The organism is Methylotetracoccus oryzae (genome assembly GCF_006175985.1).
Classification (GTDB): Bacteria; Pseudomonadota; Gammaproteobacteria; order Methylococcales; family Methylococcaceae; genus Methylotetracoccus; species Methylotetracoccus oryzae.
Genome location: NZ_SRSH01000002.1, coordinates 1 through 57,098 on the forward strand (window position 1 = coordinate 1; position 57,098 = coordinate 57,098).

Here is a 57,098-nt window from a genome sequence, read left to right on the forward strand (position 1 = left end):
TACTGGAACTGGCCGGAAATACCCTGGAGTTACGACGACCGGGCCGAACAGCACCAAGACCCCTCCATCGCCTCAACCCACGACCTCGCCGACAGTACAAGTAGCCTTAACTTAACGGCATTGCCCCCCCCCCCCGCACCATCGGCCTCTCGGAGTCTTGCTGTAACGTCGGACGGCTGAGCTCCGCGATCTGACTCGGGCGGAAGCGTGAGACCGACGCCGCCGCGCAAGGCGCTGCGCTGAGCCCGTAGGGCTTGCCGCTCTTCGAGAAAATGACGCTGGTCCATGCCAGACATACCCGTCCAGAAAGTTACTCCGATAGGCAGGTACCGTAATCCAAGGGTACTCCGGTCGGGTGAAGAACCCCTTTGGAGCTCCAGGTTCAAAGTTACGTAAGTCGGCCAAGGCGCGTTGGTAACGACCGTGGGAGCCTGACGCGGGGTCACTGATTCAGCGCCATTTGGTCGGCTGCACGCCTCGGTGGGCTTGAGCGGGTAGCGCGCTAGCCCAGCGGGATTGGAACGGATACGTCGACGCGCCGGTCCTCTATCCCGCGGCGCCGGGCCTGTCGGCCGCTATCGGGTGCGGGCTTGTTCGAGCTGCTTGTGATCTGTCATTCAACGTGCCCGAGCCGGACATGGCTGCACGTGGCAGTAAGCGCGACACCCATCACGACAACCGAAAAGACGACCTATATTCATGCTGAAGTGTTTGATGACTCCAATGGATTCAGGATGATGAACAGCAAGCTGGTCATTTTTCTCGGTAGCGCGGCACTCGGCGCGTGTCATTCGGCGACGCAGCTGAACACGATACCCGATCAAGCCGAGGTGCATCGGGACAACACCATAATCTGCATGACACCATGTGAGATCGAGTCGCGCATGCCGTGGTTCGCCCCGTCGATCAAGCTTCATCTTGAGAGAGCTGGCTTCGAACCGAGGGACGTCTTGTTACGGCGCAACGATGTTTACGTAGCACGAGTGATCTTTTTCCCATTTTTCTGGCCTTGGGCGGTTGGGCTGGAGCCGACGCGAATCGAAAAGCTTTCGCCGCTTAAGCCCGACGTGCAAGCAACGCCCCTCGCACCCTCTATAAGACCCGATACCACGATTAAAGGCGAAGTCGCCAGGCGGGTCCAGTCGCCACCAGTGCTCTAGGCGGTCCCGCCTCACTGGCGCGCCCGCGGCATGAGCCGGTGACCCCAGTGATCCGCGATCGAATAATGCCCGACAAGCCCGCTCCGAGCAGCGCATGAGGAAGCGCGGCGGCGAGGTCATCACCGGGGCGGTCCCCTTCCCGGCGGCGGACGCTGAAACTGTCCCGGTTGAAAACAGTCGAAACGGTCGACTCGCCGGTGTCGCGTCAGGTCGACGCAAGGTGTCGATTCTGGTGTCGTCGCGGGACCGTGAGCGAGTGGGTCCAAGGCCGTCGGCAGGCGATCTCCCGGAAGATGATGCCGCGGTTCTGGGTTACCGATCACGACCGTACGAAACATACCCTTTTGCCATGTCTGACGCTGCCTGCAGCATTGTTGACTTTTCTTCTCGAATCCTTCAACTTACGCAGCCAAGACGGGCCCCGTATAAGGAAATTGCGACGCTCAATAGGGAATTTTTCCTCAACAGGGATCAGATCCGTCCTCTCCAAGAATTATTTAGGGTCAATTGCTTACAACGTTTGTCGTCTGCCCTGGCAGACGTACGAGGAGGAAATCGATGAAAAAACCCGTGAAAAGTTGGCTGATCGCAACCTCGGTTGCATCGTTGCTGGCAGCACCCGGGCTTTCCCAGGCGAACGCTGAGATCGAGAAACTGAGCCAAGACCCGAACAGCTGGGCCACTTGGGGCGGCGACTACTCAGGTGCTCGTTACAGTTCGCTGACGCAGATCAACAAGGATACCGCCAAAAATCTTCAGCCGGTCTGGACCTTCTCCACCGGCATGCTGCGTGGCCACGAAGGGGGCCCGCTCGTCGTCAACGGCCTGATCTACATCCACACCGGCTTCCCGCACAAGGTGTACGCGCTGGATCAGGACACGCATTCCGTCGTGTGGGAATACAACTACGCGCCGGACAAGGGCACCGATCCGCAACAGGTCATCGGCGTGATGTGCTGTGACGTGGTCAACCGCGGTCTGGCCTATGGCGACGGCAAGGTGTTCCTGGCACAGGGCGACGCCACGCTGATTGCGCTGGACGCCAAGACCGGCAAGACGGTCTGGAAGGTCAAAAACGGCGACACCAAGCAGGGCATGACCAATACGAATGCACCTCTGGTCGTCAAGGACAAGGTCTTCGTCGGTATCTCCGGCGGTGAGTACGGTGTGCGCGGTTTCATCGCGGCCTACAACATCAAGGACGGCACGCCGGCGTGGAAGGCCTACAGCACCGGGCCGGATGCCGAGATGAAGATGGATCCGGAAAAGACGATGACCTGGACCGACGGCAAGATGGCGCCGGTCGGCAAGGACTCCAGTCTGAAGACCTGGCAGGGTGACCAGTGGAAGATCGGCGGCGGCACCACCTGGGGCTGGTACAGCTACGATCCGAAGCTGAACCTGATCTATTACGGTTCGGGCAACCCGTCAACGTGGAACCCGGTCCAGCGTCCCGGCGACAACAAGTGGTCCATGACCATTTGGGCGCGCGACGCCGACACCGGTGCTGCGAAGTGGGTTTACCAGATGACCCCGCACGACGAGTGGGACTTCGACGGCATCAACGAAATGACGCTGGTCGACCTGCCGATGAAGGACAAGAACGGCAAGGAGCACAGCAAGCTCCTGACCCACTTCGACCGTAACGGCTTCGGCTACACGCTGGACCGCGAAACGGGCGAACTGCTCGTCGCCGAGAAGTTCGACAAGGCGGTCAACTGGGCCAGCCACGTCGACATGAAGACGGGTCGTCCGCAGGTGCAGGATCAGTATTCGACGCAGTTCCATGGCGAAGACGTCGATGCCAAGGGCATTTGTCCTTCGGCGATGGGCAGCAAGAACGAGCCGCCCGTGACCTTCTCGCCCAAGACGAAGCTGATCTACATCCCGGGCAACCACACCTGCATGAACTACGAGCCGTTCCAGGTGGAATACACCGCGGGCCAGCCGTATGTCGGCGCAACCCTGAGCATCTTCCCGGCCAAGGCGGACGTGAAGACCGGCGAGAAGACCGAGAAGACGAACATGGGTTCGTTCACCGCGTGGGATCCGACCACCGGCAAGATCGCCTGGGCGATCGACGAGCCGTTCTCGCTGTGGAGCGGTATGGTGTCCACCGCGGGTGACGTGGTCATCTACGGTACGCTGGAAGGCTACCTGAAGGTCCGCGATGCGAACACGGGCGCTGAACTGTACAAGTTCAAGACCCCGTCGGGCGTGATCGGTAACGTCAGCACCTGGCAGCACAAGGGCAAGCAGTATGTCGGCGTCCTCTCCGGTATCGGTGGATGGGCAGGCGTCGGCATGGCGGCTGGCCTGGAAGGCGAATCGGAGGGTCTGGGTGCAGTAGGCGCGTACAAGAGCCTCAGCGCCCACACCAAGCTGGGCGGCGTCTTTACCGTCTTCGCTCTGCCCAACTGATAGACCGGCCTCGTCGGTCTAGCCTCCCACAACGCCCCGGTCGAGCAATCGACCGGGGCGTTGTTCATTTTGGGGGGGCGAATCCTTACAATGGGCGCCCGGACCGGGCTTGACCCACTCGCCCGTTCCACGTCGTTCGCATGTTGCCTCCGTGGCTCGACGCCAGTCCCCTGCGACCCGTCGGCGCGGGAGGGATCCGTGAGCTTCGCCCGATTTACCGCCAGAAAACACCAGATTGCTTGCCATGCTGTTCACCCTCAAGGCTTGGGGCCGCCTAACGTTTGGCCTCCTCGCGTTGTCCTTCGCTGTCTCCGCTAGCGCCTGGGAAGGCGCTGCCGTCAAGGTCTGTGCGGATCCCAACAATCCACCCTACACCGATCGGAAGGGGCAGGGCTTCGAGAACAAGATCGCCGAACTGCTCGGCAAGACGGTGGGCAAGCCCGTCGAATACACCTGGTTTCCGCAGCGCATCGGGTTCATCCGCAATACGCTGAAGGCACAGCTGCCGGATTCGGACGAGTACAAGTGCGATGTCGTGATGGGCTGGCCGACCGGCGCCGAGATGGCAGCGACGACGCAACCCTATTACCGCTCGACGTATGCCCTCGTCTATGCCACGAAGCGGGGCTGGGACGATATCCGTTCGGCGGAGGATCTGGTCAAACTGCCCGCGGACAGGCGGGCCAAGCTCAAGCTGGCGATGTTCGACAACTCGCCTGCCACGACCTGGCTGCTGAATCACGGTTTCGTCGATCATGCGATCCCTTATCAGACCATGACCGGGGATGCGACCAAGAACACCACGATGGTGCTGAACGAGGACATGAAGTCCGGAAAACTCGACATGGCCATCATCTGGGGGCCGATCGCCGGCTACCTCCAGCACGCCAGCAAGCCGGGCAGCTTCCAGGTCATACCGATGCCGAACGAGGAGGGACTGCAGTTCGTATTCCCGATCTCGATGGGGGTGCGGGTGCCCGACAAGGCGCGCAAACAGGAACTGGACCGGTTCATCGAAGAGAAGGCCGCCGATATCGAGTCCGTGCTCCGGGAGTTCAAGGTGCCCCTGGTCGACAAGGAAGGCCACCTCCTGCCGGCGGCTGGACGCTGACAGGCGCCGCGCCGCGCCTCGGCTCCGCCGTGTTTCGCGCGGACCCGCTGGCCCGTTCATTAAGACGGCGGCGGTCAGGCCCGACCTGGGGCGAGCGTGGCGAACGATGAACGTCTGATCGCGCTGCACCGGCTGCTGGTCGGACAGCGCGCACCGGTGTCGACTGCACGGATACAGGAGCGGCTGGGCTGTTCGCGCGCCACGGTCATGCGGCTCATTGCCGAGCTGCGCGATATCAGCGGCGACCCGATACCCTACGACCGTTTTGCCCAGGGTTTCGCTTATCGTCAGCCACCGGACCTCAAGGGCGAGCTGTCTTCTCCCTGGCTGGGCGATGCCGAGCTCCGCGCCCTGCTGGCGATCCGCCAGCAGTTGGAACAGACGCAGCCCGGCCTGTTGGCGGAGTTACTGGCACCGCTGGAGAGGCGCCTGATCCAGCTGCTTTCCCCGGACGGATTGTGTCAGGAGGAATTGGGGAGGCGCATCCGATTGCTCTCGGTGGGACGGGCGAAACGCCTGGCGGCCAACGGCTTTGCAGCGTGTGCCGAGGCCGTGCTGCGGCGCCGCCGGCTGCGGGTGCGGTACCGTTCCCGGACGCAGGAGGAAAGCCTGGAGCGGGAGCTCTCGCCATTCCGGCTGGTGTTTTATCGTGACAACTGGTACCTGGACGCGTGGTGTCACTTGCGCGAAGGCTCCCGGCGGTTTGCGGTGGATCGCATCGCGGAAGCGAGGTTGCTGACGGCCGATGCAGTCGAATTGCCGGACAGCCATCTCGACGAGCAGCTCGGCGAAGTGTTCGGCATCTTCTCGGGGGCTGCCAGGTCCACGGCGGTGCTGCGTTTCAGCGCTCTGCGCGCACGCTGGGTGGCGGACGAAGTGTGGCCCGGGCAGCGGCACGCGCGATGGCTCGAGGATGGCCGCTACGAGCTGAAGGTCGCCTACGGCGATCCGACCGAGCTGGTCATGGAGATTATGAAATACGTTCCGGAGGTCGAGGTGCTCCATCCGCCCGAACTGCGACAGGCCGTGACGGAACGCTTGCAGGCTGCGCTGAAAAATTTTTCCGGCGTCTCATGATATGAGACGGTAGTCGTTTACACTCGGTGAGACCCGACCATCCCGGAGGATCCACCGATGAAACATTGGCTGCTGAGTCTTCTACCGTGGCTTCGTCTCACCCTTGCGTCCGGGCGGTTGACGATCAACCGCTGGCTGTTCCGCACACGCAAACGCATCTTCCTGCAGCAGTCCCTGCTGGCAGGGTTTCAGTATTACGAGGCCCGGGCGCTGTGGCACCGGCTGCGTCCCGGCGCCCTGCTCGAATTGCGCAGGAATCCCGAGAATCCGGTCGATCCGAAGGCAGTGGAGGTCTACTGGCGCGGTCATCAGCTCGGACATCTGCCGCGGACGGACAACCCCGTCATCGCGCATCTGCTCGATCGGGGCATGAAGATCCGGGCGCGGATACAGGCGCTGAGGGCGTCCGACAATCCCTGGGAGCGGGTGCAGGTCCGGGTGGAGTGGGAGAAGTAGCCCGAGCCGCATCAGGTCTGCGGACCGGCGCCTAGTCGTCGATCTGGATGCCCCGCAGGCGGCGGTATACCCGGATCAGCGACCGCCCCAAGGGGTGCTTACCCCACGACTCGACCAGGCAGTCGCTGATACAGTGCAGCAGGCCATCGCGCCGGTAGCGTGATGGTGACATGGCCCAGCGCTCCTGTTTGATTCGCCAGGAGGCGGTCCAGGCGCCCTCTAGGGCCAGCCGTTCGCCCGTTAGCGGTCGGTCTGAACCGGCGTCTTGCGCCGCGCCCGACAGACACTGGTCCAGTTCGGCCCAGTAGCGCTCCATGTCGCCGGACAACTGGCCTGGCCTGCGGCGGTGATAGGCCAGGACACCTCTTACCGTGATCAGGCGCTGGAACCGGGCCATCCGTCGCCACAGATCCCAGTCGCCCGACAGGCGCAGGTCCACGTTCAAACCGCCGGCGGCAAGCCACAGGTCCCGCGTCCAGAAGGTGCCTTCCTGCATGACGAACGGGAACTGACGCCCGTCGTACTGGCCTTTCGCGAGGCGGGCCCGGGCATAGCCAAAGCCCTCCAGTCGGGTGTCGGCAATGCAGCCATCCTCGCGGATCAGGCAGGGAATTCCGGTCACCCATTGTTCCTCCGGATTGGCCCGCAGGAACTGGGCCACGGTCTGGAAGGCATTCGGTGCGAACAGGTCGTCGGTATTGATCCAGGTCATGATCACCAGCCCCGGCGCGTCCGACACCTGCCGCCGCAGGAGTTCGTCGAAGCCTTTCTGAATGCCGTCGTACATCGAGCGGTCCGGTTCCGATTTCCACGAGAAATGGAGCGGGGGAAGATCGACCCGGAGGCGTTCGGCGGCGAGCCGCTCGGCCCATAGCGCGAGCAGGTCCAGGGTCCGATCGGTGGAGCCACCGTCCTGGATGTGGTACCGGATCGTGAAATCGCCCCGTTGCGAAACGATGCTCTCGATCGTCTCGTCGAGAAACTCGGGCGCATTGAAGGAGGGGGTGACGATCAGAAAGGTGACAGGGCAGGTCTCGGTCATGGCGCGTCAGGCTAAAGTGTGAGGGCGCTGCTGGGCGCAGGTTTTCAGGTGGCGGCCGGGCGATCACCGCGCCGGCGCGATGATCCAAGACGCTGCGCCAGGACTCGGGCGAGGAAAATCGGCGAATCGAGGTTGCGCCGCCACAGGCGGCGCGGCTCCTGCGCCAGACGGTGCAACCATTGCAGGCCCGCGCGCTGCATCCAGAGCGGGGGCAACGCGATGCGGCCCGTATACCAGTCGAACGCGCCCCCGATCGGGCCGATCAGATCGACCTGCAGCCGGTCACGGTGGCGGTAGGCCCATTTTTCCTGCTTCGGTGCACCGAGCCCCAGCCACAGGATCTCGGCATTCGACGCATTCACGCGGTCGATCAGGGCGGCATCCTCGGCGGCCGAGAATTCCGCGCGAAAGGGTGGCGACAAGGAACCGCAGAAGTCCAGAGCGGGATAATCGACGCGGAAGCGCTGTTCCAGCGCGGACAGGTTCTCCTCGGTCGAGCCGAGAAAAAACATCCGGGTTCCGGGGCGCGCCGCATTCAGATGGGCGCAGAACCCGGGGAACAGATCGGGGCCGCACACCCGCTCGGGAATTCGCGCTTCGAGCAGGCGAGAAGCGAGCACGATGCCGGCGCCATCCGGTGTGACGAGATCTGCGGCCATGATGGCGTCATGCAATAGCGTGTCCTGACGTGCCACTTCCAGGGAGTGCGGATTCGCGCAAACGAAGTAGCGCGCCGGGCGTGGACTGGGTCGGCCGGATGACAGCGGTCGCAGCCAGCTGGTGAGCAGGGCGATCGTTTCGGCCAGGGTTGCCGTGGAAAACGGATACCCGGTGATGGTCTCGGTCGGGAAGGGACTGCCCGGTTGGGCGGTCGCATCAGTCATGGCGGCTTCTCAAGGCATGTTCCAGCAACAGGCGTGGCAGGTCGTTGCGCGAGACCGGTCGGCGGGTGCGCAGCAGGCGCCAGCGGTCGCCGACGAGTGAATGCGCGACGACCGGTGTGCGGGACCAGAGTGCGCTTCGCAGCAGGGCTTCGCCCGCCTTGCCGAGCCGGCTCGCCAGCCGCCAGCTGGCTGGCGGAGCGGGCAGCGAGGCGCAGCGCCGAGCCACTTCGTCGCGATAGTCGGAGCCCTGGCGCGACCGGTTCTCCTCGCCGCGGATACGAAATGCCGCGAGTGGAGTCGCGACGGCCGTCAGCTCGGCCAGCGCCGCGAAGCGGACCCACAGATCGAAATCGCCGGCCCAGCGCCACTGTAGATCCAGGCCGCCGGCGCGCTCCCACAGGCTGCGGCGCCAGAACATCGTTTCCTGCATCAGATAGCCGAGCAGTCCCTCGCGGAACCAGCCGTTGGCAATGTAGCGCCGCGGGTACGATGCGGCCACCGGGGACACGAGGTAGCATTCCGAGGCCGTATTCAGATAAGCGGGCAGACCCGATATCCAGTCCACCTCGGGGAACTCCTCGAAGATCCTGGCGACGACGCGCAGGGTCCATGGCATCAGGACGTCGTCGCCATTGATCCAGCCGAGGACGTCGCCGCTGGCGCAGGCCATGCCTTTGGCGATCGCCGCGTATTGCCCGTCGTCGGCCTCGCTGCGCAGGACGCTGAAATGTTGGGCCTGGGACTTCAGGTAGTCGAGTGTGCCATCGGTCGAGGCGCCGTCGATCACGATGTATTCCAGGCCCGGGTAGTCCTGCGTGACGACCGAGCGGACCGTTTCCTGAACCCACGGCATGGCGTTCCGCACGGCGGTGACGAGGGAGATTTTCACTGTGGGCTGCGGCATGGCGCGGAGGAAACTCAGGGGGCTCGAAGTCCGGCGTAGATGGCATCCGCCCGATCCACCAGCGAACGGACGCGAAACTCGGCTTCGGCGGCGAGGGCCAGCCACGGGTGGCTGCGCGCCGGTTCGCGCCGCCAATCGAAGGGCCCCATCCGTCGCAGATGACGAACCATGTGGGCGTTCAGCGTTCGAAACCGTCGCTCGACCCGGTCCGGATGTTCGGTGAAGCGCAGCGCGATGCGGCGCCATTCGGCCAGGCACTCGAACAGGTGCTGCCAGGACAGACCGCCGCCGACATACTGCGACAGAATCACCGGCTCGACCCATACCGTGGCGCCCCGTTGCGCCATCCGGAACAGGAAGTCGTGATCGGCGGCAATCCGGAAGGCGAGGTCATAACGGTGTTGCCGTATCAATTCGGTGCGGGTCAGCAGGGATTGGTGGCCGGGAATTCCTCCCAGCCAGGCCCCGTCGGTGTCGCCGTCGAGCAACTGGCGGTAGGTGTGCTCGAACGCCCGGCAGCGGTGTATCTCTTCCGTTCCGTCCGGCGCGATGTAGCTGTGGTGAGCCGCGATGAAGTCGGCATCCGTCGGCGCATGGGCGAGGAGTCGCCCCAGCGCATCGCCGTCGGCGAGCGAGTCGCCGGCATTGATGTACAGCACCCAGCGCCCGCGTGCAAGGTCGGCTGCCTTGTTCATGGCATCGTAAGGCCCGCGATCCGGCTCGGACAGCCAATAGTCCACGCGGTGGTCATAACGCTCGATTACCCGCAAGGTCGCGGCGTCGGATGCGCCGTCGATGACGATCACCTCCCTGGCGGGATAGCGCTGGCCCAGGACGCTGTCCAGTGTCGATGCCAGCTCATCCGGCGCGTTGCGGACGACTGTGGCGATCGTGACGAGCGGCGCGGGTTCCGCTGCCGTCGTGCCCGCGATCCGGCGTCCGCCTTCGCGGCGCCCGGAGGTACCTGTCAGCAGCGGCAGGACAGGGCGTTCGTCGGCGTCCGCCGGCAACTCGGTCGCGGTCTCGCGATGAGCATAATGGAGCGCCCGCCGGCTGGGTTTGGGATCGGTCAGGAAATCGACCAACCGTGCCTGATCCAGCTGCCAGCGCGCATAGCCTTCCTCGACCATCGTGCGGGCTCGCCGCCCGATCGACTCCGCCCGCGACCAGTCCGGGTGGCTTGTCTCGCCCAGCCGGTACAGAAAGCCATTGACGCCGTCCACGATGTATTCGTTGTGCGTGGGGCGGTCGTGGGCACAGACGGCCATGCCCATCGCCATGGCCTCCAGAAACGCGAGGCCGATACCCTCGTCGAGCCGCGGTGCGAAGTACACGTTCGATGAGGCCAGCCGGCGCAGAAGGTCGCTGCGCTCCGGCAGCCATTGCGTCACTTCGAGCGTGAAAGCCTCACGGTCCGATGCAGACGGCGGCTGCGGGGGGGGCACGCCGGGATCCACGGCCTGATGCAGGTGCACCGAGGTGAAGCGTCCAGGCGGCATCAAGCCACGGACGTCATCCCATGACGGGCGTTGTTGGCGCTGCCAGAAGAACGCTCGGAGGGTCGTGAAGTCGGTCACCGGAGCGTGGGCGGCCGGATCCGGAAAGTACTGAAAGTATGCCGACTGCATGGCGCCGAGCGACTGTACCCGCTGGTGCAGCGCACTGGAAAAGTTCAGGACCTTGATGTCCTTTAGCGCGCTCCAGAAGCTGCGCCGCAGAGCCTTGGCCGCGTCGTACATCGGTACGTAAACCACATTGCGGTGGCCCTCCCGGGCCAGCAGCTGCGCATAGCGGACGGATTGCCACACGACGACGAGATCGGCATCGGCGATCAGCGGTGATGGATCCGTCGCCTTCTCCCCGCGCCAGGTGTCGTCCCACAGGCAATGGACCGTGCCGATCCGTTGCAGTACCTCGAGAAAAAAGTTCGAGGAACGCGTGACCTGGTGATGGGAATGTCCGACGAAGCCGATCTTCATGGCCGACTCAACTGCCTAGCCTCTCGAGCGCGCGCCGGTAAATGTGGTAGTCGAGTTCGTTGCGCCGCTTGAATTCGGCGATCAGCGCGGGACCGGGCGTCGGCTCGTCGCGTTTGTTCCCGGTCGTGTTGAGGCGGGGGGGGCGCACCGGCTCCCGCTGGACACGGCGGGCGAGCTTCGCGAGCGATTCATCGATGCGTTCGGTGACACCGATGAAGTCGTAGCGCGTCAGCACGGCATCGACATCCTCAGGCGTGCAGGGAAAGCGGTTGGCGATGTAGTTGTCGCGGCTCAGTAGATGCTCCTCCAGCGTCATGTCCGCAATCACGCCGCTCTGTTTCTCGTAGCGGTAGAGCGACAACTTCGTCGCCAAAGGGTCGCGGACGAACGTGAACAGCAGGAACCGGTGGTCGCTGAGGATCTCGGGATAGCGGTCCCGCAGGTAGACGCCCTGGTAATCGAAATGCCCTGTCAGGCAGTGACGGTTGCGCAGGCGGCCGAGATCGACGCGCCGCGCCGCGCGCCAGTCTCCCTGGACATAGGCCCGGTAGTCTTCCTTCAGCAGAAACCAGCGCCCCAGCACGTTGACGACCGAGGTGCCCGAACACTTGGGTATATGGTGGAACACCCCGATGCGATCGGCAGCACTCCAGTCGCGCAGGGGGATCGCAAGCAGGGCGCGGAAGGGCAAGCTGCGATTCTTGCGCCGCTTGAAATTGTCCCACCAGTCAGCGGTGTGTCGGATGATCATGTCGTCTGGCGAAACCCCGGACGGTCGGTGTCGGCCACGGTCGCCACGGCATCGGCCGCCGGCGCACGATGCAGCGCGAAGGTGTAGACCGCGGCCCCGAACAGCAGCGCGAAGAAACGAAAGTCGGTGTGCAGGGTGCGGAACTCGTAGAGTCCCGAGAACAGGGTGACGACGATTGTCACCGCGGAAAAGGCAAAGAAGGCATTGGGCACAACCGCATCGCGCCAGAGCGTCCACAGGGTGCGGCTGAAGAGCACGAATGCGCTCCCGAACAACGCCACTCCGACCACACCGAACCGCACCAGGATCTCCACATAGACGTTGTGAAGATGCTGGAAATGTCGGATTACTTTCAGAAAGCGGCTCTCTGCTCCATGAAAGCCATGATCCGCCAGATAGGCTGTCGTGCGCATGCCGGGCCCCCAGCCGAGCAGCGGTCGTTCCGCGGCCATCCGAAAGCCCCACACCGCCAGGTGAATCCGCGCCGGTCCGTTCGAGTACGGCAGCTTTTCGAGATCCAGGTCCGGGTTGACCACCTGGGGTAGCAAGCCTGCCTCGCTCGCGAAGCGGGCTTCGAGTGCATTGCCGAAAAGACCCCACAGGGCGGCGAGTGCGGCGACGCACAGGCCGAGCGGCACCAGCAGATGGCGCCGCGGCGCGGCCGGATGCCGGGCCGGGCGTCCGGCCCGGATGCGCAGGCCGGCCAGGCCCAGGCCACCGAAGCCAAGCAGCAGGCTCAGCCAGGCGCCGCGCGACTGCGCGACGAACAGGATGAACAGAAAGAACAGCATCCCGGCGATGGCCAACCAGAGCCGTAGCCGCCGATAGCCGCCGCCACGGGACGCATGCGCCAGACGGGGAAGCACTGCGGTGATGCCCAGGACGATCACGACGCACAGAAACGACAGCCCCAGAGCGCTGTAGCCGAACTCGTAGCGCGTGCCCGATAGCCACGCGGGTAGCTGGTGCCAGTCGGTGCGGCGCATGACGCTGATGGCGAGGCCCAGCGGCGCTAACGTCAACACGGCCACGACCCGCGGCCAACTGCCCTGCAGCCACCAGCCCAGCACGAAGAACAGCCAGAGACTGCTCCAGGGCCACAAGGCTGACCATTGATCGTGAGCGGTCTCGGGGCGTTGATGCGCCGCCCAGGCGGCCGTCGCCGCGAGGTAGACCAGGAACACCCCGGACAGGCGCACGAAGGGGTCGCGGCCCAGCCGCCGCCAGGTGGTCGGGCCCTGCATGATCGTCATCAGGGCGACGACGGCGAGGGCGATATGCGCCACCGTCGTGCCGAGCCAGGCCGATGCCGCGAAGATCAACACGGAGCCCCACGCGACCCCGTCGCGTAGGCGGGCCCAGCGTGACGGCGCCGGCCGGGTTGGCGCAGAGCGGGCGGTCGTCAGATCAGGGCCGGGCATGGCACCATCGGGAGCGTATCCGACTGGACGGCAAGGTTCGTGTGGTCGGGTTGAACCGCCGCGGTGGGTACCGCCTTCGGTATCGAAGCGGCAGATCAGTCACGAGCCTGCGCGAGGAAATCCTCGTAGGCGAGCCGGATACCGGTCCGCAGTTCGGTGCGGGCCTGCCAGCCGAGGGCGGCGAGGCGGCTGACATCGAGCAGTTTGCGCGGCGTGCCGTCCGGCTTGCTGGCGTCGAACACGATCGTGCCCGGAAACGCGACAACGTCCATGACCGTCTCGGCCAGTTCGCGTATCGTCACGTCGGCGCCGCAACCGACGTTCACCAAGGGGCCGTCGTAGCCCGTTTCCATCAGGTAGACGCAGGCATCGGCCAGGTCGTCCACATACAGGAACTCGCGCCGCGGTGTGCCGCTGCCCCAGACGGTCAATTCCCGGTCCCCGCGCTGCTTCGCCTCATGCGTCTTGCGGATCAGCGCCGGCAGGACATGGCTGTTGTTGAGGTCGTAGTTGTCGTTGGGGCCATACAGGTTGGTCGGCATCACGGACACGTACTGGCGTCCGTACTGCCGCTGATACGACTCGCACAGCTTGATGCCGGCGATCTTGGCAATCGCATACGGTTCGTTGGTGGCCTCCAGCGGGCCGGTCAGCAGATACTCCTCGCGGATCGGTTGCGGACAGTCGCGGGGATAGATGCACGAGGAACCCAGAAACATCAGCCGCTGCAGGCCGGCCCGGTGGGCGCCGTGGATCAGGTTGGCCTCGATCACGAGGTTCTGGTAGATGAAATCCGCGCGATAGGTATTGTTCGCCTGGATGCCGCCGACCTTCGCCGCGGCCAGGAACAGGTAGGCCGGCCGTTCACGCTCCAGATAGGCGAACACCGCCGCCTGGTCGAGCAGATCCAGTTCCTGGCGCGAGGGCGTCAGCAGTGTGGTGTAGCCGGCCGTGCGCAGGCGGCGCACCAGCGCCGAGCCCACCATGCCGCGATGACCGGCGACGAGGATCGGCGCGGCTTTGTCGACCGCAGGCAGTCCGGCGTCACTCATGGTAATCGTAAGCGGCAAAGCCATGCTGTTTGACGAGGGAGTCGCGCCGCGCGGACTTCAGATCCTCGCGCATCATCTCGGCGACGAGTTCGGGGAAGCTGATCTGCGGCGTCCAGCCCAGCTTCTCGCGCGCCTTCGCCGGGTCGCCCAGCAGGGTCTCGACTTCGGTTGGCCGGAAGTAGCGCGGATCGACCCGGACGACGACCTGGCCCGGCTTCAGAGGCGTGTCGCCCGAGGCCTTGGCCACGATCCCATGCGCGTTTTCTCCTTCGCCTGCCCAGTCCAGTTCGACGCCCAGTTCGGCCGCGGCGGCATCGACAAAGTTGCGTACGCTGTACTGCACGCCCGTCGCGATGACGAAATCCTCCGGCTGCGTCTGCTGCAGCATAAGCCACTGCATCTCGACGTAGTCGCGCGCATGACCCCAGTCACGCAGCGCTTCGAGGTTGCCGAGGTACAGGCAGTCCTGCAGCCCCAGGTAGATGCGGGCGAGGGCGCGGGTGATCTTGCGGGTGACAAAGGTCTCGCCCCGCAGCGGGGACTCGTGGTTGAACAGGATGCCGTTGCAGGCATACAGGCCGTAGGCCTCGCGGTAATTGACCGTGATCCAGTACGCGTACAGCTTGGCGACGGCATACGGACTGCGCGGGTAGAACGGCGTCGTTTCCTTCTGGGGAATCTCCTGCACCAAACCATACAACTCCGAAGTGGAGGCCTGGTAGAAGCGGGTCTTCTTGTCCAGACCGAGAATGCGGATTGCCTCGAGCATACGCAGGGCGCCGATCCCATCGGCGTTAGCGGTGTATTCCGGTTCCTCGAAGGACACCTGGACATGGCTTTGTGCCGCGAGGTTGTAGATCTCGTCGGGCTGTGTCTGCTGGATGATGCGGATCAGGCTCGTCGAGTCCGTCATGTCGCCGTAGTGCAGCACGAAGCGGCGATTCTCGACATGCGGATCCTGGTAAAGATGATCGATGCGGTCGGTGTTGAACAGCGACGTGCGGCGCTTGATGCCGTGGACTTCGTAGCCCTTTTTCAGCAGAAATTCAGCGAGGTAGGCGCCATCCTGTCCGGTCACGCCGGTGATCAAAGCGACTTTGGTCATTTAAGGTCCATTGGGCAAAGCGAGACGTCGGCCGCCACTCGGGGGATGTCCTGTCCTGGGCGCGGTCTCGTGAAGGCGGGGAGAATTCGGCTGGGCACTCCGTTGCACCCGGCAAAGATAAGCCAATTGGGCCGGACTGACAACACGGCCCGCTCCGGCCACGCCCGCGGCCGGCGCGGCAGTGACGACCGTCGTCACAGCGTTTCGGTTGCGAAGTCCGCCAGCCGCGACCGCTCGCCCCGCTTCAGCGTGATGTGCGCCGAATGCGGCCAGTCCTTGAAGCGATCCACGACATAGGTGAGGCCTGACGTCGTGCCCGTGAGGTAGGGTGTGTCGATCTGGCCGATATTGCCGAGGCACACGATTTTGGTGCCGGGACCGGCCCGCGTCACGAGCGCCTTCATCTGTTTCGAGGTCAGGTTCTGCGCCTCGTCCAGTATCAGGTAGCGGCTCAGGAAGGTGCGGCCGCGCATGAAGTTCAACGAGCGCACCTTGACACGGTTCAGCAGCAACTGGTTCGTCGCGCCGCGCTCCCAGGCGCCACCGTTCTCCCGGCTGCCGAGAAGCTCCAGGTTGTCGAGGAGGGCGCCCATCCACGGCGTCATTTTTTCCTCCTCGGATCCCGGCAGGAAGCCGATGTCCTCGCCGAGTGGGATCGTCTCGCGCGTCATGACGATCTCCTTGTAAAGCTTGTGGTCCAGCGTCAAGGTCAGGCCCGCCGCGAGGGCCAGCAGCGTCTTGCCGGTGCCGGCGGTGCCCAGCAGTGTGACGAAGTCGATCTCGGGATCAAGCAGCATGTTCAGCGCGAAATTCTGTTCGCGATTGCGCGCCTGCACGCCCCATACCGCGTGCTGCGGCGTACGGAAGTCGCGGGCCAGCTCGATGACGGCCTGGTTGTTGTCCTTTTTCCGGACCAGGGCCTCGAACTGGGACTCGTCCGGCAGATACAGGAACTGATTGGGGAACCAGTCCTTCACCAGGGGCCCTTCGACCGTATAGAAGGTCCGGCCATGCTCCTGCCATGAGGTCATCCTGCCGCCATGGGTGGCCCAGAAATCGAGCGGCAATTCGCAACTGCCGCTGTACAGCAGGTCGACGTCGTCCAGAACCTGATCGTTGTAGTAGTCCTCGGCATAAAGCCCGATGACCGACGCCTTGATCCGCAGGTTGATGTCCTTCGAAACGACGATGGTCTGACCTTCTGCGCGGGCCTTGCTCAGCGCCAGTGCGGTCGCGAGGATGGAGTTGTCCGGGATCTGTCCCGGTAGCGTATCCGGCAGCAGCGACGGCAGGCGTTCGACCTGGAAGTAGAGCCGGCCCTGGCAGCGCTCGTCGAGACGCTCGGCGTACTGGGTGCTGGGCAGCTCGATACCCTGGTGGATCGCGTCGAGATCCGCGTGCTGAATCAGTTCGTCGAGGAAGCGACTCGCCTGACGCGCGTTGCGTGCCACCTCCGAGAGTCCCTTCTTGGAATGGTCCAGTTCCTCCAGCACGATCATCGGAATGAAGACGTCGTGTTCCTGGAAACGGAACAGGGCGGAAGGGTCGTGCATCAACACGTTGGTATCGAGGACGAAGAGCTTCTTCGTCCCTTCGGGGGCGCTGGTCATGCGTGGGGTGTCACAATTGGAACGGTCCGCCCCGCAGGCGGGGCGGCCGCGGTTGGCAAGGCCGGCTGCTTAGTTTGCGGCGGCGCGGATGGCTTCCAGCACTGCGGCAGCGTGGCCCTTGACGCTGACTTTGCGCCACTCGGCGACGAGCTGTCCGTCGGGGCCGATCAGGAAGGTACTGCGCTCAACGCCTCGGACCTGCTTGCCGTACATGTTCTTCATCTTCATGACGTCGAACAGCGCGCATAGCGTTTCGTCCGGGTCGGACAACAATTCGAACGGAAACTCCTGCTTACACTTGAAGGTTTCGTGCGATTTCACGCTGTCGCGCGACACGCCGAGGATGTCGGCGTTCAGGGCCTGAAACTCGGGGTAGAGGTCGCGGAAGTCCTGACCTTCCTGGGTACAGCCGGGGGTGCTGTCCTTCGGATAAAAGTACACGACCAGGAACTTGCCGGCGAAGTCGCCGGACTGGATGGTGCGGCCGCCGGTCGCGGCGGCAGAGAAGGCGGGTACGGTGGCACCGACGGCAATGGACGACATGGTTTCTCCGGGGGTCAGGGAAAGCGCCTCAGCGCTTCACGGGTTCGAGAATCGCATCGATGTTGATCTGGTCGCAGAATTCGAGGAATTCGTCGCGCAGCGAGACGATTTTCATGCCCGATGGAATCTTGACGATCATGTGGGCGATGAACACCTGAGCGCCGCCGTAGGGAGCGGGGTAACGGCTGGTGTTCAGGTCCAGTATCTTGATGTTGCGCGCAGTGAAGAACTCGGCCAGATCGTGAATCGTGTCCGGCTGCTCGGCAGCGAACACATCGACCGAATAGGGGATCACGTCCTCGGGCGGCGGCTCTTCCTCGTCGCGGCAGCGCATCGTGGCCAGTTTCAGCGTGAGCCGCTGAGCACTCGCCTCCAGTAGACTTTCGAGTCGGACGATATGATTCCAGTTCCCCTCGATCAGCAGGTGCGCCGCGAATTCCCGCCCCAACTCCGTGATCCGGCTCTCCAGGATGTTGCACTTCGCATCCTTCACGATGCGTGTCAATTCTACGATCAGGTCGGGACGGTCCTCCCCCATGACGGTGACGACGATCTGCATGGGCCTCTGGTTATCCGGTCTCATAAAAAGCGCAGAGTCTAACATTCTTCGACCCTCGCGCGGCGGCCCCCGCCGACCGCGCGGCGCGTTGTCATGGACCCTCTCCGCAAGCTACTATGGGGCCCTTTTCGTCATGCAAGCTCCCACAGAATGATCCAAGGCAGCATGGTCGCGCTCGTCACGCCGATGGCGGAGGACGGGGCGCTGGACTACGACGCGCTGGCGCGCCTGATCGATTTCCACATCGACGAAGGCAGTGATGCCCTCGTGGTCGTGGGCACGACCGGAGAATCCGCGACGCTGGATACGGAAGAGCACTGTGAGGTCATCCGCTTTGCCGTGGAGCGCGTGGCCGGACGCGTGCCGGTCATCGCCGGCACCGGTGCGAACGCGACGCGGGAGGCGATCGAGCTGACCGAACGCGCACAGGGCGTCGGCGCCGATGCCTGTCTGTTGGTCACACCCTACTACAACAAGCCAACCCAGGAGGGCTTGTTTCGGCACTTCAGCGCCGTGGCGCAGGCCGTCGCGATACCCCAGATCCTCTACAACGTGCCGGGCCGGACGGCTTGCGACATGCTCCCGGAGACGGTCGGGCGCCTCGCCAGTGTCCCGAACATCGTCGGGATCAAGGAAGCCACCGGTGACCTGGGGCGCGTTGGCACCCTCCGGGCGCTGTGTCCGCCCGACTTCGCGCTGTATTCGGGCGACGATGCGACGGCTGCCGAGTTCTGCCTGATGGGCGGTCACGGCGTCATCTCCGTGACGGCCAATGTCGCCCCGAGGGCGATGCATGACCTGTGCGACGCGGCCATCGCCGGCCAGCGTGCCGAGGCCGAGGAGATCGACGCTCGGCTGGCAGGTCTGCACCGGAACCTGTTCATCGAGTCCAATCCGATACCGGTGAAGTGGGCGCTGCATGCGATGGGCCTGATCGATCGCGGCATCCGTCTTCCGCTGACCTGGCTTTCGCCCGGCTGCGAAGAGAGCGTGCGACTGGCCATGCGCCAGGCCGGCGTTGTTTGATCGGGTCTTGAGGTCGCCGATGAACAGACCCCTGATCGTCGCCTCGGTGGCGTCTTCGCTCGTGTTGAGCGGCTGTAGCTTCCTGGGTTCGCTGTTCCCGGACAAGCAGCGGCAGTATCAGTACACGACCGAGATCCCGCCCCTTGAAGTGCCGCCTGACCTGTCGATGTCCACCATGACGGGTGCCAAGATCAACCGCGGAGCCGGGCCGGCCGCAGCACGGGACACTGTAGCGCCTGCCGAAGGCGAGGATGAAGCGACGCCGAGGCCAGCCGCGGCTGGCGGACCGGCCGAACCGAAGACGCCGACCCTGGCCCAGAATACCGAGGACGTGCCGCTGATCGAGCTGTCGAGCCCGTTCGCCCAGGCCTGGAACGATGTGGGACGGGCATTGGGTCGCCTGAAAGTCGAGGTCAGTGACCAGAACCGTTCCGAGGGCGTGTACTACGTGTACTACGGCGGCCCGGCCAAGGCCTATGAAGACCGCGGCATGTGGGGCGATATCAGTGACCTGTTCTCCGGCGACAGCCCGAAAGCCAAGGAGTTCCGCCTGAAACTGGAGGAACACAAGACCAAGAAGGGTGCGTCCACGGACGTCTTCCTGTTCGATGATGAGGGCCAGCCGGTGACCGGAGGGCCGTCGCTGGAGCTGTTGAAGAAACTGCACGCGCAGCTGACCGAATTCGCGAAATCCGACAGCGGCGCCGCAACCGGGCCATCCAGCGACTGAGTCGGCTCGACCGGAGGCCGGCAGTCCGACGCGCGTCCTTGAGCGGGTGCTCGGGGCCCGTCGGGTGGCCCCTTCGAGCGTTCGTGCCGCTCCGCGCGGTGCGAGAGACCGGTCGTTTTGTCGAGCAACACCACGCTTCTCGCGGGTGGGGCTCTCGTCGGCTTCGCCGTCCATCCTCGAGCACTTCCTAGACCCTACGTATCACGATGTACATCAGGCTTACCGGATCAACAGCCCTGTCGGCGGGGCGCCGGCGGCGGTCGCTCGACGAGCTGCGCGCAGCGATCCCCGATCTGCGTGACCTCCAGGCACACTACGAGCATTTCGTGGAACTGGAGCGACCGCTCCGGCCCGAGGAGCGGGAAAGGCTGGAACAGGTATTGGCGTATGGCGAGGGGGCGGCCGAGGACGTCACTTATTCGCTGACCGCGCTGGTCGTGCCTCGCCTCGGAACGATCTCGCCGTGGTCGAGCAAGGCGACCGAGATCGTCCAACGCTGTGGCCTGACGGCGGTGCGGCGGGTCGAGCGCGGCATACGCTACCGTTTCGACCATGCAGGTGAACTGTCTGTGGAAGCCTGGCGCGGACTGACGGCGCGGCTTCACGACCGCATGACGCAAACCGTCCTGGCGGATTGCGACGAGGCGGCGATTTTCGCGCACCATGAACCGGCGCCCCTGGCGACGGTGCCGCTGCTGGCACAGGGGCGAACCGCACTCGCGGCGGCCAACCAGTCCCTCGGACTCGCCCTGTCGGAGGACGAACTCGACTATCTGGCGGACAGCTTTCAAGGCCTGGGTCGGGATCCGACCGACGTCGAACTGATGATGTTCGCCCAGGCCAACTCGGAACATTGCCGACACAAGATTTTCAACGGCAGCTGGACGATCGACGGCGTCCCCCGGCCCGAGTCGCTGTTCGGGATGATCCGCCACACCAGCGCCGTGAGCCCGGCCGGCATTCTCTCGGCTTACCATGACAATGCGGCGGTCGTGGAGGGGCGGGACACGGCGGTGCTGCTGCGGGACCCGAAGACCGGCGATTACCATTACGTGGATGAGCCGTCACACCTGTTGATGAAGGTGGAGACGCACAACCACCCGACGGCGATCTCGCCCCACCCCGGGGCCGCGACCGGCTCCGGCGGCGAAATTCGCGACGAGGCGGCGACCGGGCGCGGTTCGCAGACCAAAGCCGGTCTGGCCGGATTCTCGGTTTCGCATCTGCGCATCCCCGGCTTTCCCCAGCCCTGGGAGACCGCACTCGGCAAGCCGGAACGCATCGCGTCGGCGCTGCAGATCATGCTCGAAGGTCCGATCGGCTCCGCGGCCTTCAACAATGAATTCGGGCGACCGAATCTGTGCGGCTATTTCCGCACCTACGAACAGGACTCTGGCGATCCGGAGGCAATTCGCGGTTACCACAAGCCGATCATGATCGCCGGCGGCATGGGAACCATCCGTTCGCCGAACATCCACAAGCTGAAGATTCCTCCCGGCGCCGCGATCATCGTGCTGGGCGGTCCGGCCATGCTGATCGGGCTGGGTGGCGGCGCCGCGTCGTCGGTGGCGTCGGGCGCCAGCGCCGAGGCACTCGATTACGCCTCGGTCCAGCGCGAGAATCCCGAAATGCAGCGTCGCTGCCAGGAGGTCATCAATCGCTGTGCGGCGCTCGGTGAGCAAAATCCCATCCTGGCGATTCACGACGTGGGTGCCGGCGGGCTCTCCAACGCGGTGCCGGAGATCATTCACGACGCCGGCCGGGGCGGGCGTTTCGAACTGCGGGCCATCCCGAATGACGACCCCGGCATGTCGCCGATGCAAATCTGGTGCAACGAGTCGCAGGAACGGTATGTGCTCGCCGTGGCACCGGAGGCTCTGGCGGCATTCCAGGCGTTTTGCGAGCGGGAGCGCTGTCCGTATTCGGTGCTCGGCTACGCAACCGAAGAGAAAGTCCTGCAGTTGACCGACGCGCGTTTCGATAACGCGCCCGTCGACTTGCCGATGTCGCTGCTGTTCGGCAAGCCACCGAAGATGCATCGATCCGTCGCGCGGGTAAGCCGTGCCTGCGCCGAATTCGACTTTTCGGAAGTCGAACTGGGCGAGGCCGTGCGGCGCGTCCTGCGCTTCCCGGCCGTAGCCGACAAGAGTTTCCTGATTCATATCGGCGACCGCTCGGTCGGCGGGCTGGTCGTGCGCGACCAAATGGTCGGGCCCTGGCAGGTCCCGGTCGCCGATGTGGCCGTGACCGCCGCCGGTTTCCGGGCGGTCCACGGCGAGGCGATGGCGATGGGCGAACGTGCGCCGCTGGCCGTCACCGACGCACCGGCATCGGGGCGGATGGCCGTCGGCGAAGCGCTGACGAATATCGCCGCCGCGCGCATCGGTGCCCTGGGCGACGTCAAGCTGTCAGCGAACTGGATGGCGGCGTGCGGCGCGCCGGGCGAGGACGCACGCCTGTTCGATACGGTCGAGGCCGTGGGGCATGAGCTATGCCCGGCCCTGGGTATCGCGATTCCGGTGGGCAAGGATTCGCTGTCTATGAAGACGGTTTGGTCCGAGCGGGGCGTGCAGCAGACCATGACCGCGCCGGTGTCGCTGATCGTCTCGGCGTTCGCGCCCGTCAGTGATGTGCGCCGCACCTTGACCCCACAGTTGCAAACCGGCGACACGGCGCTGCTGCTCGTCGATCTGGGGTGCGGCCGGCATCGCCTGGGTGGTTCGGTTCTGGCGCAGGTCTATGGCCAGCCCGGCGGGGCCTGTCCGGATCTCGACGACCCGCGGCTGTTCCGCGCGTTCTTCGCCGCGATTCAGGATCTCAACGCAGCGGGGGCCCTGCTCGCGTATCACGATCGTTCGGATGGCGGGTTGCTCGCAAGCCTGTGCGAGATGGCATTCGCCGGCCGCTGCGGCATCGAGATCGATCTCGCTTGCGATGACGCCGAGGTGCTCCCGCTGCTGTTCGCCGAGGAACTCGGCGCCGTGCTGCAAGTGCGGGCCGCGGAGCTTGACGCCGTCCGGACGCTGCTCGAGCGGGCGGGTCTTGGCGCTTGCGTCAGGGTGCTCGGCGCACCGACCGATTCGGGGCGGATCTCGATCCGGAACGGCGGGACGGTATGCTTCGAGGCGACGCGCGCCGAATTGCAGGCTTGCTGGGCAGAGACCAGCTACCGGATGCAGGCGCTGCGCGACGATCCCGGCTGCGCTGCGCAGCAGTACGCGGCCATCGCCGATGGCGGGAGCGCCGCCTTGCACGAGGCGTTGAGTTTCGACCCCGTGGAAGATCCGGCGGCACCGTATCTGAATCTGGCGCGCCCGAGGGTGGCCGTGCTGCGCGAGCAGGGCGTCAACGGTCATGTGGAGATGGCGGCCGCATTCGAGCAGGCCGGCTTCGTCAGCGTCGACGTCCACATGAGCGACCTGGCGGCAGGCCGGGTCAAACTCGCCGATTTCGCGGGATTTGCGGCCTGCGGCGGTTTTTCGTTCGGTGACGTGCTCGGTGCCGGCGGGGGGTGGGCGAAGTCGATTCTGTTCGACGCGCGGTTACGCGACGACTTCGAAGCCTTCTTCCAGCGTTCGGGCACCTTCGCGCTGGGCGTCTGCAATGGCTGCCAGATGATGGCGCAGATGAGGGAGCTGATTCCGGGCGCCGAGCACTGGCCACGCTTCGTGCGTAACGTTTCGGAGCAATTCGAGGCGCGCTGGGTGCCGGTGCGCGTCGGCGGATCGCCTTCGCTGTTCTTCAGCGGCATGGCGGGCTCACGCATGCCGGTGGTCGTGGCGCATGGCGAGGGGCGGGCACAGTTCGACACGCCTGCGGCACTCGCAGCCGCTGGCCCGCTGGTTGCGCTGCAGTATGTGGACGCTGCGGGCGCCCCGACAGAGCGCTTTCCGGAAAACCCCAACGGTTCGCCGCTCGGCATTGCCGGACTCACGACGCCGGACGGGCGTTTCACGATCATGATGCCGCATCCGGAACGTTGCTACCGCGGCTTGCAGAACAATTGGCGGTCGGTGAGCAGCGAGCAGGAAGGCGCGTGGCGCCGCATGTTCCGGAACGCGCGGGCGTTTCTGCGCTGAAACCGGCGGACGATCCTTGCCAACCGGGCGGGCCGCAGGGTACTCTACGCGGCTTTCCCGGGTCGGCGCGAGAAACGCGATGAGCACTCGCCTCGATTCCTTGGTGTGCTGCGCGTGTGGAGACACCGCCTTCATCGCAGCGCCCCGATTGTCGTACGGTTTCCTTTGGGTGTGTTCATGGTTCAAGCGCTAACGGTTCTGCATGTACTGGTTGCTCTGGCGATCATCGGTCTGGTCATGATCCAGAGGGGCCGGGGGGCTGATGCCGGCGCGGGTTTCGGTGGTTCCTCGAACACCTTCTTCGGTGCCCGGGGTGCTGCCACGTTTCTGTCGAAGTCGACGGCGATCGCGGCCGTGGTGTTTTTCAGCACCAGCCTCACGCTTGCCTATTTGTCCGATCACAGGGACAATAAACCGGCTGACATCATGGACACGCCGGCCGCTCCCAAGACTTCGTCGGACTTGCCGCCGGTACCACAGCCTGCCAAGGCGCCGAGCGACCTGCCGCAGTCTGCAGACGTCCCGAGCGGGGCTCCCGCACCCGCCAAGTGAGCTTGCCGGGGCCGGATCGTTCCTGATCAGTTTCCTAGCCGATGTGGTGGAATTGGTAGACACGCCATCTTGAGGGGGTGGTGACGCAAGTCGTGTCGGTTCAAGTCCGACCATCGGCACCAACAGTTTCCACGGGCGACGTGGTCGGTTTCCTGCCGACCCGGCGCATTGCCTGAAGCACCATGCAATTTTCCATTGCAGCCAGCGCCGGACCGGCGCGACGCGGTGAGCTGTCGCTCAGCCACGGCACGGTGCAGACTCCCGCCTTCATGCCGGTCGGCACCTATGGCACCGTCAAGGCCATGACCCCGGAAGAGTTGCGGGGGCTGGGCGCCGAAATTATCCTCGGCAATACCTTTCACCTGATGCTGCGCCCGGGCACCGACATCGTCGGTCTACACGGGGGGCTGCACGGTTTCATGCATTGGGACGGTCCGATCCTGACCGATTCCGGCGGTTTCCAGGTGTTCAGCCTCGGGGCGATGCGGAAGATCACGGAGGAGGGCGTCCGTTTCCGCTCGCCGATCGATGGTTCGCCGGTGTTTCTGGGCCCCGAGGAGTCGATGGCCGTGCAGCGTGCGCTCGGGTCGGACATCGTGATGATCTTCGACGAATGCACACCCTATCCGGCTAGCTACGAGGCAGCGCAATCGTCGATGCGACTCTCGCTGCGCTGGGCCGAGCGTAGCCTGCGCGCCCACCAGGGCAATCCGAATGCGCTGTTCGGCATCGTTCAGGGCGGCATCTACGAAGCGCTGCGACAGGAGTCGCTGACGGGGCTGGTCAGCCTGGGATTTGATGGGTACGCGATCGGCGGACTCTCGGTGGGGGAGCCCAAGGAGGATCGGCGGCGTGTGCTCGGCGCGCTGCTACCCGCAATGCCGTGGGACCGGCCGCGTTACCTGATGGGGGTTGGGACGCCCGAGGATATCGTCGAAGCCGTGGGTCTGGGCATCGACATGTTCGACTGCGTGCTGCCCACCCGTAATGCGCGAAACGGCCATCTGTTCACCCGCTTCGGTGACCTGCGGATTCGCAACGCCGGTTTCCGTGACGACCGGCGCCCCATCGACGAACAGTGTGGCTGCTACACCTGCCGGAACTACAGTCGCGCCTATTTGCGGCATCTGGACAAATGCGGCGAGATCCTCGGCGCCCGCCTGAACACGATACACAACCTGTATTACTACCAGGACCTGATGCGCGGCATTCGCGGTGCCATCGAAGCCGATGCGTGGTCTGCTTTCGTGGCTGACTTTTTGCGGAATCGCGGCGCCGCTTAGCGCGTTTTGTGCCATAATGCCGCGCTTTTAACGACGACCGCCGCGAGGCTTAGACCCGTATGGATTTCCTGATATCGAGTGCACATGCGCAGGCTGCCGGCCCTGCCGCGCAGGAGCCCGGATTCGCCGGACTCATTCTGCCGATCGCGATCCTGCTGATGTTCTTCTTGCTGTTCGTGCTGCCGCAGCATCGGCGTGGCCGCGAGCAGAAGAAAATGATCGAGTCGCTGGCCAAAGGCGTCGAGGTGGTGACCAACGGCGGGCTGCTCGGCAAGATCGTCGACCTCGACGAGAACTTCATCGTGCTGGAAGTGGGCGACAACGTGCAGGTAAACGTCCAGCGTCACGCTGTGGCCTCGCTGATGCCGAAGGGCACCTACAAGGCGAGCAAGCGAAAGCAGGAAAAACTGGACAAACCCGCCTCCTAAGCCGCGCGGCCCGCGTCGGACGAAGGGATTCCCTTCGTCCGGCTGAGTACTGGAAGACACTATGCGCAATTCGTTTCCCCTCTGGAAAAATCTGCTGATCCTGGGCGTGCTGCTCTGGGCCTTCATCTATGCGTTGCCGAATTTCTTCGGCGAAGACCCTTCCGTGCAGTTGTCGCCGGTGCGGTCCGCCAAGGTCGACGACACGGTCCGGCAGCAGGTCGAAGAGTTGCTGCAGGGTCAGGGCCTGAAGCCACAAAAGGTCGAACTGAGCGACAAGCGGCTGCTGATCCGCTTTGCCGATACCGACGCGCAGCTCAAGGCAGCCGATGCGATCGAGAAGGCCATGGGCACCAATTACACGGTCGCACTGAATCTGGCGCCCGCGACACCGGGCTGGCTGCGGGCGATAGGTGCCCAACCCATGTACCTGGGCCTGGACCTACGGGGCGGCGTGCATTTCATGATGCAGGTCGACATGGAAGCCGCAATCAAACAGCGCGAAGAGCGCTACGCCGAGGACGTGCGGACCCTGCTGCGCGAGAACAAGCTGCGCTACCGCTCGGTCGACCGCCAGAACGGTACCATCCGCGCGCAGTTCGACGACACGGCGACGCTGGCGCAGGCGCAAAGTGTGCTGGGCCGCGAGTTCCGCGGGCTGCTGATCGATACCGACGAGAGTCAGAATGTCCTGCTTGCGACCTTGTCCGAAGTCGAGAAGCGGGAAGTGCAGAAGTTCGCCGTGGGCCAGAACATCACGACCCTGCGCAACCGTGTGAATGAACTGGGCGTGGCCGAACCGGTGATCCAGCAACAGGGGACGGACCGGATCGTCGTGCAGTTGCCCGGCGTGCAGGACACGGCCCGGGCCAAGGAAATCCTCGGTGCCACGGCGACCCTGGAGTTCCGGCTGGTCGATACCGAGCACAGCGTTCCGTCGTCGGCCGATTCGCGGGTGCCCCTGACGGCACAGTTGTACCGCGACCGTGCGGGACAGCCGATTCTGCTGCAGCGTAAGATCATCGTGACGGGCGATCAGGTGGTCGACGCGGCCTCCGGTATGGATCAGCAGTCGGGGACGCCCGCCGTGTTCGTGACGCTGAACAGCATCGGCGCGAAACGGATGGCGGATACCAGCGCGGTCAACATCGGGAAACCGATGGCCGTCGTGTTCATCGAGAACAAGTCCGAGACCAAGGAAGTCAACGGCAAGAAAGTCACCACACGCAAGAAGGTCGAGGAAGTCATCAACGTGGCGACGATCCGCGACCGATTGACCAAGCGCTTCCAGATCACCGGACTCGACACCGCGGATGAGGCCCGTAATCTCGCGCTGTTGCTGCGAGCCGGGGCCCTGGCGGCGCCGGTTGACATCGTCGAGGAGCGCACCGTAGGCCCCAGCCTCGGGAAGGAGAACATCGATCAGGGTGTGCGTTCGTTCGTCATCGGCTTCGCCGCGATCATCGTCATCATGCTCGTATATTACAAGGTGTTCGGGCTGATCGCCGCCTTCACGCTGATCTTCAACGTGGCATTGATTCTAGCGATCCTGTCGCTACTGCAGGCGACGCTGACCTTGCCCGGCATCGCCGGCATCACCCTGACCATCGGCATGGCGGTGGATGCCAACGTGCTGATCTATGAGCGTATCAAGGAGGAATTGCGCAACGGCAACTCTCCGCAATCGGCGATCTATGCCGGCTTCGAGCGCGCCTTCAGCACGATTTTCGATTCGAACATCACGACCCTGCTGGCCGCCGTGATGCTGTTCGGCATCGGGTCGGGGCCTGTCAAGGGTTTCGCGGTCACGCTGACCATCGGCATCCTGACGTCGATGTTCACCGCCGTCATGTGCACGCGCATGATGGTGAACTGGGTTTATGGGCAGCGCCGCGCCGCGAAGCTGTGGATTTGAATCGAGCCGGCCGAATTTCATTGAGGACCCGCATCCGTGGCTGAAACCATCACCCGCAACTACAAGATCGACTTTCTCGGCAAGCGGACTATCGCCGTGGGCCTGTCGGTCATACTGAGCCTGGCCGCGATCGTCTCGCTGTTCGTCAGGGGACTGAACTTCGCGATCGACTTCACCGGTGGTACCGTGGTCGAAGCGACCTATGACAACCCGCCCGATCTGAACGCGATCCGGTTGCAACTCGAGACGGCCGGGTTCCACGGTCCGACCGCGCAGCATTTCGGCACTGCTCGCACCGTCCTGATCCGGTTGCCGCCGGAGGCGAATGCTGACGGTGGCCCGGCCAAGGACGGAACTGCCAAGGACCCAGTCGCCGAAGATCTCGGGCTGGCCCAGAATGACCTCAAGAGCCGCGTATCGGCCGCTTTGAATACCGATCCGGCGTTCAAGGCCACGATTACGCGGGTGGAATTCGTCGGGCCCCAGGTGGGCGATGACCTGACGGAGAGCAGCATCCTGGCGCTGGTGCTGGCGACGATCGGGATCCTCGTGTACGTCGCATGGCGTTTCGAATATCGCTTCTCGCTGGGTGCGATTCTGGCGACGTTGCACGATATCGTCATGATTTTCGGGATCTTCTCGTTTTTCCAGCTGGACTTCGATCTCAGCGTGCTGGCGGCAATTCTTGCGGTCATGGGCTACTCGCTGAACGATACGATCGTCGTGTTCGACCGGATCCGCGAGAATTTCCGGAAATACCGCCGCGGCGAGGTGATCGACATCATGAACCTGTCGATCAACGAAACCCTGAGCCGCACCTTGATGACCTCGTTCCTGACGTTTGTCACCGTCCTGGCGATGGCGATCTGGGGCGGCGAGATCATCCATAACTTTGCGATCGCGCTGATCATCGGTATCGTCGTGGGCACCTATTCGTCGATCTACGTGGCCAGTGCGCTGGCTCTGCGCCTCGGCGTCAGCCGCGCGGACCTTTTGCTGCCGGAAAAGGAAGGCGCGGTCGACACCCGCCCCTGATCTCCCGTGGCGCGGTGGCCGGTTTCCCCGGCACCGGCGCGCATGCCAGAGCGCTCCAGGAGCGCTATTGTGTCCCCCAGAAAGCCCTCCGCGGAGGGCTGTAAACCCATCCCCATGCAGCCGAGTCCTTCGATCTCGGGCGCATCTTGATCGACCGCCCGCGCCAAGGCGCACCCGTGAATCCCTGTGTCCCCGCGGTACAGCGTTGCCAACAATGGAATGATGCTTCCATTTTGGAATGACGAAATTACTTTTTATTATTAGGTGTTCTTAGTCGGGTACGATACGCTGACAGCACTGCACCTTGGCCTGTTATTTGCGTGATTCTGAGAGTCCGCGGTAAATGACGGCCTGGTTCGGTTCGGGTATCGCCACGCACCACCGGTGCGGCCCTTCGCGGTGGACCCGTCGGTTTCCACTCTTTTCGAAGACTTCAAAAGGGAGATTCGATGCCCCAACGCTCTGATATCGCTTCGGTCCCGACCGGGGCCTACAAGTTCATCCCTGCCCTCGATTCGCTGCGACGCTACTCGTGGCAGGATGGTCGTAGTGACCTGTTGGCGGGCCTCACCGTGGCCACGGTCGCGGTGCCGCAAGCCATGGCCTACGGTCTGGTCGCGGGATTGCCCGCGGAATACGGTCTTTACACGGCCATCGTGATGACGGCGGTCGGTGCGCTGTTTGACTCGTCACGTCAGCTGATCAACGGGCCGACGAATGCGACCTCGATTGCACTGCTAAGCGTGATCGCGTCGGTGGCGCCGGAATCGAAGATCGAAGCGGCGATGCTCGTGGCCTTCATGGTCGGTGTCGTGCAGCTCGCGATCACCGCGGCGCGACTCGGGGACCTCACGCGCTATGTTTCGCATTCGGTGATCGTCGGTTTCACGCTGGGGGCGGGCTCGTTGATCGTGCTGGACCAGATGAAGAACCTGCTCGGCAAGAAGGCCATGGGCGGGGTGCACGATCATTTCCTGTCGCGCTTCTGGCAGACGATGACGGAAGGCGGGGCGATCCACGCGGACACGCTGTGGGTCGGGCTGGGCACGATGGCCGCGGTGCTGCTGTTACGCTGGTTCAAGAACAAGATCGGCTGGCGATTTCTGCCGGAGTTGCTGATCGTGGTGGTCGGGGCAGCGTGGCTCTCGTGGTCCTTCGGCCTGGAAGCGCGCGGCGTGAAGATCATCGGGGACATTCCGGCCAAGTTGCCGTCGTTCCAGTGGCCGAACTTCGATGCCGCGATGATGCGCGACTTCGCGACAGGCTCCCTGGCGATTGCGATGCTGGGCTTGCTCGAAGCCTTGTCGATGGCCAAGGCTATCGCGGCCGTGACACGGCAGAAGCTGGACATGAACCAGCAATGTCTCAGCGAGGGTCTGGCGAACTTTACCGGCAGCTTCTTTCAGTGCATTCCGGGCTCGGGGTCACTGACGCGTTCGGCCATCAACCAGCAGGCGGGTGCCGCGTCCCAGTGGTCCGGTGTGATCTCCGCCATCGCAGTCGCGGTCATCATGTTGGCCTTCGCGCCCTATGCCCGGTTCATACCCAAGGCGGTGCTCGCCGGTATCCTGTTTCTGTCGGCCTGGAAAATGGTGGACTGGCACGCACTGCGTTATCACGTTCGGGCTACGCGTTTCGACGCTGCCATCGTGGCCGTGACGGCCTTCTCGGCGGTCGGCATTTCGATCGAGTTCTGCGTCCTGATCGGCATTTTCATGTCCTTCATGCTGGCCGTCCCGCGCGCTGGGCGGATGCGGCTATCGGAATTTGTCGTCACGCGAGACGGCGCCATTCACGAACGCCTGCCCGAGGACGAGCCGTGTTCCAAGATCCTGTTGTTCGGGCTCGAGGGCGAGCTGTTCTTCGGGTCCACCGCAGCGCTGGACAAGCATTTCGAATATATCGAGAGCCTGATCGGTCCGGACACGGAAGTTCTGCTGCTGCGCATGAAGCGGGCGCGAAATCCGGATGCGGTGGCGTTGAACCTTCTCGAGAGCTTTCTCGATCGGGTGCGCGCCCGCGGGGTCAAGGTGGTCATGTGTGGTGTAAGTCCCCATCTGCATGACGTGATGCAGCGGACGGGCTTTGCCGACCGGTTGGGTGAGAAAGAGTTGTTCCTGGAGCAACCGGTGCGGCTGACCAGCACCATACAGGCCGTCCGCCATGCCTACGAGCTGATCTCGGAGCCGTGCCCTACCTGTCCGCGTCGCGAGACGCCGATCGGCGAGACACCGCTTTACTTCGTTCCTTGAGGTAGTCCCCCGCGGCGGGGCGGATTCGCTTCTGCCCCGCAGCGCCTCAGCCGGCTGGTACACCCCTACCATCGGCAGGCCTGGTGGGCCGCGGCAACCAACGCCGCAGTGCCGGGGCCGTCATCATCGTACTCAGCACCGCCATCAGCACCAGCATGGTGAAGACCGATGGCGGAATCACGCCGAGGTCCAGCCCGACATTCGCGATGACCAGTTCCAACAGGCCACGTGTATTCATCATGATCGCCACATTCCGTGACGAAGACGCATCCAGCCCGCTCCAGCGCGCGGCAAGATAACAGCCGCCGAACTTTCCCGTGACGGCGAGTAGCAGCGCGAGCGCAAAGGCGCCGCACAGTTGAGGGCTGTCGAGGTGGCCCACATTGGTGCGCAGCCCCGTGTAAGTGAAGAAAACCGGCATGAAGAACACCATGACCAGGTCGGCTGCCCTGGCTTTCCAGGCTTCGACCAAGGCGCGCTGGTCGTGTAGCAGCATACCGATCACAAAGCCACCGAAGATCGCGAACAGACCCAGCCAGTTGGTGACGATCGCAGACAGAAACACGGCCGCCAGCAACAGCGCCATCAGGTCCTGCGTCAGAACGTCGTCGCCCCGGCGCATGACACGCACCAGCCAGCGCAGCAGCGGCCGCACCACCCACCAGCATGCCAGGCCATAAAGGCCCAGATAACCGAGCTGCAGCAGTGTGTCGAAAGCCGCCAGCCGGCTCGTCACCCAGGTGCTGATCAGGGCCAGCAGGGTCCAGCCGATGGCGTCGGTGATGGCTGCTGCAGCGATGGTGATCACGCCGATGCGGGTCTGTGTCAGTCCGTACTCCATCATGATGCGCCCGAGGACCGGAACTGCCGTGATCGAGAACGCGGTGGCCAGGAACAGGGAATAGGCCGACCTGTCGATGAACGGGGCCAGCTTGGCCGATGATCCGAAGCCGAAGCCAAAGCCGAAAATGAAGGGGCAGATGATGCCGACCAGGGCCACGGCAATCGCTGCGCGCTTGTTGCGCCGGGCCTGCAGGTGACCGAAGTCGAACTCGAGGCCGATCTGGAACATCAGCAGGATAAGTCCGATCTGGCTGATGATGCCGATCGGAAGGGTATCGGTCGACTGGAAGACGAAGGCCTGCGCGGACGGTGCCAGCCGCCCGAACAGGGAGGGGCCCAGCAGCAGGCCCGCCAGCATCTCGCCGACGGCCCGCGGTTGCCCCAACCGCTGGGCGAGCCCGCCGGCAACTCGCCCCAGCACGATGATGAGGCTCAGTTGCAGGAGGACGAACAGGAGAACCTGCTCCAGTCCCTGACCTGGAGGGACTCCCTGATGCGCCACGCGAGCGGGTCAGGCCGGCTGCCGGAGACGGCTGTGCCGGTAGGAATAGCCGAAATAGATGACCAGGCCGATGCCCAGCCAGACGACAAAACGCACCCAGGTCAGGGTCGGCAGGAAGCCCATCAGCGCGAGGCACATCGCCGCACCGAGCAACGGGAACACGGGATTGATGGGGGTGCGGAACGGACGCTTCAGCTCGGGCTGGGTGATGCGCAGCGTGATCACACCGAAACAGACCAGAACGAAAGCGAACAACGTGCCGATGTTGACCAGTTCGGCGAGTTCTCCGAGCGGCACCATTCCGGCAACCGCCGCGATGAACAGCCCGCAGATCACAATGACGCGGATCGGCGTCTGGGTGCGGGCGTTCACCGTCGAGAACCAGTCCGACAACAGCCCGTCGCGCGACATCGCATAGATGATCCGGGTCAGGCCGTAGTAGAGCACCAGCATCACCGTGGTAAGCCCGGCGATGACCCCGGTGGACACGAGCGCCGAGGCCCATCGAAAGCCGATCAGTTGCAGCGCATGAGCCACGGGCGATGCCACGTTGAGATCGGCGTACGGCACGATCGCGGTCAACAGGCCGGCCACGATGATGTAAACCGTCGTGCAGAAGGCCAGGGAACCGAGGATACCGATCGGGACGTCCCGTTTCGGATTGTGCGCTTCCTCGGCGGCGGTCGAGACCGCATCGAAGCCCACGTACGCAAAGAACACGATGGATGCGCCGGCCAGTACGCCCACGGGCTTGCCGTCGGCGTTGTGGCTGAACCAGCCAAAGGGCATGAAGGGATCCCAGTTGGCCGGATTGACGTTGAATACGGCGATGGTCACGAAGACCGTGATCGTGATCAGCTTGACCGAGACCATCACGGCATTGAGTCTGGCACTTTCCTTGGCCCCGACGATCAGCAGCGCCATCAGGAAAAAGATGATGGCCGAGGCGGGCAGGTTGATGATGCCGCCGAGCTCGGGCGCTTTGGTCAGCTCGTCCGGTAGCGGGAAGCCGATCGCATTCAGCGCCTGGCAGAGGTACCCGGACCAGCCGTTCGCGACCGCGGCGACCGAAATCGCATACTCGAGCATCAAGTCCCAACCGATGATCCAGGCAATGATCTCGCCGAAGGCAGCGTAGCTGTAGCCGTATGCGCTGCCGCAACCGCCGACGCTGGAGGCGAGTTCGGCATAGGACAGGGCGGCGAAGGCGCAGGCCAGACCGGCGATGACGAACGAAATCGTTACCGCCGGCCCGGCCTGCGTGGCGGCGGCGATGCCGGTCAACACAAAAATTCCGGTGCCGATGATGGCCCCTATGCCGAGCAGCGTCAGGTCGGTTGCACTGAGACAGCGCCGGAGCCCGCTCTCCTCGAAATCGTCTGGTGTGCTGGTCTTGGTGCGAAACATCTGCATGTGGCTACTCCTGGACTGCGAGGATGGGATGCGGTGTCGAACAATCGCGTGGGTCAGAAGAATCGAGCATTCATCGCGAAATGGACCAGGATGCTGGCAGCGTAGCCCAGGGCAATAACCGGCGCCCATTTCAGATGCGAAACGAAATTGTAAAGGCCGCGGGTTTGTCCCAGTAGTCCTACGCCCGCCGCCGACCCGATGGCGAGCAGACTGCCGCCACAGCCGGCAGTCAGCGTGACCAGCAGCCACTGCCCCTCGGACAGGGCGGGCTGCATGGTCAATACCGCATACATGATGGTGCCGTTGTCGACAAAGGCTGACACGATGCCCACCAGCAAGTTGGCGACCGTGGGGTCCAGGTCGGTGTAAAGGAGTTGCGACGCCAGGGTCCCGTAGCCGATGAAGCTGAGCCCGCCGACGCTGACCATCACACCGTAGAAGAACAACAGGGTGTCCCACTCAAGCTGAGCGACGTTGTGGAACACATCAAAAAACTGCTTCGTCTCACCCGGATCCCCCGGTATTTCCGCTCCTTCCAGATCGTCGGTGTCCTTTTGGGCCGGTAGGGTTGACGAAGGTCGGATGCGCGTTCGGTAGAGATAGTAAAAGTAGAATTTCAGGTAGCTCAGTCCGGCTAGCATGCCGGCCGCGGGCGGAAGCTGGAGGAAATGCTCGAACGAGACCGCGGTCAGGATCGTCAACAGGAATAGGATGATGATGCCCGATGCGCCCCGGCGCAAGGGTACGGCCTTGCCGGCCGATGCCGGCTTGCCCGTCGGGATCCAGAATTGCATGATCAACGCGGGTACCAGGAAGTTGACCACCGACGGAATGAACAGCGTAAAGAAGTCGACGAAGGGTACGACGCCCTTTTGCCAGACCAGAAGGGTAGTGATATCGCCAAAGGGGCTGAACGATCCGCCGGCATTGGTCGCCACCACGACGTTGACGCAGGCGATGGTGATAAAGCGGCGATTGTTCTTCGCCATCGCCATCAGGACCGCGCCCATCAGCAGGGCGGTCGTCAGATTGTTGCAGACGGAAGACAGGAAGAACGACTGGATCCCCGTGATCCAGAACAGCTTGCGATAACCGAAACCCTTGCTTAGCAGCCAGATGCGTAAGGTGTCGAAAACGCCGCGCTGCTCCATGGCGTTGAGATAGGTCATCGATACCAGTATGAACAGGAACAACTCGGCATAACCCTCCAGCGAGCGACGGAACGCGCTGCCAGAAATCTCGCCCAGTCCGCCGGAGACGTACACGGCGGCGATCAGCGCCCAGATAAGGCTGGCGGCGAGCACCATCGGCTTTGACTTGCGGAGCATCGTGCTCTCTTCGAGCATCGCAAAGACATAGGCGAGGAAGAAGATGACGATGGCGGCGATCCCGACCCAGTTTCCGCTCAGATCGATGGTGCGCGAAGCATCAGCCTCGGTCGCGTTGGCAAGGCCGGGCAGCGCAGCCGGCAGCAATGCAGTGAGAATTCGGACGGCAGCGTTCATCTCAGGCAAGGTTTCCTCAAGTTTTGACATCGAACGGATGGGGAGAAACGGTCGGGTGGCAAGCGGGCGCTCGGCTCGCTTCACGGCGGCATGCCGCTGACCGCCGGCTGACGCCCACGGCACTGGGGGAGCAGAGAACGAGATATGGAACAGGGGGAGGGCGATCCGGAGGCGGGATCGCCTGAAGCGTCGGTCGCCGTTGAATGATACCAGTCATTTTTCCCGTACCAGTCGCTGCGGGTGGGCTGCCTCGGGATCGACGCTCCTGTGCCGTGACCCGGGCTGGAAAGGGTGGCGGCCGGTGCGGTCTCAGCGTTCCCAGCACGTTGCCGGCATTGACCGTCGCCGCGTGGGCACCGTTGAAGACCTCCTTCAGGGTGTACAGAGGACTGGTCCCAACGTCACCGTAAACGACGCCGACGGCGCCTGGAGCGAGCTTGAACAGGTTGCGGGGCTGGTGTTCGGCAGGAATCTGCATCAGGAGGGCGCGGTTTACTCGCCCGGATGCTAACAGACGGAATCCGGTGCCGGCGTAAAGATCCTATAAAGATCGGCGTATCCGTTCGATCGCCTCGGCCATCCTGGATATCGACGTCGTATAGGCGAACCGTACGTAGCGTTCGTGCCGATACCGACCGAAATCCTTGCCCGGCGTGACGGCGACAGCCTGGTCCTCGAGCAGGCGCCGGGCGAACTCGAAGCTGTCGTTGGTGTGGGCGCTGGCGTCCGCATAGACGTAGAAGGCACCCTCCGGTATGGCCGGTATGCCGAAGTCGAGAGCCCGGAGGGCACCGACCAGATAATCGCGCCGGGCCTGAAACTCCTGTCGGCGGCCTTCGAGTTCGGTTCGACACTCGGGCCCCAGGGCGGCGAGCGCGGCGTGCTGGCTCGGCGTCGGGGCCGAGATGAAAAGGTTCTGTGCGACTGTCTCTGCGGCACGGGCGAAAGCCTCCGGCACGATCACCCAGCCGATGCGCCAGCCGGTCAGGCCGAAATATTTCGAGAAACTGTTGACGACGAAGGCCTGATCGGAAAAATTCAGGGCCGAAGGGCTGGAACTCGCATACTCCAGTCCGTGGTAGATTTCGTCGGAAATGAAGTGGCCGCCGCGCTCGATGACCGCGGTGATCAAACGCTCGAACATCGGTGGGTCGATGACGGTGCCGGTCGGGTTCGCCGGGGACGCCAAGATGGTGCCGACGGTGTCCGCATCCCAATGCTGCAGCACCGCGTCGACACTCAGGTGGAAGCGCGTCTCGGCCTCCACCGGTATCAACCGGCTATTTCCGCCGAACAGGGTGACGAGGTTTCCGTAACAGGGATAGCCCGGATCGCTGAGCAGCAGGCGTTGGCCCGGTGCCAGGATCAGACCGAGTGCGATCAGGAAACCGCCGGAGGCGCCCGGTGTCACGACGATGCGATGCGGCGGAATGTCGATCCCGTAGCGCTCAAGGTAATGCGCGGCGATGGCCTCGCGCAGGGAAGGCAGGCCGATCGCCGGCGTGTAGGCAACGCGGCCGGCGCGCAGAAACTCGGTCGCTGCCGCGATGACCGGCGCCGGCGTCGGGAAATCGGGCTCGCCGATCTCGAGATGGATCACATCGCGGCCCAGGCATTCCAGTTCCTTGGCTCGGGCGAGGATTTCCATGACGAAGAAGGGGGTCAATTCACGCATCGGCGAAAAAGCCTGGGTTGGGTAGGTCGCTCGGGGCCGAGGCGATAGGCATTGGTGCGCCCTCGGACAGGGGCGGTGTATCGTGTCGGTGCGCGTGCTCTTTCCTGGTGCGCCGCACTTTCGTCGATTTCGGCAATGTGACCTTCGGGACGGATCATACGCGACTCCCTGCGACGATGTGGAGCGTATCGGCCGGCTCGTTTCGTCGTAATATCCTGTCCCGTGACGTTTTCGGTCGGGACTTCCGCGCGCTGTCCGCCGCCGGGTGCGTCGCCTTACCGCCCGCGGCAAGGAGATTTCACGCGCAAGGCTATGGCGTGTAATTTGCTTAACCTAACTTGCGAGATGCAAGGACCCCAGGATGCCCGGGTTTGTGCGCTCCGCTTCAAGACGCCATTGAACAACCCAACCTCAATTTACCCACCCGCATGACTATCGCTTGGCAGGATTACGACGCAAGCGGCTTCTTCGACGAACTGATCGCAGCGAACGGCGGATCACGGGCCGCCGCACAGTCGGTTATCGCGCATTTCGGCGAGCTTTCCGACGAGGAAATCAGGGAACGCAAAGCCGCGGCCGAGGCCCAGATCAAGAGCATGGGCATCACTTTCACGGTCTATTCGGAAAACGAAGGCTCGATTGACCGAAACTGGCCGTTCGACATCATCCCGCGCATCATTGGTGCACGGGAATGGGCCACGATCGAGAAGGGGCTGGTGCAGCGCGTCAGTGCACTGAACCGCTTCATCGATGACGTGTACCACGATCAGAAGATCGTGCGCGATGGCGTTTTTCCCGCGGAGTTGCTGGCGGACTCGAAGAATTTCCTGCCCGAGTGCGTCGGTATCGACCCGCCGCAGGGCATCTGGGCGCATATCTGCGGCTCCGATCTGGTGCGTGACAAGGATGGGACGGTCTACGTCCTGGAAGACAATCTGCGAGTGCCGTCCGGCGTGTCCTACATGCTGGAGAACCGGCTCGTCATGAAGCGGGTATTTCCCGAACTGTTCGAGAACATCAGCATACAACCGGTCGACGATTACCCATCCAAGCTTTACAGCTGCCTGGCCTCGCTGGCCCCCCCGGAGGTCGAGGTGCCCGAGGTCGTCGTGCTGACGCCCGGCATCTATAACTCCGCCTACTTCGAACACTGCTATCTGGCCCAGCAGATGGGGGCAGAACTCGTCGAGGGCACGGATCTGCTCGTCGGCGACGACGACTGCGTCTACATGCGCACGATCGAGGGCCTGTGCCGCGTGCACGTGATCTATCGGCGCATCGATGACCTCTTCCTGGATCCGGAGGCATTCAACCCGGATTCGGTGCTGGGCGTGCCGGGTCTGCTGCGGTCCTGGAAAAAGGGCAAGGTTGCGCTGGCCAATGCGCCGGGCGCCGGCGTTGCCGACGACAAGGTGGTGTACACCTACGTGCCGGAAATCATCCGCTATTACCTCAACGAGGAGCCCATCCTGGCCAACGTGCCGTCCTATCGCTGCAGCGACAAGGCGGATCGCGAGTATGTGTTGGCGCATCTCGATCAATTGGTGGTCAAGCCGGCCAACGAGTCGGGCGGCTACGGCATCCTGATCGGTCCCAAGTCGACCAAGAAGGAGCGAGAGAGCTTCGCCAGCCTGATCAAGAAGGACCCGAGGAATTACATGGCCCAGCCCTTGTTGTTGCTGTCGACCGCACCGACCCTGGTGGACGAGCACGTCGAACCCCGACATCTGGACCTGCGGCCGTTCATCCTGTCCGGCCGGGATACGTATGTCACCAACGGCGGGCTGACCCGGGTCGCATTGAAGAAGGGCTCGACCGTCGTGAATTCGTCACAGGGTGGCGGTAGCAAGGATACCTGGATCGTCGAGAGCGAGGAGACCTGAGCATGGCGATGCTGTCGCGTGTAGCCGAGCATCTGTACTGGATGGCCCGGTACCTGGAGCGGGCCGAAAACATGGCCCGTTTGATCACCGCCAACGGCAACCTGATCCTGGATCTGCCGAAAGATATCCGCCCCGGCTGGGACGCCTTGATCGCGATCACCGGATCGCATGAGCGGTTTTACGACCGCCACACGGTGACCAATGAAAACAATGTCCTGCGTTTCCTGATTGGAGATGACCGAGGGCAGGGCTCGATTCTGTCGGCCCTGCGCTTCGCTCGCGAGAATGCGCGGACGATCCGGGACATCGTGCCGCGCGAGTTGTGGGAGCAGATCAACGGTCTTTATCTGCATGCCAGCGAGCGCCTCGCGGACGGGTTGTCTGCCCGACGGCGCTTCGGCTATCTGCAGGATACGATACTCGGCGTGCAGCAGATTGCCGGCATCGGCGCCGGCACCATGAGCCACGATGCCGGCTATGAGTTTTATCGCCTGGGCTGCAATCTGGAGCGGGCCGACATGACGACCCGCATTCTGGATGTGCGCTACAAGGATTACGAACTGGGAACCGCCGATGCCGTGAAGCCGTTCGAGAACATCCTGTGGACCAGCGTGCTGAAATCGCTGACTGCCTACCAGATGTACCGGCGGCACCGACAGGCGGCGGTGCGCCGTACCGAGGCCGTCGATTTCCTGATGAAGGACGAATCCTTCCCACGTTCGGTGCGATTCTGCGTGCTCGAAATGGAAGACAGTCTGCGCCGGCTTCCGCGGTCCGAAGAGCCGTTGAAGGTGCTGGAGCCGGTCGATCGGCTCCTTCGGGCGTTCTCCCCGGATGCAGTGACCCAGAAGGAACTGCATGAATTTGTGGACGAACTCCAGATCTGCCTTGGGCATATCCATGATTCCGTCAGCGCATGCTATTTCGAGGCGCCGGCCGGTCCCGATGCCGCGAGGATCAGCCGCCCGCGCGCGGCGTGAGCGGGGTTACCCGGTTTCCGCATTCGTGGCACAACCCGGACGGCGGGTTGCGCCTCGACCGCTCCGCGAATCGTGCACCGTCAAAGGACGTCGGCACGGCGTGGTGCACAGCTTTGGCGCGCCGTCGGCCGGGTCGTTGGTTCACACGGCCAGCCCCGCTCGAATGACGGAGGACTGAGATCCCGGAAAATCAAGTGCTCACGAGGCGACCTCGCCCGGCATCAAGGCTTGGCACAGACCCTGCAAAAACCAAGGAGATTTCATAGCAGATGAGGGTCGAAGCCGTGGTCACGCTCACCGACAAAGCGATCAGCGCCGCCAGGCAGTTCGTCAAAACCTCTGGTTTCGAAGCGACGGGGATTCGGATCATCGTGTCCTCCCTCTGCGGGGATACGCTGCAGTGCGGGGTCAGGTTGGAGGAACATGCGCAGCCCAACGACGAGGTGGTCGATTGTGGTGCGGTCAAGTTGTTCATTGATCCGAAAAGCGTTCCCTATGTCGAGGGCGCCGTGATCGACTTCGTGGATGAGAGGGACGCGTCGGGTTTCCGGTTCTCCAACCTGCGGTCGATGCACAACTGATCGTCCGGACCGCGTCCTCGCGGGTGCGCGTTCGATCGAGTCGGACGCGGACGGCCGACGCGACGGCCGCTTCCATCATTTCGCTGCGTGGCCTTGATTCGTGTCCGTGCCGGACCGATCCGGGTTTACCGTCCTGTTGCCGATGACCTTACCCACGCGGTGACAGCCGAACACCGGGTCCATCTGCGGCTCGTTATCGCCTCTTGAATCCGCACCCGCCAAGCCGCACATCCCTTGCGACGCGCGCTTTCGTCTTGTCGCCCCCGCGGGGGAACCTCCTGAATTTCCATCAGTCCGAAGCTTGGTGCCTGTGTTCGCGGTCACTCGACGTTGCTGACCCGCGCGTGTGCTATGCTCTGCGCCCGCCGGGTCCGGCGCCGCGGCGAGAACTGTCCGAACCGCCAAGTCCCGGGAAACCGTAGCCGTTGACATTGCCTGAGGCCTGTATGAAACCGTACATGAAGTTATCTTTGTTTGCGCTGGTCGGACTGGTTCTTATGCTTGCCCAGCCCGGGGATGCTTTCGCAAAGCGCCTCGGCGGCGGCAAGTCTTTTGGTGGGCGGCCCTCGTACAGCCAGCCTTATCGTCCCGGACCGGATTACGGCGCAATGCCGCGCAGTGCGCCCTCGGCTGCCCCCGCGCCGGTCCAGCGCAATCAGGCCATGCGCGAATCATTCCGCAATCGGGGTGGCCTCATGGGGATGCTGGGGGGACTCGCGCTCGGTGGCCTGCTCGGCGCCATGTTCTTCGGCGGCGCTTTCGAGCACATCAATTTCCTCGATATCGTCGTCATGGGTTTCGTCGCCTATCTGGCCTTCCGCTTGCTGGCAGCGCGTCGGGGCGCACCGCAATGGGATACCGGGCGTGGGGCGGCAGGCGGCTTCGGCGGTGGACCGGATCAGAGTGCGTCGCGGCGGGCTCCGCATGCCGGCGCTCCGGCCGGATTCGATACCGACGTAATGTTCCGCGGCGGCGCCGCCCCCGTCGGTACACAGGAAATCCCGGCCGGGTTCGATCGCGCGGCTTTCCTTGCAGGTGCCAAGCAAGCGTACCGGCATCTGCAGCAGGCCTGGGATGCGCGCGATTATTCGGAACTGCGGGCGCTGGCCACCGAGCGTGTGTATGCCGAGCTGGAAGCCCAGTTGCGTGAGCGCACTGACGACGAGCCCACGCAGGTATTGGGTCTCGATGCACAGCTGCTGGGCGTGGAACGATCCGGCGATCAACTGATTGCCAGTGTGCTGTTCGCTGCCCGGCTGCGTGAAGGCGCCAGCCAGGAACCGTCCTCGACTCGGGAGGTCTGGCATTTCACTCGCAGCGAAGCCAGCCGCCAGCCGACCTGGTATCTGGACGGTATCCAGCAGGTGGAGGACTGATCCGGCGACCCGAGGGCAAAATTCCCGCGCATGCCGGGACCCGCTCGCATGGATCGCGAGCTCCTCTCGGCCCGAGGTTTGCGCGGAAACGGCTCAGGGTTGGCTGAATTCGAGACCGTCTACCGTCCAGTTTCCCGGATCCTGCTCATCGCCGCCGGCAAAATGAACTCGGCAAACATAATCGCGCCGCTGGGGCCGTATTTCGTCCCCGACGGCCACCGAAGCCTGGACGATGTAGCGGCCAAACCCGATATCCCAGCTCTTGTCCGGTGACGTGGCGAATCGGGCCCGCGTCGAGCTGTCGCTGGACTCCACGTGATGGTTGCAGACCGCGAAAGCGCGATCGGTGTAGGTATTGGAAACCGGGAGGCTGCTACCGCCTTCCTCGGGCGTGCCCTTCATCAAGGTCGTTCCCGTCGCCCCATTGATGACCGCCGGAACGACCCAGGTCTGTATCGCAAACAGGCCGCCAATGAGCAGAATCCATGCGCCGGGGAAATCCTTCATCGAACATCTCCTGGCAAATTGGTAGGGAACATAAGATTACGCGCTGCGTTCCCCAGCGCCAAGCGCCGCGGCAGTCGCGCGGCATGAAGCCGGCAGCGCGCCCGATCGTGCTTTGGGCGATCGGTGCCGTCGCGCTGGCGGCGCTGCTGTTCGCCGTATGGCGTCAGGACCGACCGACTGCGACGTTTACGAGCCTTGGCGGGGAACGTACCGAATTGGGGCAGTTGCGCGGGCATCCGGTCGTCGTGACGTTCTGGGCCAGCGACTGCCGGACGTGCCTGCTGGAGATACCTGATTTCAATCGGTTGAGCGAGGACTACCGAGCACGTGGCGTCCGCGTTTTCGCAGTGGCCATGGGCTACGACGTTCCGAGCCGCGTGCTCTCTCTGGTCAGGGAGACCGGCTTGGGGTATACAGTCGCGTTGGATCTGGACGGGCATCTGGCCGCCGCCTTCGGCGGCGTGGAATGGGTGCCCAGCACCTTCGTGATCGACTCGCATGGACTGATCCGGCACAAGGTCACGGGCGCCGTCGATTTTGGGCGGGTGCGGCAACAAATTGAGACCCTGTTGGGAGAGTCTTGAGCATGTGGTTTAAGGCCTTGCATCTGATCTTCATGGTGACCTGGTTTGCCGGGCTCTTCTACCTCCCGCGATTGTTCGTCTACCATGCGATGAGCGGCGACGTCGTCAGCATCGAGCGCTTCAAGATCATGGAGCGCAAGCTCTACTATGGGATCATGACGCCGGGCATGGTGTTGACACTGTTATTCGGCTTCTGGATGTTGGCCGATTATGCCTGGGAGGCCTTCGGCACATCCGGGTGGCTGCATGCGAAACTGCTGTTGATCGCACTGTTGGTTGCCTACCATGTGGCTTGCGGGCTGTGGTTGCGGGATTTCCAGGCCGACCGCAACCGGCGCAGTCATGTGTTCTACCGATGGATCAATGAAGTCCCCGTGCTGTTCCTGTTTGCCATCGTATTTCTGGCGACGCTGAAGCCGTTTTGAGCGGTGGGCCAGCCAAGCTGCGGGGTTCCGCCGGGTGCGGCAGACCGAGCCCCCGAAACGTACTGCGCCCGGTTTTCTTCTGACAAGGTGTAAACGATCATGCCCACATACGATTATCGCTGCGATAGCTGCCATCATGACTTTACCGCGATGCACAAGATCGCCGATCCGGCCCCGGCTTGTCCCAACTGCGGCGGTCCGGTTCAAAAGCAGCTTTCTGCACCGGCGGTGCACGGCGGCGGGGGCGCAAAGGCCGCATCGGCGCCCAGCGCTGCGCCGGCCCATAGCTGCGGTGCCGGTTGTGGGCACCGTCACTGAGATCACCTCTCGAGACTTTGCTATCGTGGCGTACCCGGAGCCAGCCAATCGTCGGTTAGCGGGTTTGCTCAGTCTTACCTCACTCGTCACCGACCAGTCGGTAGCCGACCCCCATTTCGGTTAACAGGTAACGAGGACGAGCCGGATCACGTTCGAGTTTGTGCCGCAACTGGCTCATATAAATGCGCAGATAGTGGCTGTCATGGACGTGATCGGGACCCCAGACATCCTTCAGCAATTGGCGGTGTGTCACGACCCGCCCTGCATGCAGCACGAGCATCGCAACCAGACGGAATTCGATCGGAGTCAGGCGAACTTCGACGGAGTCCTTGTAGACACGGCGGTGCCTCAGATCGACTTTCAGCGGTCCTGCCACGAAGGGTTCTCCTGTGTCTTCCGGCTTGGAAGAGCGGCGTAGCAAGGCCCGCAAGCGGGCAGCCAGTTCGCCGGTGCTGAACGGTTTGGTCAGATAGTCGTCGGCACCCGAGTCGAGCGCCTCGATCTTGTCCCTTTCTCGGCCCCGTGCCGAGAGGACCAGCGTGGGAATGTCGGCGGTAAGCCGGAGCGTCCGGATCAACGAGATGCCGTCGATGTCGGGCAGCCCCAGATCAAGGATGACGAGGTCGGGGCGAGCCGATCGAGCCGCCGCAAGACCATCGCGGCCGGTCCCGGTTTCCAGCGTGTGCCAACCCCATCCTGCAAGGCTGGTGTTGAGGAATCGGCGTGTCTGGGGATCATCCTCGATCAGCAGAATCAAGGGGCAATTCGGGCTCATGGGTCCGCTCCTTCCTCGAAGGCCATCGCAGGCGGTTCGTGAACCGGTAGCGACAGCGTGAACACGGTGCCGCCGCCGGTCCGATTGGTTGCGCTGATGTGCCCGTCGTGAGCCTCCACTATCGCCCGACAGAGCGCCAAGCCCAGTCCGGCCCCCCCGTGGGGACTTTCCGGTTCGATCCGAAAGAACTTGTCGAAGATCCGGGCCTCGAAGCCGTCAGGGATTCCCGGGCCGCGATCGGCGACCTCGAGTTTGAGCCCGTCTGCCGTGCGGTTACCGCTGATGTCGATCGGGCTCGATGCGGGCGTGTACTTGATCGCGTTCTCGATAAGGTTGCTCAGCACCTGCTGCAAGAGCACCGGATCTGCCCATAGCAGTGGCATCGTGTCAGCCAGTTGAATGTTGACCGGTCGCCCCTCGAGCATCCGGTCGAGGCGGTTCAGCGTCGCGCCGACGATTTCCTCGGCAGTATTCCATTCCCGTTGGAGCGCGATGGTGCCGCCGGCGATACGCGCCATGTCGAGGATCTTGGTCGTGAGTTCTGAAATGCGCTCGGCCTCGTCCTGGATGAAGGTGCTGAGTTCCCTTTGTTCCTCGCGAGTCAGTTGATCCTGTTGCTCCGCCAGAATGCCGGCTGCGCTCATGATGCGAGTGAGCGGCGTCCGCAGATCATGTGAAATGGCGCCGAGTAATGAGTTCCGCAGTGCTTCCGCCTCGACTTGCAGCGAGGCTTCTCTGGCCTGTTCGGCGAGCCGCGTCCGCTCCAGTGCCTGTGCGATCTGGTTCCGGAACAGGCCGAGGAAGGCATCCTGCCCAGGTTGCGGGCGGCTGGCACCAACCGAGTGCTGCCCTCCGAGTACCATCACGCCGAAGACGCTGCCTGAGCCTTCGATGGGGTGGTAAAGCGGCATATCGGATTTGCCAAGCTCTGGATGCAGGGCGCATTCGGCCGCAGTCAGATCCACGCTGCGAAGGGATTCGGGCATCGGTGGGGCGGTCGGGTAGCGCAGGCGACCATCGCGGCCAGGGAACAGTAGAACGGCCCGAACACCGAATTGCTCGTGCAGTTGGCGCACCGCCGTCTCGATCACCTCCGTCTCGTGGCGCGCCAGCGCGAGGGCCGCGCTCAGCCGATACAGCGCCGCCGCCTGCGATTCACGCTGAGCCGCGATCCCGACCTGTATTTGAAGGGCCTCCACGAGAGCGCCGGTGACCTGGGCGACCGTCAGCATGGCACCCAGCGCAATAACGTTCTCGATGTCGGCGACTGCCAGAGAAAAGATCGGGGGCGCGAAGAAATAGGCGAAAGCCCCTGCGCTCAGAACCGACGCGAGGAAGGATGCAGCCCGACCTTTCCGCGCCGCGACCAGCAACACCCCGAGCAGATAGAAGATCAGTATGCTGGACGATACGAAACGGTCGCGCAGCGGCCAGATCAATGCGGTACACAGCGTCGGTGCGACGAAGCCGGCGGCATAACAGGCGAGCCAGCCATTGCGCGAGCGTGGGTTCCCCACGTCCTTCCGATCGGGTTCCGCTGCCTCGGACGATACGCTGCCGTGGGTTTCCGCATGGAGCCTTTCCGCGGAGCAGAGTGTTGACCTTGCCTTCAAGTCGCTGGTTTCACATTCAAATGGAACCGGCATTCACGATGAAATGAACACCGATGGCGGCGCAATAGCCCAGCAGGATCGCCGGACTCCAACGCAAGTGTGCCATGAAAGAACAACGCCCCCTTGCTGATTCCCATCAGGCCGATGCCCGGAGCCGAGCCGATCGCGAGCAGACTGCCACAATCAGCAGCCAGCGGCAGGGCAGGCAGGTCCGCGGTGTCTCGCATCGGGGCGCCGCGCGTTGACCCCGGTTTCGGTCGGGGAACGCTGTTGGTCTTGCCGGCGGAGAAAAGACTAACGGGAACGGCGTAAAGACAGCGTAAATGGAGCCTTTCCGCGGGAGGTGAGCATCCTCGAGTCAGGGTCCGATACGCAGAGTGGATAGGTTGTCGACCGGAATAACCCTAGGGTGAGCTAGGTCATGGTGGGTCCGGTGCGGTAGAATAACGGGCTGAGACTACAGAAGACTGATCCAGGCGGTAGTTATGTTCAGCAAAGGTATGGAAATAGCCGGGTTCGATGACGAACTCTGGCAGGCGATCGAGGACGAAGTCACTCGCCAGGAGGACCACGTCGAACTGATCGCGTCCGAGAATTATGCGAGCCCGCGGGTGCTTCAGGCGCAGGGCAGCGTGCTGACCAACAAGTATGCCGAGGGTTACCCGGGCAAGCGCTACTACGGGGGCTGCGAATTCGTCGACGTCGTCGAGTCGCTGGCCATCGAGCGCGCCAAGGAACTGTTCGGTGCCGACTACGCCAACGTCCAGCCGCACTCCGGCTCCCAGGCGAACGCCGCGGCCTATATGGCGCTGATCAGCCCGGGCGATACGATACTGGGGATGAGCCTCGCGCATGGCGGGCATCTGACCCACGGTGCCAAGGTCAATTTTTCCGGCAAGATCTACAACGCAATCCAGTACGGCCTAGATCCCCAGACCGGCGAGATCGACTACGAGCAGGTGGCAACGCTGGCGAAGGAACACCGGCCCAAGATGATCATCGCCGGATTCTCCGCCTACTCACGCGTCGTCGACTGGCAGCGTTTCCGTGACATTGCCGACGAAGTCGGCGCCTTGTTCGTCGTCGATATGGCGCATGTCGCGGGTCTGGTGGCCGCGGGCGTCTATCCGAATCCGGTGCAGATCGCGGACGTCACGACGACCACCACGCACAAGACGCTGCGTGGCCCGCGCGGCGGCATGATTCTCGCGAAGTCCAATCCGGACATCGAGAAGAAGCTGAACTCTCTGGTGTTTCCGGGCATCCAGGGCGGGCCGCTGATGCACGTGATCGCCGCCAAGGCCGTGGCGCTGAAGGAAGCGCTGCAGCCTGAGTTCAAGGCCTACCAGGAAGAAGTGATCCGGAATGCGCGCGTCATGGCGGGCACCTTCATCGAGCGGGGATACCGGATCGTTTCGGGCGGTACCGACAACCACCTGTTCCTGCTGGACCTGATCGGGAAGGGTCTGACCGGAAAACTCGCGGAAGAGGTGCTCGGCCGGGCGCACATCACCGTCAACAAGAATGCCGTGCCGAATGATCCACAGTCGCCGTTCGTGACCAGTGGGGTGCGCATGGGAACGCCGGCATCGACGACGCGCGGTTTCGGCGAAGGGGAATGCCGAACGCTGGCCGGATGGATTTGCGATGTGCTGGACGATCCGGAAAACGAAGCGGTCGTCGCTCGGGTGCGGGGCGAAGTCCAGCATTTGTGTCATCGCTTCCCCGTGTATCCTTCCTGACGCACGGCCGCGGCATCTCGATCAGCCCGGGTTTCGCTGACCTTACGTTCCGCGCGCGATCATGCATTGTCCTTTTTGTAGTGCCGGTGACACCCGGGTCATCGACTCGCGCCTGTCTCAGGATGGGGATCAGGTCCGTCGGCGTCGGGAGTGCGCCGAATGCAAGGAGCGCTTCACGACCTACGAAAGTGCCGAGCTCAACATGCCGCGGGTGGTCAAGAGCAACGGGCATCGTGAACCGTTCAAGGAAGAGAAGCTGCGCAACGGGTTCTTGCGCGCCCTCGAGAAGCGGCCGGTCGACAGCGATTTGATCGAAGCCGCGATCGCCAGGATCAAGAAGAGCCTGCTTGCACGCGGTGACCGCGAAGTCCGCTCGCGCCTAATCGGGGAGCGCGTCATGCATGAATTGAGTCGCCTCGACCATGTGGCCTATGTCCGTTTCGCATCTGTTTACCGCCGTTTCGAGGACGTCAACGAATTCCGCGAGGTCATCGATCACCTCGAAAATGACCCCCGTTCTAACGCGGTGGCGGGACAGCCCGACCTGTTCGACGAATAGTCCGGCTCCCACAGGGGGCGCTCACCTGCTACCATCCTGCGCGCGGCAATCGGTGCGCCGCGACACTTTATTCGGTATGGACGCGGCGTCTCTCCTTACGTATTGGTGCCGGATTCACGCCTGATGGACGACGCTCAATTCATGCGGCGGGCGCTGGACCTGGCGGCGCGCGCGCTGTTCACGACCGACCCGAATCCGCGCGTCGGCTGTGTATTGGTCAAGGACGGCCGTATCGTCGGCGAGGGCTGGCATCGCCGTGTCGGCGGTCCGCATGCCGAGATCGAAGCCCTGCGCGCCGCCGGTGGGGAGGCGCGTGGCGCAACGGCTTATGTCAGCCTGGAGCCCTGCTGCCACTATGGGAAAACACCGCCCTGCACCGAGGCCCTGATCGCGGCCGGGGTGGTGCGCGTGGTCGCCGCGATGGAAGATCCCAATCCGGCGATTGCCGGGCGTGGCCTCGAGATTCTGAGACAGGGCGGATTGAGGGTCGAATGCGGCGCCTTGAGCCGCGAGGCCGAGGCGCTGAACGTCGGTTTCTGCACCCGGATGCGCACGGGACGGCCCTTCGTGCGCAGCAAGCTCGCCATGAGCCTCGACGGACGCACCGCGCTGGCCTCCGGGGAGAGTCGCTGGATCACTGGCCCGGCGGCGCGCGATGACGTGCACCGGCTGCGGGCACGGAGTTCCGTGATCGTCACCGGCATCGATACGGTGCTCGCCGACGATCCCGCCTTGACGGCCCGGCTCGATACGGGGGAAGCCGTATTGCAGCCGGTGCGCGTCGTGCTGGACTCGCGGCTTCGCCTGCCCGTAACGGCCAAACTGCTGCGGCAACCGGGCCGAACGGTGATCGTGACGACATCCCCCGACACGCGACGTCGGCAGGCGCTGGCGGATGCGGGGGCCGAGATCGTGACGCTGCCGGGCGGTGCACAGGGCCGGGGTGTCGATCTCGCGCAGCTGGTCCGCTTTCTGGGCGATGCCGAATTCAACGAGGCGCTGGTGGAAGCCGGTGCGGTCCTGAACGGGGCACTCTTGCGAGCGGGATTGGTCGACGAATGGCGGGTCTACGTCGCCCCGTGTGTGTTGGGCAGTGACGGCCGCGGGCTGTTCGATCTGAGCGGTCTGGGGCGGATGAGCGACCGGCCCGAACTGCGCTATACGGACGTCGAACAGATCGGTAACGATCTGCGTTTGACGCTGGCGGGTGTTGCCGCGGCGGCTGAGGAAGACGAGGACTGAGATGTTTACGGGTATCGTGCAGGCGGTGGGACGGATCACTGCCATCGAACCGCGCGGCGGCGATCAGCGACTCAGCGTCGCGACCGGCACGCTTCCGGTCGAAGATCTGGCGCTGGGTGACAGTGTGGCCGTCAGCGGCGTGTGCCTGACGGTCATCAGCCGGTCGGCCCATGGCTTTGCCGCCGATGTCTCGCGGGAAACGCTCGCCCGGACGATAATCGGGCGCCTGCGGCCGGGCGATCCGGTGAATCTGGAGCTCGCGCTGACGCCGTCCAGCCGCTTGGGCGGACACATCGTCAGCGGTCACGTCGACGGCATCGGCGCGATCGCCGGGCGTACCGAGGACGCGCGATCGGTGCGGTTCCGCATCACGGTGCCGGCGGGTCTCGCGAAATATGTCGCCGAGAAGGGGTCGATCTGCGTGGACGGCATCAGCCTGACCGTCAATGCCGTCGGTGCGGACTGGTGCGAGGTCAACATCGTGCCGCACACGCTCGCCGTAACGACGCTGGGCAGCGCCATGCCTGGACGCGAGGTCAATCTCGAAGTCGACCTGCTGGCGCGCTATCTGGAGCGCCTGCTGACCGGTACGGACGCCGCCGCCGCGCCGGGCGGTCTGACGCATGCAACGCTGACACGGGCGGGTTTCGTCCAGGGGACCCATGAACACGATTGAAGAAATCATTGCCGACATCCGGGAAGGCCGGATGGTCATCATCATGGATGACGAGGCGCGCGAGAACGAGGGCGATCTGGTCATGGCCGCATCGCACGTCCGGCCCGAGGATGTGAACTTCATGGCGCGCTACGGGCGCGGCCTGATTTGTCTGACGCTGACCCGCGATCGCTGCCAGCAGCTGCGTCTGCCGCTGATGGTCAACGACAACCGCACACCCCACTCGACCAATTTCACGGTTTCGATCGAAGCGGCGACCGGTGTCACGACCGGCATCTCGGCGGCCGACCGTGCGCGGACCATCCAGTGCGCCGTCGCGCCCGGCTGCAAACCCGAGGACCTGGTTCAGCCCGGCCACGTGTTCCCGCTGATGGCCCAGCCGGGCGGCGTCCTGAACCGGGCCGGACACACCGAGGCCGGCTGCGATCTGGCCCGTCTGGCCGGGACGGAGCCGGCCGCGGTGATCGTCGAGATCCTGAACGAGGACGGCTCGCTCGCGCGGCGGCCCGATCTGGAGGCCTTCGCCGCGAAGCACGGGCTGAAGATCGGGACGATCGCGGACCTGATCCATTACCGCATGCAGAATGAGCAAACGGTGGAGCGCATCTGCAGTTGCGCCTTCCCGACCGAGTTCGGCGATTTTCGCCTGCATGCCTACCAGGATCGCATCGACAACAAACTGCACCTGGCGCTGACCCTGGGGGCCGTGTCCGGCGATGCTCCGACGCTGGTGCGCGTGCACGGGCGCAACCTGCTCGGGGATCTGTTCGGCGCGAAGCGGGGCGATGCGACGATGTCCCTGCGTGCGTCGATGAAGCGGATCGCCCAGGAAGGCGCCGGCGTGCTGGTCGTGATCCGGAACGAGGAGGACGACAAGTCGCTGGTCGAGCGCATCCATCACTATCAGATGGAGGACCACGGTATCGCCCTCGGGGTCAGTGAAGAGCGTGGCGACGACTGGCGCACCACCGGCACGGGTGCCCAGATCCTGGCCGATCTCGGCGTACGCAAACTGCGGATCCTGGGTTCGCAAAAGAAATACCTGGGACTGTCGGGTTACGATCTCGAAGTCGTCGATTACGTTTCGTCAGAATGAGGTGATTTGAACCATGAGCAATATCAAGATGATAGAGGGCCATTTGTCGGCCCAGGGGCGGCGTTTCTGTATCGTGGCATCGCGCTTCAACAGCTTCATCGTCGATCACCTGATCGCTGGTGCCGTGGATGCGCTGCATCGCCATGGAGCGCAGTCCGATGCGATCCGCATCGTCAAGACACCCGGCGCGTTCGAACTGCCGTTGGCGGTCGACCGGGTCGCTGCGAGCGGCAGCTGCGATGCCGTCATCGCCATCGGCGCGGTGATCCGCGGCGCGACGCCGCATTTCGACTACGTCGCGGGGGAGTGCGTCAAGGGGCTGACGGCCACGTCGCTGAAGTATGGAATTCCGGTGGCCTTCGGCGTGCTGACCGTGGATACGATCGAACAGGCGGTCGAGCGTGCGGGCACCAAGGCCGGTAACAAGGGTGCGGAAGCGGCCGCGACCGCCATCGAGATGGTGAATCTGGTCCGTGCCCTGGAGGAGGCATGAATCCGGCCGGGCTCAGTCTGGCGCGTCGTGCGGCGGTGCAGGCAATTTACCAGTGGCAGATCACCGGTTTGAGCCCTGCCGAGATCGAGCGCCAGTTCTTCGAGGAACATGGGATTGGCAAAGGGGATCCCGACACGTTCAAGGCGCTGCTGCACGGCATACCGGAACATGTGGCCCGGCTCGATGCGGCGCTGGCTGAATATCTGGACCGGCCTATTGCCGAGGTGGATCCGGTGGAGCGTGCGATCCTGCGTATCGGCGCGTTCGAATTGCTGTTCCGTCCGCAGTTGCCTTATCGGGTCGTGTTGAACGAGGCGATCAAGTTTGCGAAGGAGTTCGGAGCCGAGCAGGGTTACCGCTACGTCAACGGGATCCTGGATCGCGTCGCGCGACAGCATCGGGCGCTAGAGATCGGCGCCCGGCCTAACGCTCGCCGCGCTTGACGCCCCCTCCGTCAGGGTCGTTCGGCGAGTTCGACCTGATCCGCCGCCATTTTGCCCGGGGCAGCGCCCCGCACCCGCAGACCGTGCTCGGCGTCGGTGACGACTGCGCCTTGTTGCAGCCGTCCGTCGATACCTTGCTTGCGGTGACGGCCGACACACTGGTCGCGGGCGTGCACTTCTTCACGGATGTGCATCCCCACGATCTGGGCCACAAGAGTCTCGCGGTGAACCTCAGCGACCTGGCGGCCATGGGGGCAACGCCGGCCTGGGTCACCCTGTGCCTGACCCTGCCCGAGCTCGATCAGGTCTGGCTCGAGGGTTTTGCCGCCGGGTTCACCCAAATGGCGCTCGCACAGGGCGTCGAACTGGTGGGCGGCGACACGACGCGCGGACCGCTCAGCATCACCGTGCAGGCCATGGGGCAGCTTCCGGCAGGCAGTGGCCTCCGCCGCTCGGGTGCAAACCTCGGCGATCTCGTTTTCGTGACCGGTCAGGTCGGTAGCGCGGGCCTGGGTCTCAAGACCTTGCAGGGCCTGTGGGACGGCCGCGACGATGAGTCCGTGCGGCGACTGCTGCGTCCCGAGCCGCGCGTCGCGGCCGGCCAGGAACTGCGCGGACGGGCCAGCGCCTGTATTGATGTATCGGATGGGCTGGCTGCCGATCTGGGCCATGTGCTGGCAGCCAGTGGCTTGGGGGCAACGGTCGAATGGGAGCGCTTGCCGTTGTCCGCAGCCGTGCTCGACTATGTTGCCCGAACGGACGATTGGCGGATGCCGCTGGTTGCCGGCGACGACTACGAATTGTGTTTCACAGCGCCTGAGCGCGAACGGGTCGCAATTGAGACGGCGCTCGCCTCGATCGGATGCGCCTGTTCGGTAATCGGCCGCATCCAGCGCGAGCCGGGCCTGCGGCTCAGCCGCGAAGGTCGCGTCGATGCCTTTGGGCCCGGCGGATACGATCATTTCGCAGGACGGTAAAGTCATGGGAGAAAAATCTCGGCAACCCGTCCCGGTGCGATCGGTACTGATGCATCCTCCCTCATGGCTCGCGTTCGGCCTGGGGGTAGGGCTGGTGCCGTTTGCCCCGGGAACCTTCGGGACGCTGCTGGGGATTCCATTGTATTGGCTGTGGGCCGACCTGTCTGTGCCGGCGTACGGTGCGCTCGTTCTGGTCCTTGCGCTCGCCGGGGTCTGGTTCTGTGCTGCCGCAGCACGCCGCCACAAGATTGGCGATCATCCCGGCATCGTCTGGGACGAGATCGTTGGCTTCCTGATCACGATGTGGGGCGTGCCGTTCTCCTGGACCGGGGTCGCATGCGGTTTTCTGCTGTTCCGCCTGTTCGATATCGCCAAGCCCTGGCCAATCGCCTGGGCTGACCGCCGGGTCGGTGGGGGACTGGGAATCATGCTGGACGACATACTGGCGGGCCTTTTTGCCTGGGCCGCATTGCTGGTCCTTCGCGCACTGGTCCCACTCTGACGGGCAGTGCCCGTCATTTCGCTTGCAAGAATCGGGCGATTGCCCTAATATACCCCTATCTGACGCGGGGTGGAGCAGTCCGGTAGCTCGTCGGGCTCATAACCCGAAGGTCGTAGGTTCAAATCCTGCCCCCGCTACCAAATGTAGCTTTCCGAAAACGTCAGAAAGCCCGAAAAGCCCGCACGATGCGGGCTTTTTTGTGTCTGTCGTTCAGCGGCCGCAATCGTTATGCTCCCTTGGCGGAGCGCTTGGTGCCCGACACGCCCCAGCGGTTCCGCTGCCTCGGACGCACTCCGGATCTTTTGGCTTTGCCCCGAGTATCCGTATCTGATCGCCCGCAGCGAGATCCGACTCGTACCGGGAACCTTCATGGCCGTGGCCGGTCCTCGGTAAAGCCGCCTTTGGACCACCAGCAAGGCGGCGTCGAGTCCTTGGTGCCATCGAGCGGTCTTCAACGTTCAGCGGAATCATGAAGCATCCCTTGCCTGAATTTGCCAGCGACAACTGGTCCGGACTGTGTCCGGAGGCCCTGGATTACCTGATTCGTGCCAATGCCGGGAGCGCACCGGCCTATGGTTTCGATGAATGGACGGCCGGTGCGGCCGATGCCGTCCGCGCGTTGTTCGAGCACGATGCCGAGGTCTTTTTCGCTTTCAACGGCACGGCGGCCAACAGCATGGCACTCGCGCATCTATGTCGGCCATATCAGGCGGTCATTTGTCATGAGTGGTCGCATATCGAGACCGATGAATGCGGTGCGCCGGGCTTCTTCTCCCATGGCGCGCGGTTGCTGCTGGGGCAGGGCCGCCACGGCAAGCTGGACCCCGCGTCGGCCGACTCATTCCTCGGCGGCGAGGGCGACTTGCGGTTTCCGCGTCCTGCGGCCCTCAGTCTGACCCAATCCACCGAGGTCGGTACCGTCTACAGCGTCGAGGAACTGACCCGCCTGTGCACCTGGGCAAAGGCGCACGGCCTGGCCGTCCATGTCGACGGTGCCCGGTTCATGAATGCCGTCGTGGCGCTGGGTGTAAGCCCGGCCGCATTGAGCTGGCGCTGTGGCGTCGACGTGCTGAGCCTGGGCGCGTCCAAAACGGGCGGCGGGATCGGTGACACGGTCGTATTCTTCGACCGGGATCTCGCCCGGGGCTTCGACTACCGCTGCAAGCAGGGCGGACAGCTGGCGGCCAAGATGCGCTTCATGACGGCGCCGCTGCTGGGACTGATCGAAACCGGGGCGTGGCAGCGCAACGCGCGCCATGCGAACGACTGCGCGGCTTATCTTATCCGCCGTCTGGCGGAGTACGCCATCGAGCCGGCGTTTCCTCCGCAAGCCAATGCCGTCTTCATCGCGTTGTCGGCCGCGGAAGCCGCTGCGCTACGGGAACGGGGCTGGGCTTTCTATGTCAGCCAGTGCCACGGGGCGGCGCGCTTCATGTGCGGTTGGGATACCACGCCCGAGCGTATCGATGCCCTGGTGGCCGCTCTCCGCGCCTGCCGCGCTCGCTGAGTCCGAGCCCGTGGCGCGGCGGTAGGGACCACTGCGCCACGGGGTACCGAAGGGGTTACTGCCCCGTGCCCGCCAAGGGCAGTGTGCGCGGGCTGTCAAAGGCGCTGCTGACGAGGATCAGTTGCGCAGAGCGATTGCCCGCAGCCGAGGGTTTGAAGCTGACGTTGATCGTGCAGGATGCCCCGGCCGCCAGCGAGGTGCCACAGGTCGTGGTGCGGATGAAATTGGTCGCGTGGGTGCCGACCACGGACACGTTGTAGAGGCTCATCCGACGATTTCCGGTGTTGCTCAGGGTGACCGTCTGGGCGGCGCTGGTCGTGCCGACAGCCCGCGGGGCGAAGGTTAGCGCGGATGGTGTGGTGGCCGCCAGCGGTTGGGCAGCAGTCGACCGCACGAAGAAACTCTTGACGGCGGCGGCCGAGCACGACGAGCCCGGGGGAAAGTTTTCGACCCGGACCTGGAATGCGCCGGTCTGCGCGATGTCGACGCTGGAGATCGGAACACGCAGCGTATTGGTATCGACATACGTCACGCCCGATCGCAACGAGCCGTTCACATAGGCGATGCTGTTCGCGGTGAACCCACTGCCGGTGATGGTCAGCGTAAAGCCGCTTCCTCCGACGACGGCCGACTCCGGGGTGAAGCCCGCGATTCCCAGCGGGGCAGCAATGGTGTTGTAGTCGGCGAGTATCAGCTGCTCATCGTTGACGGTAATGGTCTGCGGGTTGCCGGCGCCGCTCAGGTCGCCCTTCCAGCCGGTGAACACCCAGCCGGGCCAGGCCGTCTGCGACACGGTCACGGAACTGCCCTTCGTATAGAACCCGTCGCCGGACCCTGGCGTGACGGTCACGCCGCCGCCGCAGTACCAATACGCGCCGCCGGTTGCGCGCGTCTCGACGTACATCTGGGCCGCCCCGTAGTTGGCCGTGATCGTCCGGTTGCCACTGGGAATCGTGACGGTGTGCGCGCGCGCGCCACCGTCGCTCCAGTTCAGCCACGGGTAACGGATCGTCCACGTGTAAGGGCTGTACGGAGAGTCCAGAATGTCAATCGCGTGCACGGAACCCGGCGACCAGTTCCCGTCAGCCGGGTAGAAGCGGGACTGGTTGACCGGTCCGTACCAGTGCAGCAGCCCGCGGTTGTCCAGCACATCGATCCACACCCCGAGACCCGTCGGATTGGTCGAGAAGCGAACGATGGGGTCGGGTGTGAAGTAGGCATACTGCGGCCAGAAATCGGTGGTGCGTTTGGGGTTGACGCTGGTCGCCCGGTCATAGCCCGTGTACGTCCGGTAATAGCTGTAGCCCGGAGCGGGCGTGGCCTGCAGGGTCACGGCCTGGCGGCGGATATGGTACTGGCCGGCCAGCGGTGGATAGCTCTTTGGGGCTGGGTTCGCGGAAAGCGATCCCGAGCCGGGCGGGTAAATCCAGGGGCTGAACGGAAGCAGTTCCCGAAATTCGGCGCTGTAGACCGTCGTGGCGGGCGATGTCGCGGGCGACCCGCGCAGGC

At 63.9% G+C, this 57,098-nt stretch carries 51 protein-coding genes, 2 tRNA genes and 1 pseudogene (1 of these 54 running past the window's edge); 33 read left to right on the forward strand and 21 right to left on the reverse strand.

Features of this window, described 5'->3' with window-relative positions:
• Positions 1-590 precede the first annotated feature (590 nt).
• The 5 genes from BWR02_RS02630 to BWR02_RS02650 all read left to right on the forward strand — a co-directional run bounded on the left by BWR02_RS02630 (position 591) and on the right by BWR02_RS02650 (position 6,225).
• Complete coding sequence (locus BWR02_RS02630; RefSeq protein ID WP_139556223.1) at positions 591-1,160, forward strand: hypothetical protein; 570 nt, start codon at positions 591-593, stop codon at positions 1,158-1,160.
• A 558-nt stretch (positions 1,161-1,718) separates the two neighbouring features.
• Positions 1,719-3,581 (forward strand): methanol/ethanol family PQQ-dependent dehydrogenase, encoded by a 1,863-nt coding sequence (locus BWR02_RS02635; protein WP_129883571.1) that lies wholly within the window; start codon positions 1,719-1,721, stop codon positions 3,579-3,581.
• A 244-nt stretch (positions 3,582-3,825) separates the two neighbouring features.
• Positions 3,826-4,692, forward strand: coding sequence for a quinoprotein dehydrogenase-associated putative ABC transporter substrate-binding protein (locus BWR02_RS02640; protein WP_139556224.1), 867 nt, complete (start codon positions 3,826-3,828; stop codon positions 4,690-4,692).
• Between the two features lie 96 nt (positions 4,693-4,788).
• Complete coding sequence (locus BWR02_RS02645; RefSeq protein WP_139556225.1) at positions 4,789-5,769, forward strand: helix-turn-helix transcriptional regulator; 981 nt, start codon at positions 4,789-4,791, stop codon at positions 5,767-5,769.
• A 57-nt stretch (positions 5,770-5,826) separates the two neighbouring features.
• Positions 5,827-6,225 (forward strand): HIRAN domain-containing protein, encoded by a 399-nt coding sequence (locus BWR02_RS02650; RefSeq protein ID WP_129883568.1) that lies wholly within the window; start codon positions 5,827-5,829, stop codon positions 6,223-6,225.
• A gap of 31 nt (positions 6,226-6,256) precedes the next feature.
• On the opposite strand, the gene BWR02_RS02655 is transcribed toward BWR02_RS02650, so the two are convergent.
• The 11 genes from BWR02_RS02655 to BWR02_RS02705 form a co-directional block, all read right to left on the reverse strand.
• On the reverse strand, positions 6,257-7,267 hold the full coding sequence (locus BWR02_RS02655) for a glycosyltransferase (protein WP_139556226.1): 1,011 nt from the start codon (positions 7,265-7,267) through the stop codon (positions 6,257-6,259).
• A gap of 44 nt (positions 7,268-7,311) precedes the next feature.
• A complete protein-coding gene (locus BWR02_RS02660) occupies positions 7,312-8,151 on the reverse strand; it encodes a WecB/TagA/CpsF family glycosyltransferase (protein ID WP_201276113.1) in 840 nt (279 codons plus the stop codon).
• A complete protein-coding gene (locus tag BWR02_RS02665) occupies positions 8,144-9,055 on the reverse strand; it encodes a glycosyltransferase family 2 protein (RefSeq protein WP_162559985.1) in 912 nt (303 codons plus the stop codon). Before BWR02_RS02665 ends, BWR02_RS02660 begins: the two co-directional genes overlap by 8 nt.
• Before the next feature lie 14 nt (positions 9,056-9,069).
• Positions 9,070-11,034, reverse strand: coding sequence for a glycosyltransferase (locus BWR02_RS02670; protein WP_139556228.1), 1,965 nt, complete (start codon positions 11,032-11,034; stop codon positions 9,070-9,072).
• Positions 11,035-11,041: 7 nt separating this feature from the next.
• Positions 11,042-11,785, reverse strand: a complete 744-nt coding sequence (locus BWR02_RS02675) for a sulfotransferase family protein (protein ID WP_139556229.1) — start codon at positions 11,783-11,785, stop codon at positions 11,042-11,044.
• The gene (locus BWR02_RS02680) at positions 11,782-13,206 is read right to left on the reverse strand and encodes an O-antigen ligase family protein (RefSeq protein ID WP_139556230.1); all 1,425 of its coding nucleotides are present in this window, start codon (positions 13,204-13,206) and stop codon (positions 11,782-11,784) included. Before BWR02_RS02680 ends, BWR02_RS02675 begins: the two co-directional genes overlap by 4 nt.
• A 95-nt stretch (positions 13,207-13,301) precedes the next feature.
• A complete protein-coding gene (locus BWR02_RS02685) occupies positions 13,302-14,282 on the reverse strand; it encodes a GDP-L-fucose synthase family protein (protein WP_328591498.1) in 981 nt (326 codons plus the stop codon).
• Positions 14,251-15,363 (reverse strand): GDP-mannose 4,6-dehydratase, encoded by a 1,113-nt coding sequence (gene gmd / locus BWR02_RS02690; RefSeq protein WP_139556231.1) that lies wholly within the window; start codon positions 15,361-15,363, stop codon positions 14,251-14,253. Before gmd ends, BWR02_RS02685 begins: the two co-directional genes overlap by 32 nt.
• A gap of 194 nt (positions 15,364-15,557) precedes the next feature.
• On the reverse strand, positions 15,558-16,973 hold the full coding sequence (locus BWR02_RS02695; protein ID WP_139556232.1) for a PhoH family protein: 1,416 nt from the start codon (positions 16,971-16,973) through the stop codon (positions 15,558-15,560).
• A gap of 69 nt (positions 16,974-17,042) precedes the next feature.
• Positions 17,043-17,516 carry a peroxiredoxin gene (locus BWR02_RS02700; RefSeq protein WP_139556233.1) on the reverse strand — a complete coding sequence of 158 codons (474 nt, stop codon included), beginning with the start codon at positions 17,514-17,516 and terminating at the stop codon, positions 17,043-17,045.
• Positions 17,517-17,544: 28 nt separating this feature from the next.
• Positions 17,545-18,075, reverse strand: a complete 531-nt coding sequence (locus BWR02_RS02705) for a glycine cleavage system transcriptional repressor (protein ID WP_139556234.1) — start codon at positions 18,073-18,075, stop codon at positions 17,545-17,547.
• Between the two features lie 150 nt (positions 18,076-18,225).
• Here BWR02_RS02705 and dapA point away from each other — a divergent pair, with 150 nt between their 5' ends.
• From dapA to BWR02_RS02755, 10 genes are all read left to right on the forward strand, one after another.
• Positions 18,226-19,101, forward strand: coding sequence for a 4-hydroxy-tetrahydrodipicolinate synthase (gene dapA / locus BWR02_RS02710; RefSeq protein ID WP_139556235.1), 876 nt, complete (start codon positions 18,226-18,228; stop codon positions 19,099-19,101).
• A gap of 19 nt (positions 19,102-19,120) precedes the next feature.
• Entirely contained in the window at positions 19,121-19,831 is a 711-nt protein-coding gene (bamC, locus tag BWR02_RS02715; protein ID WP_139556236.1) for an NlpB/DapX family lipoprotein, read from the forward strand.
• 206 nt (positions 19,832-20,037) lie between these two features.
• Positions 20,038-23,910: a phosphoribosylformylglycinamidine synthase gene (purL, locus tag BWR02_RS02720; protein ID WP_139556237.1), complete on the forward strand. Its 3,873-nt coding sequence runs from the start codon at positions 20,038-20,040 to the stop codon at positions 23,908-23,910.
• Positions 23,911-24,087: 177 nt separating this feature from the next.
• Entirely contained in the window at positions 24,088-24,462 is a 375-nt protein-coding gene (gene secG, locus BWR02_RS02725) for a preprotein translocase subunit SecG (RefSeq protein ID WP_139556238.1), read from the forward strand.
• Between the two features lie 37 nt (positions 24,463-24,499).
• Positions 24,500-24,584 (forward strand) — tRNA-Leu (locus BWR02_RS02730).
• Between the two features lie 60 nt (positions 24,585-24,644).
• Positions 24,645-25,745 carry a tRNA guanosine(34) transglycosylase Tgt gene (gene tgt, locus BWR02_RS02735; RefSeq protein WP_139556239.1) on the forward strand — a complete coding sequence of 367 codons (1,101 nt, stop codon included), beginning with the start codon at positions 24,645-24,647 and terminating at the stop codon, positions 25,743-25,745.
• 59 nt (positions 25,746-25,804) lie between these two features.
• On the forward strand, positions 25,805-26,173 hold the full coding sequence (gene yajC / locus BWR02_RS02740) for a preprotein translocase subunit YajC (protein WP_129883552.1): 369 nt from the start codon (positions 25,805-25,807) through the stop codon (positions 26,171-26,173).
• 61 nt (positions 26,174-26,234) lie between these two features.
• Positions 26,235-28,085, forward strand: a complete 1,851-nt coding sequence (gene secD / locus BWR02_RS02745) for a protein translocase subunit SecD (protein WP_139556240.1) — start codon at positions 26,235-26,237, stop codon at positions 28,083-28,085.
• Positions 28,086-28,121: 36 nt separating this feature from the next.
• Positions 28,122-29,120, forward strand: coding sequence for a protein translocase subunit SecF (gene secF / locus BWR02_RS02750; RefSeq protein ID WP_139556241.1), 999 nt, complete (start codon positions 28,122-28,124; stop codon positions 29,118-29,120).
• A 449-nt stretch (positions 29,121-29,569) separates the two neighbouring features.
• Positions 29,570-31,372, forward strand: coding sequence for a SulP family inorganic anion transporter (locus BWR02_RS02755; RefSeq protein ID WP_139556242.1), 1,803 nt, complete (start codon positions 29,570-29,572; stop codon positions 31,370-31,372).
• A 46-nt stretch (positions 31,373-31,418) separates the two neighbouring features.
• Here BWR02_RS02755 and BWR02_RS02760 read toward each other — a convergent pair whose 3' ends face one another.
• The 5 genes from BWR02_RS02760 to BWR02_RS02780 form a co-directional block, all read right to left on the reverse strand.
• Positions 31,419-32,717 carry a cation:proton antiporter gene (locus tag BWR02_RS02760; protein ID WP_139556243.1) on the reverse strand — a complete coding sequence of 433 codons (1,299 nt, stop codon included), beginning with the start codon at positions 32,715-32,717 and terminating at the stop codon, positions 31,419-31,421.
• A gap of 9 nt (positions 32,718-32,726) precedes the next feature.
• A complete protein-coding gene (locus BWR02_RS02765) occupies positions 32,727-34,130 on the reverse strand; it encodes an APC family permease (protein WP_139556244.1) in 1,404 nt (467 codons plus the stop codon).
• 53 nt (positions 34,131-34,183) lie between these two features.
• Positions 34,184-35,635, reverse strand: coding sequence for a sodium:proton antiporter NhaD (nhaD, locus tag BWR02_RS02770; RefSeq protein WP_139556245.1), 1,452 nt, complete (start codon positions 35,633-35,635; stop codon positions 34,184-34,186).
• 16 nt (positions 35,636-35,651) lie between these two features.
• Positions 35,652-36,113, reverse strand: coding sequence for a KUP/HAK/KT family potassium transporter (locus BWR02_RS21200; protein WP_236101854.1), 462 nt, complete (start codon positions 36,111-36,113; stop codon positions 35,652-35,654).
• 63 nt (positions 36,114-36,176) lie between these two features.
• On the reverse strand, positions 36,177-37,310 hold the full coding sequence (locus tag BWR02_RS02780; RefSeq protein WP_139556246.1) for an aminotransferase class I/II-fold pyridoxal phosphate-dependent enzyme: 1,134 nt from the start codon (positions 37,308-37,310) through the stop codon (positions 36,177-36,179).
• A 428-nt stretch (positions 37,311-37,738) separates the two neighbouring features.
• Between BWR02_RS02780 and BWR02_RS02785 the strand changes: the two genes are divergently transcribed.
• The 4 genes from BWR02_RS02785 (at position 37,739) to BWR02_RS02800 (ending at position 42,130) form a co-directional block, all read left to right on the forward strand.
• Positions 37,739-39,193, forward strand: a complete 1,455-nt coding sequence (locus BWR02_RS02785; RefSeq protein WP_139556247.1) for a circularly permuted type 2 ATP-grasp protein — start codon at positions 37,739-37,741, stop codon at positions 39,191-39,193.
• A gap of 2 nt (positions 39,194-39,195) precedes the next feature.
• On the forward strand, positions 39,196-40,173 hold the full coding sequence (locus BWR02_RS02790; RefSeq protein ID WP_201276114.1) for an alpha-E domain-containing protein: 978 nt from the start codon (positions 39,196-39,198) through the stop codon (positions 40,171-40,173).
• A gap of 269 nt (positions 40,174-40,442) precedes the next feature.
• Positions 40,443-40,754: a HesB/IscA family protein gene (locus BWR02_RS02795; protein WP_129883544.1), complete on the forward strand. Its 312-nt coding sequence runs from the start codon at positions 40,443-40,445 to the stop codon at positions 40,752-40,754.
• Between the two features lie 458 nt (positions 40,755-41,212).
• On the forward strand, positions 41,213-42,130 hold the full coding sequence (locus BWR02_RS02800; RefSeq protein ID WP_236101856.1) for a Tim44 domain-containing protein: 918 nt from the start codon (positions 41,213-41,215) through the stop codon (positions 42,128-42,130).
• A gap of 93 nt (positions 42,131-42,223) precedes the next feature.
• On the opposite strand, the gene BWR02_RS02805 is transcribed toward BWR02_RS02800, so the two are convergent.
• Entirely contained in the window at positions 42,224-42,637 is a 414-nt protein-coding gene (locus BWR02_RS02805) for a hypothetical protein (RefSeq protein WP_139556248.1), read from the reverse strand.
• A gap of 83 nt (positions 42,638-42,720) precedes the next feature.
• On the opposite strand from BWR02_RS02805, the gene BWR02_RS02810 reads away from it, so the two are divergent.
• From BWR02_RS02810 to BWR02_RS02820, 3 genes are all read left to right on the forward strand, one after another.
• Positions 42,721-43,221 carry a TlpA family protein disulfide reductase gene (locus tag BWR02_RS02810; protein WP_162559986.1) on the forward strand — a complete coding sequence of 167 codons (501 nt, stop codon included), beginning with the start codon at positions 42,721-42,723 and terminating at the stop codon, positions 43,219-43,221.
• A 2-nt stretch (positions 43,222-43,223) separates the two neighbouring features.
• Entirely contained in the window at positions 43,224-43,646 is a 423-nt protein-coding gene (gene hemJ / locus BWR02_RS02815; RefSeq protein WP_139556250.1) for a protoporphyrinogen oxidase HemJ, read from the forward strand.
• Between the two features lie 99 nt (positions 43,647-43,745).
• Positions 43,746-43,964 carry an FmdB family zinc ribbon protein gene (locus tag BWR02_RS02820; protein WP_139556251.1) on the forward strand — a complete coding sequence of 73 codons (219 nt, stop codon included), beginning with the start codon at positions 43,746-43,748 and terminating at the stop codon, positions 43,962-43,964.
• 79 nt (positions 43,965-44,043) lie between these two features.
• Here the strand turns inward: BWR02_RS02820 and BWR02_RS02825 are convergent, their stop codons facing one another.
• The 3 genes and pseudogenes from BWR02_RS02825 to BWR02_RS21590 form a co-directional block, all read right to left on the reverse strand.
• The gene (locus BWR02_RS02825; RefSeq protein ID WP_139556252.1) at positions 44,044-44,739 is read right to left on the reverse strand and encodes a response regulator; all 696 of its coding nucleotides are present in this window, start codon (positions 44,737-44,739) and stop codon (positions 44,044-44,046) included.
• Positions 44,736-46,352 (reverse strand): ATP-binding protein, encoded by a 1,617-nt coding sequence (locus BWR02_RS02830; protein ID WP_236101858.1) that lies wholly within the window; start codon positions 46,350-46,352, stop codon positions 44,736-44,738. Before BWR02_RS02830 ends, BWR02_RS02825 begins: the two co-directional genes overlap by 4 nt.
• 16 nt (positions 46,353-46,368) lie before the next feature.
• A pseudogene (locus BWR02_RS21590) lies at positions 46,369-46,531 on the reverse strand (sodium:proton antiporter NhaD); the annotation flags it as partial.
• Between the two features lie 306 nt (positions 46,532-46,837).
• Between BWR02_RS21590 and glyA the strand changes: the two are divergent.
• The 11 genes from glyA (at position 46,838) to BWR02_RS02890 (ending at position 55,589) form a co-directional block, all read left to right on the forward strand.
• Positions 46,838-48,094 carry a serine hydroxymethyltransferase gene (gene glyA, locus BWR02_RS02840; protein ID WP_139556254.1) on the forward strand — a complete coding sequence of 419 codons (1,257 nt, stop codon included), beginning with the start codon at positions 46,838-46,840 and terminating at the stop codon, positions 48,092-48,094.
• A gap of 61 nt (positions 48,095-48,155) precedes the next feature.
• A complete protein-coding gene (nrdR, locus tag BWR02_RS02845) occupies positions 48,156-48,653 on the forward strand; it encodes a transcriptional regulator NrdR (protein WP_139556255.1) in 498 nt (165 codons plus the stop codon).
• Between the two features lie 123 nt (positions 48,654-48,776).
• Positions 48,777-49,895 (forward strand): bifunctional diaminohydroxyphosphoribosylaminopyrimidine deaminase/5-amino-6-(5-phosphoribosylamino)uracil reductase RibD, encoded by a 1,119-nt coding sequence (gene ribD, locus BWR02_RS02850; RefSeq protein ID WP_139556256.1) that lies wholly within the window; start codon positions 48,777-48,779, stop codon positions 49,893-49,895.
• 1 nt (position 49,896) lies between these two features.
• Positions 49,897-50,571 carry a riboflavin synthase gene (locus tag BWR02_RS02855; protein WP_129883536.1) on the forward strand — a complete coding sequence of 225 codons (675 nt, stop codon included), beginning with the start codon at positions 49,897-49,899 and terminating at the stop codon, positions 50,569-50,571.
• Positions 50,558-51,667 carry a bifunctional 3,4-dihydroxy-2-butanone-4-phosphate synthase/GTP cyclohydrolase II gene (ribBA, locus tag BWR02_RS02860; protein ID WP_139556257.1) on the forward strand — a complete coding sequence of 370 codons (1,110 nt, stop codon included), beginning with the start codon at positions 50,558-50,560 and terminating at the stop codon, positions 51,665-51,667. The genes BWR02_RS02855 and ribBA overlap by 14 nt, the downstream gene beginning before the upstream one ends.
• A gap of 13 nt (positions 51,668-51,680) precedes the next feature.
• Positions 51,681-52,160, forward strand: a complete 480-nt coding sequence (gene ribH, locus BWR02_RS02865) for a 6,7-dimethyl-8-ribityllumazine synthase (protein WP_139556258.1) — start codon at positions 51,681-51,683, stop codon at positions 52,158-52,160.
• Positions 52,157-52,603, forward strand: a complete 447-nt coding sequence (gene nusB, locus BWR02_RS02870; RefSeq protein WP_129883533.1) for a transcription antitermination factor NusB — start codon at positions 52,157-52,159, stop codon at positions 52,601-52,603. Before ribH ends, nusB begins: the two co-directional genes overlap by 4 nt.
• A complete protein-coding gene (gene thiL / locus BWR02_RS02875; protein ID WP_139556259.1) occupies positions 52,600-53,580 on the forward strand; it encodes a thiamine-phosphate kinase in 981 nt (326 codons plus the stop codon). Before nusB ends, thiL begins: the two co-directional genes overlap by 4 nt.
• 4 nt (positions 53,581-53,584) lie before the next feature.
• Entirely contained in the window at positions 53,585-54,082 is a 498-nt protein-coding gene (locus BWR02_RS02880) for a phosphatidylglycerophosphatase A family protein (RefSeq protein ID WP_201276115.1), read from the forward strand.
• Between the two features lie 63 nt (positions 54,083-54,145).
• Positions 54,146-54,222, forward strand: a tRNA-Met gene (locus tag BWR02_RS02885).
• Positions 54,223-54,551: 329 nt separating this feature from the next.
• Positions 54,552-55,589: a threonine aldolase family protein gene (locus BWR02_RS02890; RefSeq protein WP_139556260.1), complete on the forward strand. Its 1,038-nt coding sequence runs from the start codon at positions 54,552-54,554 to the stop codon at positions 55,587-55,589.
• 55 nt (positions 55,590-55,644) lie between these two features.
• Here the strand turns inward: BWR02_RS02890 and BWR02_RS02895 are convergent, their stop codons facing one another.
• Positions 55,645-57,098 carry the 3' portion of a M12 family metallopeptidase gene (locus BWR02_RS02895; RefSeq protein ID WP_139556261.1) on the reverse strand. It continues 1,117 nt past the right edge of the window, so only the last 1,454 of its 2,571 coding nucleotides appear in the window; the start codon falls outside the window, past its right edge; its stop codon occupies positions 55,645-55,647.

What these genes read in the sequence shown, in the direction of transcription:
- tgt (WP_139556239.1), top strand. Translation starts at nt 24,645, where the DNA reads ATGCAATTTTCCATTGCAGCCAGCGCCGGACCGGCGCGACGCGGTGAG.
- secG (WP_139556238.1), top strand. Translation starts at nt 24,088, where the DNA reads ATGGTTCAAGCGCTAACGGTTCTGCATGTACTGGTTGCTCTGGCGATC.
- BWR02_RS02640 (WP_139556224.1), top strand. Translation starts at nt 3,826, where the DNA reads ATGCTGTTCACCCTCAAGGCTTGGGGCCGCCTAACGTTTGGCCTCCTC.
- BWR02_RS02825 (WP_139556252.1), bottom strand. Translation starts at nt 44,739, where the DNA reads ATGAGCCCGAATTGCCCCTTGATTCTGCTGATCGAGGATGATCCCCAG.
- BWR02_RS02880 (WP_201276115.1), top strand. Translation starts at nt 53,585, where the DNA reads ATGGGAGAAAAATCTCGGCAACCCGTCCCGGTGCGATCGGTACTGATG.
- secD (WP_139556240.1), top strand. Translation starts at nt 26,235, where the DNA reads ATGCGCAATTCGTTTCCCCTCTGGAAAAATCTGCTGATCCTGGGCGTG.
- BWR02_RS02670 (WP_139556228.1), bottom strand. Translation starts at nt 11,034, where the DNA reads ATGAAGATCGGCTTCGTCGGACATTCCCATCACCAGGTCACGCGTTCC.
- BWR02_RS02890 (WP_139556260.1), top strand. Translation starts at nt 54,552, where the DNA reads ATGAAGCATCCCTTGCCTGAATTTGCCAGCGACAACTGGTCCGGACTG.
- nhaD (WP_139556245.1), bottom strand. Translation starts at nt 35,635, where the DNA reads ATGAACGCTGCCGTCCGAATTCTCACTGCATTGCTGCCGGCTGCGCTG.
- BWR02_RS02700 (WP_139556233.1), bottom strand. Translation starts at nt 17,516, where the DNA reads ATGTCGTCCATTGCCGTCGGTGCCACCGTACCCGCCTTCTCTGCCGCC.
- BWR02_RS02810 (WP_162559986.1), top strand. Translation starts at nt 42,721, where the DNA reads ATGAAGCCGGCAGCGCGCCCGATCGTGCTTTGGGCGATCGGTGCCGTC.
- BWR02_RS02805 (WP_139556248.1), bottom strand. Translation starts at nt 42,637, where the DNA reads ATGAAGGATTTCCCCGGCGCATGGATTCTGCTCATTGGCGGCCTGTTT.
- BWR02_RS02820 (WP_139556251.1), top strand. Translation starts at nt 43,746, where the DNA reads ATGCCCACATACGATTATCGCTGCGATAGCTGCCATCATGACTTTACC.
- BWR02_RS02680 (WP_139556230.1), bottom strand. Translation starts at nt 13,206, where the DNA reads ATGCCCGGCCCTGATCTGACGACCGCCCGCTCTGCGCCAACCCGGCCG.
- BWR02_RS02660 (WP_201276113.1), bottom strand. Translation starts at nt 8,151, where the DNA reads ATGACTGATGCGACCGCCCAACCGGGCAGTCCCTTCCCGACCGAGACC.
- BWR02_RS02635 (WP_129883571.1), top strand. Translation starts at nt 1,719, where the DNA reads ATGAAAAAACCCGTGAAAAGTTGGCTGATCGCAACCTCGGTTGCATCG.
- BWR02_RS02855 (WP_129883536.1), top strand. Translation starts at nt 49,897, where the DNA reads ATGTTTACGGGTATCGTGCAGGCGGTGGGACGGATCACTGCCATCGAA.
- BWR02_RS02650 (WP_129883568.1), top strand. Translation starts at nt 5,827, where the DNA reads ATGAAACATTGGCTGCTGAGTCTTCTACCGTGGCTTCGTCTCACCCTT.
- BWR02_RS02695 (WP_139556232.1), bottom strand. Translation starts at nt 16,973, where the DNA reads ATGACCAGCGCCCCCGAAGGGACGAAGAAGCTCTTCGTCCTCGATACC.
- nrdR (WP_139556255.1), top strand. Translation starts at nt 48,156, where the DNA reads ATGCATTGTCCTTTTTGTAGTGCCGGTGACACCCGGGTCATCGACTCG.
- glyA (WP_139556254.1), top strand. Translation starts at nt 46,838, where the DNA reads ATGTTCAGCAAAGGTATGGAAATAGCCGGGTTCGATGACGAACTCTGG.
- BWR02_RS02665 (WP_162559985.1), bottom strand. Translation starts at nt 9,055, where the DNA reads ATGCCGCAGCCCACAGTGAAAATCTCCCTCGTCACCGCCGTGCGGAAC.
- purL (WP_139556237.1), top strand. Translation starts at nt 20,038, where the DNA reads ATGTACATCAGGCTTACCGGATCAACAGCCCTGTCGGCGGGGCGCCGG.
- BWR02_RS21200 (WP_236101854.1), bottom strand. Translation starts at nt 36,113, where the DNA reads ATGCAGATTCCTGCCGAACACCAGCCCCGCAACCTGTTCAAGCTCGCT.
- ribBA (WP_139556257.1), top strand. Translation starts at nt 50,558, where the DNA reads ATGAACACGATTGAAGAAATCATTGCCGACATCCGGGAAGGCCGGATG.
- BWR02_RS02785 (WP_139556247.1), top strand. Translation starts at nt 37,739, where the DNA reads ATGACTATCGCTTGGCAGGATTACGACGCAAGCGGCTTCTTCGACGAA.
- BWR02_RS02790 (WP_201276114.1), top strand. Translation starts at nt 39,196, where the DNA reads ATGGCGATGCTGTCGCGTGTAGCCGAGCATCTGTACTGGATGGCCCGG.
- nusB (WP_129883533.1), top strand. Translation starts at nt 52,157, where the DNA reads ATGAATCCGGCCGGGCTCAGTCTGGCGCGTCGTGCGGCGGTGCAGGCA.
- BWR02_RS02705 (WP_139556234.1), bottom strand. Translation starts at nt 18,075, where the DNA reads ATGCAGATCGTCGTCACCGTCATGGGGGAGGACCGTCCCGACCTGATC.
- BWR02_RS02795 (WP_129883544.1), top strand. Translation starts at nt 40,443, where the DNA reads ATGAGGGTCGAAGCCGTGGTCACGCTCACCGACAAAGCGATCAGCGCC.
- BWR02_RS02755 (WP_139556242.1), top strand. Translation starts at nt 29,570, where the DNA reads ATGCCCCAACGCTCTGATATCGCTTCGGTCCCGACCGGGGCCTACAAG.
- BWR02_RS02780 (WP_139556246.1), bottom strand. Translation starts at nt 37,310, where the DNA reads ATGCGTGAATTGACCCCCTTCTTCGTCATGGAAATCCTCGCCCGAGCC.
- dapA (WP_139556235.1), top strand. Translation starts at nt 18,226, where the DNA reads ATGATCCAAGGCAGCATGGTCGCGCTCGTCACGCCGATGGCGGAGGAC.
- BWR02_RS02655 (WP_139556226.1), bottom strand. Translation starts at nt 7,267, where the DNA reads ATGACCGAGACCTGCCCTGTCACCTTTCTGATCGTCACCCCCTCCTTC.
- BWR02_RS02765 (WP_139556244.1), bottom strand. Translation starts at nt 34,130, where the DNA reads ATGCAGATGTTTCGCACCAAGACCAGCACACCAGACGATTTCGAGGAG.
- BWR02_RS02675 (WP_139556229.1), bottom strand. Translation starts at nt 11,785, where the DNA reads ATGATCATCCGACACACCGCTGACTGGTGGGACAATTTCAAGCGGCGC.
- yajC (WP_129883552.1), top strand. Translation starts at nt 25,805, where the DNA reads ATGGATTTCCTGATATCGAGTGCACATGCGCAGGCTGCCGGCCCTGCC.
- BWR02_RS02800 (WP_236101856.1), top strand. Translation starts at nt 41,213, where the DNA reads ATGAAGTTATCTTTGTTTGCGCTGGTCGGACTGGTTCTTATGCTTGCC.
- bamC (WP_139556236.1), top strand. Translation starts at nt 19,121, where the DNA reads ATGAACAGACCCCTGATCGTCGCCTCGGTGGCGTCTTCGCTCGTGTTG.
- gmd (WP_139556231.1), bottom strand. Translation starts at nt 15,363, where the DNA reads ATGACCAAAGTCGCTTTGATCACCGGCGTGACCGGACAGGATGGCGCC.
- BWR02_RS02685 (WP_328591498.1), bottom strand. Translation starts at nt 14,282, where the DNA reads ATGGCTTTGCCGCTTACGATTACCATGAGTGACGCCGGACTGCCTGCG.
- ribD (WP_139556256.1), top strand. Translation starts at nt 48,777, where the DNA reads ATGGACGACGCTCAATTCATGCGGCGGGCGCTGGACCTGGCGGCGCGC.
- hemJ (WP_139556250.1), top strand. Translation starts at nt 43,224, where the DNA reads ATGTGGTTTAAGGCCTTGCATCTGATCTTCATGGTGACCTGGTTTGCC.
- ribH (WP_139556258.1), top strand. Translation starts at nt 51,681, where the DNA reads ATGAGCAATATCAAGATGATAGAGGGCCATTTGTCGGCCCAGGGGCGG.